Annotated in this window: 57 protein-coding genes (2 of these 57 only partly in view); 22 read left to right on the plus strand and 35 right to left on the minus strand. The window is 60.2% G+C overall.

The genetic code is table 11. The features are described from left to right. The 7 genes from mltG to fabD all read right to left on the minus strand — a co-directional run. Window positions 1–1,124 carry the 5' portion of an endolytic transglycosylase MltG gene (mltG, locus tag ACR0JN_RS05220; RefSeq protein ID WP_480884617.1) on the minus strand. 34 nt of this gene lie to the left of the window's left edge, so 1,124 of the gene's 1,158 nt are visible here — the first part of the coding sequence; the start codon lies at window positions 1,122–1,124; its stop codon lies beyond the left edge, outside the window. After that, window positions 1,125–2,390 carry a beta-ketoacyl-ACP synthase II gene (fabF, locus tag ACR0JN_RS05225; RefSeq protein WP_480884618.1) on the minus strand — a complete coding sequence of 422 codons (1,266 nt, stop codon included), beginning with the start codon at window positions 2,388–2,390 and terminating at the stop codon, window positions 1,125–1,127. It lies immediately after the preceding gene. Window positions 2,391–2,594: 204 nt separating this feature from the next. Beyond that, entirely contained in the window at window positions 2,595–3,338 is a 744-nt protein-coding gene (locus ACR0JN_RS05230) for a 1-(5-phosphoribosyl)-5-[(5-phosphoribosylamino)methylideneamino]imidazole-4-carboxamide isomerase (protein WP_480815292.1), read from the minus strand. A gap of 123 nt (window positions 3,339–3,461) precedes the next feature. Next, complete coding sequence (locus ACR0JN_RS05235) at window positions 3,462–4,001, minus strand: GNAT family N-acetyltransferase (RefSeq protein ID WP_480884619.1); 540 nt, start codon at window positions 3,999–4,001, stop codon at window positions 3,462–3,464. Window positions 4,002–4,140: 139 nt separating this feature from the next. Beyond that, window positions 4,141–4,374, minus strand: a complete 234-nt coding sequence (locus ACR0JN_RS05240; protein ID WP_039529899.1) for an acyl carrier protein — start codon at window positions 4,372–4,374, stop codon at window positions 4,141–4,143. A 210-nt stretch (window positions 4,375–4,584) separates the two neighbouring features. Continuing rightward, a complete protein-coding gene (fabG, locus tag ACR0JN_RS05245; protein ID WP_480815290.1) occupies window positions 4,585–5,322 on the minus strand; it encodes a 3-oxoacyl-[acyl-carrier-protein] reductase in 738 nt (245 codons plus the stop codon). Between the two features lie 42 nt (window positions 5,323–5,364). Next, window positions 5,365–6,303 (minus strand): ACP S-malonyltransferase, encoded by a 939-nt coding sequence (gene fabD / locus ACR0JN_RS05250; protein WP_480884620.1) that lies wholly within the window; start codon window positions 6,301–6,303, stop codon window positions 5,365–5,367. Window positions 6,304–6,478: 175 nt separating this feature from the next. Here fabD and ACR0JN_RS05255 point away from each other — a divergent pair, with 175 nt between their 5' ends. Then, window positions 6,479–7,705 (plus strand): cytochrome b/b6 domain-containing protein, encoded by a 1,227-nt coding sequence (locus tag ACR0JN_RS05255; RefSeq protein ID WP_480884621.1) that lies wholly within the window; start codon window positions 6,479–6,481, stop codon window positions 7,703–7,705. A 53-nt stretch (window positions 7,706–7,758) separates the two neighbouring features. Here the strand turns inward: ACR0JN_RS05255 and ACR0JN_RS05260 are convergent, their stop codons facing one another. Next, window positions 7,759–8,331, minus strand: coding sequence for a YceI family protein (locus ACR0JN_RS05260; protein WP_480815287.1), 573 nt, complete (start codon window positions 8,329–8,331; stop codon window positions 7,759–7,761). Window positions 8,332–8,458: 127 nt separating this feature from the next. Continuing rightward, window positions 8,459–8,995: a hypothetical protein gene (locus tag ACR0JN_RS05265; protein ID WP_480884622.1), complete on the minus strand. Its 537-nt coding sequence runs from the start codon at window positions 8,993–8,995 to the stop codon at window positions 8,459–8,461. A gap of 267 nt (window positions 8,996–9,262) precedes the next feature. Here ACR0JN_RS05265 and rpsF point away from each other — a divergent pair, with 267 nt between their 5' ends. The 6 genes from rpsF to ACR0JN_RS05295 all read left to right on the plus strand — a co-directional run bounded on the left by rpsF (window position 9,263) and on the right by ACR0JN_RS05295 (window position 13,024). Further along, a complete protein-coding gene (rpsF, locus tag ACR0JN_RS05270; RefSeq protein WP_039529890.1) occupies window positions 9,263–9,616 on the plus strand; it encodes a 30S ribosomal protein S6 in 354 nt (117 codons plus the stop codon). Window positions 9,617–9,643: 27 nt separating this feature from the next. Beyond that, window positions 9,644–9,871 carry a 30S ribosomal protein S18 gene (gene rpsR / locus ACR0JN_RS05275; RefSeq protein WP_005982441.1) on the plus strand — a complete coding sequence of 76 codons (228 nt, stop codon included), beginning with the start codon at window positions 9,644–9,646 and terminating at the stop codon, window positions 9,869–9,871. A 12-nt stretch (window positions 9,872–9,883) separates the two neighbouring features. After that, entirely contained in the window at window positions 9,884–10,504 is a 621-nt protein-coding gene (gene rplI, locus ACR0JN_RS05280) for a 50S ribosomal protein L9 (RefSeq protein WP_480815285.1), read from the plus strand. A gap of 152 nt (window positions 10,505–10,656) precedes the next feature. Further along, on the plus strand, window positions 10,657–11,136 hold the full coding sequence (locus ACR0JN_RS05285; protein WP_480884623.1) for a transglycosylase SLT domain-containing protein: 480 nt from the start codon (window positions 10,657–10,659) through the stop codon (window positions 11,134–11,136). Window positions 11,137–11,360: 224 nt separating this feature from the next. Further along, the gene (locus tag ACR0JN_RS05290) at window positions 11,361–12,062 is read left to right on the plus strand and encodes an autoinducer binding domain-containing protein (protein WP_480815283.1); all 702 of its coding nucleotides are present in this window, start codon (window positions 11,361–11,363) and stop codon (window positions 12,060–12,062) included. A gap of 107 nt (window positions 12,063–12,169) precedes the next feature. Further along, a complete protein-coding gene (locus tag ACR0JN_RS05295) occupies window positions 12,170–13,024 on the plus strand; it encodes an acyl-homoserine-lactone synthase (RefSeq protein ID WP_480815282.1) in 855 nt (284 codons plus the stop codon). 98 nt (window positions 13,025–13,122) lie between these two features. Here the strand turns inward: ACR0JN_RS05295 and tig are convergent, their stop codons facing one another. Then, window positions 13,123–14,454, minus strand: a complete 1,332-nt coding sequence (tig, locus tag ACR0JN_RS05300) for a trigger factor (protein ID WP_480884624.1) — start codon at window positions 14,452–14,454, stop codon at window positions 13,123–13,125. A gap of 183 nt (window positions 14,455–14,637) precedes the next feature. Beyond that, a complete protein-coding gene (locus tag ACR0JN_RS05305; protein ID WP_480884625.1) occupies window positions 14,638–16,263 on the minus strand; it encodes an NAD(P)H-hydrate dehydratase in 1,626 nt (541 codons plus the stop codon). 169 nt (window positions 16,264–16,432) lie between these two features. On the opposite strand from ACR0JN_RS05305, the gene ACR0JN_RS05310 reads away from it, so the two are divergent. Next, on the plus strand, window positions 16,433–16,771 hold the full coding sequence (locus tag ACR0JN_RS05310) for a P-II family nitrogen regulator (RefSeq protein ID WP_170472761.1): 339 nt from the start codon (window positions 16,433–16,435) through the stop codon (window positions 16,769–16,771). A gap of 30 nt (window positions 16,772–16,801) precedes the next feature. After that, window positions 16,802–18,208: a type I glutamate--ammonia ligase gene (glnA, locus tag ACR0JN_RS05315; RefSeq protein WP_480815279.1), complete on the plus strand. Its 1,407-nt coding sequence runs from the start codon at window positions 16,802–16,804 to the stop codon at window positions 18,206–18,208. 49 nt (window positions 18,209–18,257) lie between these two features. Here the strand turns inward: glnA and ACR0JN_RS05320 are convergent, their stop codons facing one another. Beyond that, the gene (locus ACR0JN_RS05320; protein ID WP_480884626.1) at window positions 18,258–19,619 is read right to left on the minus strand and encodes an MFS transporter; all 1,362 of its coding nucleotides are present in this window, start codon (window positions 19,617–19,619) and stop codon (window positions 18,258–18,260) included. Between the two features lie 189 nt (window positions 19,620–19,808). Between ACR0JN_RS05320 and ACR0JN_RS05325 the strand changes: the two genes are divergently transcribed. Then, window positions 19,809–20,606 carry a lytic murein transglycosylase gene (locus ACR0JN_RS05325; protein WP_480884627.1) on the plus strand — a complete coding sequence of 266 codons (798 nt, stop codon included), beginning with the start codon at window positions 19,809–19,811 and terminating at the stop codon, window positions 20,604–20,606. A 198-nt stretch (window positions 20,607–20,804) separates the two neighbouring features. Then, window positions 20,805–21,704: a hypothetical protein gene (locus ACR0JN_RS05330; protein ID WP_480884628.1), complete on the plus strand. Its 900-nt coding sequence runs from the start codon at window positions 20,805–20,807 to the stop codon at window positions 21,702–21,704. 36 nt (window positions 21,705–21,740) lie between these two features. On the opposite strand, the gene ACR0JN_RS05335 is transcribed toward ACR0JN_RS05330, so the two are convergent. Further along, the gene (locus ACR0JN_RS05335; protein WP_480884629.1) at window positions 21,741–22,481 is read right to left on the minus strand and encodes a heme-dependent oxidative N-demethylase family protein; all 741 of its coding nucleotides are present in this window, start codon (window positions 22,479–22,481) and stop codon (window positions 21,741–21,743) included. Window positions 22,482–22,604: 123 nt separating this feature from the next. Between ACR0JN_RS05335 and dddP the strand changes: the two genes are divergently transcribed. After that, window positions 22,605–23,948 carry a dimethylsulfonioproprionate lyase DddP gene (gene dddP, locus ACR0JN_RS05340; RefSeq protein ID WP_480884630.1) on the plus strand — a complete coding sequence of 448 codons (1,344 nt, stop codon included), beginning with the start codon at window positions 22,605–22,607 and terminating at the stop codon, window positions 23,946–23,948. Window positions 23,949–23,955: 7 nt separating this feature from the next. On the opposite strand, the gene ACR0JN_RS05345 is transcribed toward dddP, so the two are convergent. Next, window positions 23,956–24,150, minus strand: coding sequence for a hypothetical protein (locus tag ACR0JN_RS05345; protein ID WP_480884631.1), 195 nt, complete (start codon window positions 24,148–24,150; stop codon window positions 23,956–23,958). Window positions 24,151–24,353: 203 nt separating this feature from the next. Here ACR0JN_RS05345 and ACR0JN_RS05350 point away from each other — a divergent pair, with 203 nt between their 5' ends. Further along, entirely contained in the window at window positions 24,354–25,568 is a 1,215-nt protein-coding gene (locus ACR0JN_RS05350) for a bifunctional alpha/beta hydrolase/OsmC family protein (protein ID WP_480884632.1), read from the plus strand. A gap of 37 nt (window positions 25,569–25,605) precedes the next feature. Here the strand turns inward: ACR0JN_RS05350 and ACR0JN_RS05355 are convergent, their stop codons facing one another. The 5 genes from ACR0JN_RS05355 to ACR0JN_RS05375 form a co-directional block, all read right to left on the minus strand. Continuing rightward, on the minus strand, window positions 25,606–25,935 hold the full coding sequence (locus ACR0JN_RS05355; RefSeq protein WP_480815271.1) for a hypothetical protein: 330 nt from the start codon (window positions 25,933–25,935) through the stop codon (window positions 25,606–25,608). Window positions 25,936–25,946: 11 nt separating this feature from the next. Then, complete coding sequence (locus ACR0JN_RS05360; RefSeq protein WP_480884633.1) at window positions 25,947–26,507, minus strand: hypothetical protein; 561 nt, start codon at window positions 26,505–26,507, stop codon at window positions 25,947–25,949. Window positions 26,508–26,648: 141 nt separating this feature from the next. Further along, window positions 26,649–27,236, minus strand: a complete 588-nt coding sequence (locus ACR0JN_RS05365; RefSeq protein WP_480884634.1) for a biotin transporter BioY — start codon at window positions 27,234–27,236, stop codon at window positions 26,649–26,651. A 75-nt stretch (window positions 27,237–27,311) separates the two neighbouring features. Continuing rightward, window positions 27,312–27,734 carry a DUF6314 family protein gene (locus ACR0JN_RS05370; RefSeq protein WP_480884635.1) on the minus strand — a complete coding sequence of 141 codons (423 nt, stop codon included), beginning with the start codon at window positions 27,732–27,734 and terminating at the stop codon, window positions 27,312–27,314. Continuing rightward, window positions 27,731–28,063 (minus strand): hypothetical protein, encoded by a 333-nt coding sequence (locus ACR0JN_RS05375; protein ID WP_480884636.1) that lies wholly within the window; start codon window positions 28,061–28,063, stop codon window positions 27,731–27,733. Before ACR0JN_RS05375 ends, ACR0JN_RS05370 begins: the two co-directional genes overlap by 4 nt. Before the next feature lie 89 nt (window positions 28,064–28,152). Here ACR0JN_RS05375 and purB point away from each other — a divergent pair, with 89 nt between their 5' ends. The 5 genes from purB (at window position 28,153) to ACR0JN_RS05400 (ending at window position 32,577) form a co-directional block, all read left to right on the plus strand. Beyond that, on the plus strand, window positions 28,153–29,457 hold the full coding sequence (purB, locus tag ACR0JN_RS05380) for an adenylosuccinate lyase (protein WP_480884637.1): 1,305 nt from the start codon (window positions 28,153–28,155) through the stop codon (window positions 29,455–29,457). 115 nt (window positions 29,458–29,572) lie between these two features. After that, window positions 29,573–29,725 carry a chitin-binding domain-containing protein gene (locus ACR0JN_RS05385; protein ID WP_480815265.1) on the plus strand — a complete coding sequence of 51 codons (153 nt, stop codon included), beginning with the start codon at window positions 29,573–29,575 and terminating at the stop codon, window positions 29,723–29,725. Window positions 29,726–29,829: 104 nt separating this feature from the next. Continuing rightward, window positions 29,830–30,369, plus strand: a complete 540-nt coding sequence (locus ACR0JN_RS05390) for a tetratricopeptide repeat protein (protein ID WP_480884638.1) — start codon at window positions 29,830–29,832, stop codon at window positions 30,367–30,369. Window positions 30,370–30,438: 69 nt separating this feature from the next. Beyond that, window positions 30,439–31,539, plus strand: coding sequence for a flagellar motor switch protein FliG (locus ACR0JN_RS05395; RefSeq protein ID WP_480884639.1), 1,101 nt, complete (start codon window positions 30,439–30,441; stop codon window positions 31,537–31,539). A 114-nt stretch (window positions 31,540–31,653) separates the two neighbouring features. Then, the gene (locus tag ACR0JN_RS05400) at window positions 31,654–32,577 is read left to right on the plus strand and encodes a lysophospholipid acyltransferase family protein (RefSeq protein WP_480884640.1); all 924 of its coding nucleotides are present in this window, start codon (window positions 31,654–31,656) and stop codon (window positions 32,575–32,577) included. Here the strand turns inward: ACR0JN_RS05400 and ACR0JN_RS05405 are convergent, their stop codons facing one another. Continuing rightward, window positions 32,578–33,279 (minus strand): DUF1223 domain-containing protein, encoded by a 702-nt coding sequence (locus ACR0JN_RS05405; protein ID WP_480884641.1) that lies wholly within the window; start codon window positions 33,277–33,279, stop codon window positions 32,578–32,580. Window positions 33,280–33,506: 227 nt separating this feature from the next. Here ACR0JN_RS05405 and acnA point away from each other — a divergent pair, with 227 nt between their 5' ends. Continuing rightward, a complete protein-coding gene (acnA, locus tag ACR0JN_RS05410; RefSeq protein ID WP_480884642.1) occupies window positions 33,507–36,197 on the plus strand; it encodes an aconitate hydratase AcnA in 2,691 nt (896 codons plus the stop codon). 167 nt (window positions 36,198–36,364) lie between these two features. On the opposite strand, the gene ACR0JN_RS05415 is transcribed toward acnA, so the two are convergent. The 10 genes from ACR0JN_RS05415 to yajC all read right to left on the minus strand — a co-directional run bounded on the left by ACR0JN_RS05415 (window position 36,365) and on the right by yajC (window position 43,397). Then, the gene (locus tag ACR0JN_RS05415; protein WP_480884643.1) at window positions 36,365–36,907 is read right to left on the minus strand and encodes a DsbE family thiol:disulfide interchange protein; all 543 of its coding nucleotides are present in this window, start codon (window positions 36,905–36,907) and stop codon (window positions 36,365–36,367) included. Further along, window positions 36,900–37,058, minus strand: coding sequence for a heme exporter protein CcmD (ccmD, locus tag ACR0JN_RS05420; protein ID WP_480815259.1), 159 nt, complete (start codon window positions 37,056–37,058; stop codon window positions 36,900–36,902). The genes ACR0JN_RS05415 and ccmD overlap by 8 nt, the downstream gene beginning before the upstream one ends. Beyond that, window positions 37,055–37,828: a heme ABC transporter permease gene (locus ACR0JN_RS05425; protein ID WP_480815258.1), complete on the minus strand. Its 774-nt coding sequence runs from the start codon at window positions 37,826–37,828 to the stop codon at window positions 37,055–37,057. Before ACR0JN_RS05425 ends, ccmD begins: the two co-directional genes overlap by 4 nt. Before the next feature lie 61 nt (window positions 37,829–37,889). Then, entirely contained in the window at window positions 37,890–38,546 is a 657-nt protein-coding gene (ccmB, locus tag ACR0JN_RS05430) for a heme exporter protein CcmB (RefSeq protein ID WP_480815257.1), read from the minus strand. Further along, window positions 38,543–39,157 carry a heme ABC exporter ATP-binding protein CcmA gene (gene ccmA, locus ACR0JN_RS05435; RefSeq protein WP_480884644.1) on the minus strand — a complete coding sequence of 205 codons (615 nt, stop codon included), beginning with the start codon at window positions 39,155–39,157 and terminating at the stop codon, window positions 38,543–38,545. The genes ccmB and ccmA overlap by 4 nt, the downstream gene beginning before the upstream one ends. A 182-nt stretch (window positions 39,158–39,339) precedes the next feature. Further along, on the minus strand, window positions 39,340–39,693 hold the full coding sequence (locus tag ACR0JN_RS05440) for an Mth938-like domain-containing protein (protein WP_480884645.1): 354 nt from the start codon (window positions 39,691–39,693) through the stop codon (window positions 39,340–39,342). A gap of 9 nt (window positions 39,694–39,702) precedes the next feature. Continuing rightward, window positions 39,703–40,449, minus strand: coding sequence for a TSUP family transporter (locus ACR0JN_RS05445; RefSeq protein ID WP_480884646.1), 747 nt, complete (start codon window positions 40,447–40,449; stop codon window positions 39,703–39,705). Further along, on the minus strand, window positions 40,442–41,410 hold the full coding sequence (gene secF, locus ACR0JN_RS05450; protein WP_480884647.1) for a protein translocase subunit SecF: 969 nt from the start codon (window positions 41,408–41,410) through the stop codon (window positions 40,442–40,444). Before secF ends, ACR0JN_RS05445 begins: the two co-directional genes overlap by 8 nt. 1 nt (window position 41,411) lies before the next feature. Continuing rightward, window positions 41,412–43,076, minus strand: a complete 1,665-nt coding sequence (secD, locus tag ACR0JN_RS05455) for a protein translocase subunit SecD (RefSeq protein ID WP_480884648.1) — start codon at window positions 43,074–43,076, stop codon at window positions 41,412–41,414. A gap of 33 nt (window positions 43,077–43,109) precedes the next feature. After that, a complete protein-coding gene (yajC, locus tag ACR0JN_RS05460; RefSeq protein ID WP_480613639.1) occupies window positions 43,110–43,397 on the minus strand; it encodes a preprotein translocase subunit YajC in 288 nt (95 codons plus the stop codon). A 297-nt stretch (window positions 43,398–43,694) separates the two neighbouring features. Between yajC and serS the strand changes: the two genes are divergently transcribed. Then, the gene (gene serS, locus ACR0JN_RS05465) at window positions 43,695–44,987 is read left to right on the plus strand and encodes a serine--tRNA ligase (protein ID WP_480815251.1); all 1,293 of its coding nucleotides are present in this window, start codon (window positions 43,695–43,697) and stop codon (window positions 44,985–44,987) included. Between the two features lie 57 nt (window positions 44,988–45,044). Here serS and ACR0JN_RS05470 read toward each other — a convergent pair whose 3' ends face one another. The 5 genes from ACR0JN_RS05470 to ACR0JN_RS05490 all read right to left on the minus strand — a co-directional run bounded on the left by ACR0JN_RS05470 (window position 45,045) and on the right by ACR0JN_RS05490 (window position 50,441). Then, complete coding sequence (locus ACR0JN_RS05470) at window positions 45,045–45,650, minus strand: helix-hairpin-helix domain-containing protein (protein ID WP_480884649.1); 606 nt, start codon at window positions 45,648–45,650, stop codon at window positions 45,045–45,047. 91 nt (window positions 45,651–45,741) lie between these two features. Next, window positions 45,742–46,728 carry a fatty acid desaturase gene (locus ACR0JN_RS05475; protein ID WP_480884650.1) on the minus strand — a complete coding sequence of 329 codons (987 nt, stop codon included), beginning with the start codon at window positions 46,726–46,728 and terminating at the stop codon, window positions 45,742–45,744. A gap of 164 nt (window positions 46,729–46,892) precedes the next feature. Further along, entirely contained in the window at window positions 46,893–48,356 is a 1,464-nt protein-coding gene (gene der, locus ACR0JN_RS05480) for a ribosome biogenesis GTPase Der (RefSeq protein WP_480884651.1), read from the minus strand. A 48-nt stretch (window positions 48,357–48,404) separates the two neighbouring features. Beyond that, window positions 48,405–49,727, minus strand: a complete 1,323-nt coding sequence (locus ACR0JN_RS05485; RefSeq protein WP_480884652.1) for a PQQ-like beta-propeller repeat protein — start codon at window positions 49,725–49,727, stop codon at window positions 48,405–48,407. Between the two features lie 42 nt (window positions 49,728–49,769). Further along, entirely contained in the window at window positions 49,770–50,441 is a 672-nt protein-coding gene (locus ACR0JN_RS05490) for a hypothetical protein (RefSeq protein WP_480884653.1), read from the minus strand. A gap of 225 nt (window positions 50,442–50,666) precedes the next feature. Here ACR0JN_RS05490 and ACR0JN_RS05495 point away from each other — a divergent pair, with 225 nt between their 5' ends. Together ACR0JN_RS05495 and ACR0JN_RS05500 are read left to right on the plus strand one after the other, a co-directional pair. Beyond that, window positions 50,667–51,899 (plus strand): efflux RND transporter periplasmic adaptor subunit, encoded by a 1,233-nt coding sequence (locus ACR0JN_RS05495; protein ID WP_480884654.1) that lies wholly within the window; start codon window positions 50,667–50,669, stop codon window positions 51,897–51,899. Beyond that, a protein-coding gene (locus ACR0JN_RS05500; protein ID WP_480884655.1) for an efflux RND transporter permease subunit crosses the window boundary here: on the plus strand, window positions 51,896–55,431 show its 5' portion. 250 nt of this gene lie beyond the right edge of the window; only the first 3,536 of its 3,786 coding nucleotides appear in the window; it begins with the start codon at window positions 51,896–51,898; the stop codon falls past the right edge of the window. Before ACR0JN_RS05495 ends, ACR0JN_RS05500 begins: the two co-directional genes overlap by 4 nt.

Here is a 55,431-nt window from a genome sequence, read left to right on the forward strand (position 1 = left end):
CGCCATTTCGCGACGTTCCGATTGTGCTCCTGCAGCGTTTCGGCAAAGGCGTGCCCGCCGGTTCCGTCCGCAACGAAGAACACATAGTTCGTCGAATCCGGAGCAACAGCCGCCTCAAGGCTCGCTTGTCCCGGATTGGCAATCGGTGTCGGCGGCAGACCGTCAATCACGTAAGTATTCCAAGGCGTTGGGCGGCGCAATTCGCTGCGGCGCAAGCCCCGGCCCAGCACGCCTTGCCCCTTGGTGACACCATAAATCACCGTCGGGTCCGTTTGCAGTTTCATACCTTGCCGCAGACGATTCACAAACACGCTGGCCACCTGACCGCGTTCATTCGGCACCCCGGTTTCCTTCTCAATGATCGAAGCAAGGATCAGCATTTCCTCGGGGTTCGCCAAAGGCAGGTCATCCTGACGGCTTTCCCACACAGCATTGATCCGCAATTGCTGCTTGTCCTGCATCGCCTGCAGCACCGCGCTCCGGTCATCACCCGGCTTGATGTCATAGCTGTCAGGGGCCAACATTCCCTCGGCAGGGATTTCAGTAACCTCACCGGTCAACGCCTCAAGACCCTTCAGCGCCTCAACCACCTGCCACGAGGTCACGCCTTCGGCGACCGAAACCCGATAGCGGGTATCCGCCTCGGCGCGCTTTTCGGCATAGGCTTCGGGGATTTCTTCATCCGTAGCGTCGAACAAAGCGATCTCGTCAAAATCCAGCGTGGCCGGGTTCAACTCGCGCACGCGCGTCTGAATGCGGGTGACACCGATCCGATACTCGATCTCGGACCCGCATGTGCTGACACCGCTGCTGGTGATTTCGTCGATGATCTGCTCCATCGACGCGCCCTCGCGCACCAGAAAGCTGCCCGCCTTCAACTGCTGCGCCTTGTCCGTATAATCCGCCGCCATCCGAAACAGCATCGAACTGCTGATCGCCCCCTGATCCTCCAGTTCGCGGCTGACGCGGGTCATGTTCGACCCGCCTTCGACCTGCAGGCAGATGGCAGTTTCCAGCGGGCCCTCGGCCTTGTACTGAGACTGCCCCCACAGGATCAGACCGCCCAGCAGAAACAGGCTGACCACCAGAATGGTCAGCGCGTTCGATGCCAAGGCCCGCCACATTTAACTGACCTTTCCGAAGATCACGCTGGCATTGGTGCCGCCAAACCCGAACGAATTCGACAGCGCCACATTGATCTCACGCTCGCGCTTGGCGTTGGGCGCCAGATCAATCGGGGTTTCCACTGCTGGGTTATCCAGATTGATCGTTGGCGGCGCGACCTGATCCCGGATCGCCAGGATCGAAAAGATCGCCTCAATCGCGCCCGCGGCCCCCAGCAGGTGGCCAGTAGCCGATTTGGTTGAGGTCATGGTCGCATTGCTGGCGTGATCGCCCAGCAGACGTTCAACAGCACCCAGTTCAATCGTATCCGCCATGGTCGAGGTGCCATGTGCGTTGATGTAGTCCAGATCCTTGGGTTCCAGCCCGGCACTGCGCAGCGCCGCTTTCATCGACCGTTCAGCACCGTCGCCGTCTTCGGACGGCGCTGTGATGTGATAGGCGTCGCCCGACATGCCATAGCCCAGCACCTCGGCATAGATTTTCGCGCCGCGCGCCTTGGCGTGCTCGTAGTCCTCAAGAACGACGATGCCAGACCCTTCGCCCATCACGAAGCCGTCGCGATCAATGTCGTAAGGGCGGCTCGCCTTTTTGGGATCGTCGGCATATTTGGTCGACAACGCCTTGCACGAGTTGAACCCGGCGATACCGATTTCACAGATGCAGCCTTCGCCGCCACCCGCGATCATGACGTCAGCGTCACCCGCGCGGATGATCCGGCTGGCATCTCCGATAGCATGCGCCCCTGTTGAACAGGCGGTCACGACCGAGTGGTTCGGCCCCTTGAAACCAAACCGGATCGAAACCTGCCCCGACGCGAGGTTGATCAACGCGCCCGGAATAAAGAAGGGCGAAACCCGGCGCGGGCCCTTGTCGCGGATCAGGTTCGCGGTTTCCGCAATCGACCCAAGCCCACCGATCCCCGATCCGATCAGAACGCCTGTGCGCAGACGGTCCTCTTCATCCTCGGGCAACCAATCCGCGTCCTTGCAGGCCATTTCAGCCGCAGCAATCGAATAGAGAATAAAGTCTTCGATCTTGCGCTGCTCTTTCGGCGGCATCCAGTCATCGGGATTGAACGTGCCGTTTGTACCGTCGCCGCGCGGCACCTCACAGGCATAGGTGGTTGTGACACCGCTCGCCTTAGCATCGAAAAGGGTGATCGGGCCTGCGCCGGATTCTCCGTCCAACAGACGCGACCAGGTTTCCTCGACCCCACTGGCCAAAGGAGTGACCAATCCCAGACCGGTAACAACGACTCTGCGCATGAAGTGCCTCTTGCCTGCTTCCTGTTATGAGAACCGCTCTTACCCCGGCGCAGGGGGCGGGGGCAAGAGCAACAGCACATTCCGCACCATCAGACGAACGCCAGTACCTCTTGAGGCAAACGGAAAACGGCCCAAATCCGCCAAAAGCAAATGCGGCCTCTTGCGGTTTCCCGAAGAGGCCGCAGTTTTCATGGGCTAAGAAGCTTACTGGAACTGCGCGACCGGCTCATGCGCCCCGGTCGTCACCGCGAGCGCCTCGGTCAGGTCCACAGTCTTACGGAACAACGCGCGACCGACAATCGCACCGGAAATGTTGGGAATATACGCCAGCCGCGAGATATCATCGACTGTGCGCACCACACCACTTGCAATCACCGGTGTCCGCGAATGCTGCGCCAGACCCGAGATCAGGCCCAGCTGCGCCTCGACATCTTCCATATCGCTGTCGATATCGGTCACAAGAATGGCCGCAAACGGTGTTCCCGCAAAAGCATCAATGAACGCTTCGGGCGTAAAGGCGCTTTGGCTGCGCCAGCCTTCGGTCATGACAAACCCGCGCCACACGTCGACCGCCAGCACGATCTGATCCGGGTACAGCTTGGCCAGTTCCTTGACCAGGTTCGGGTCCCAGGCGGCCAGCGTACCGATCACAACGCGCCCTGCGCCCTTGCCGATCCAATGCTCCACCTGTTCACGGGTGCGCATGCCGCCCGCCAGCTGCACCGACATTTCGGATGTCCGGATGATCTCTTCCACAAGCTCGGCATTGGTGTCCCGGCCTTCGATCGCATCGAAATCCGTCAACTGCATCCAGTCAGCACCAGCCGCAGACCAACTGCGCGCCGTTTCCACCGGGTTAACATGCCAGATCATCGCGTCTTCCAGTCGGCCCTTGTCCAACGTGACACACCGGCCGTTCTGCAGTTCCATTGTTGGGTAAACCCTCATGAGCATGGTCCTCCGCTCAATCGCTGTGCAAATCCAGCATACCATACACACGCGTCAAAAGCGCGTTTGGACTGGGATCGGCAAAGTTTGGTCCTTTTGCGGCATGCGCAAAACTCGGCGGAATTATGCGCGGGCTGGCGGACCGTTCCGTCGCAGAAGATGCACAGGCGTACCCCCATACGTTTCTTCGCGCATGACCACGTAACCCAGTTTCTTCGCAAGCTTTTGCGAAGCGAAGTTGCTCGCATCGACCATCGCGACCAAACGTCCCGGAATCACCCGATCAAACCAGTCATGAGCAGCCTTCGCAGCCTCATACCCGAACCCCTGCCCCTGCACCTCGGGGGCCAGAACCCAACCGGCTTCGGGAAAGGCATCAAAATCTTCGCCCAAGTTGCGATTGCCGTAGAAGAATCCGGCCTGTCCGACCATCTTCCGATTCGATTGCTGCAGCACCGCCCACTGGCCAAATCCGGCCATTTGCCAATGACCCGCATTGCGCAGGAACGAATCCCACGCCTCGCCCCGCGATTTGGGTGAGCCCCCGATATGACGCACGACACACGGGTCGCGCCATATCTCGGCGAACCGGTCGAAATCCTCAGGCCGCATCGCACAAAGCGTCAGCCGGGCGGTATTGATCATCGGGGTGGATCTTATCATGGTCTGTCCACTTGGAATTATGCCTCAGTGGAAACAGTGATAAGCGCGCACAGGTTACGCAAGCGTGAATTTCGTGCGGAAACAAAAAAGCGGCGCCTCCGTTGCCCGGAAGCGCCGCTTTCTATCAGCTTCGAAACGCTTAGGACGCTTCGGTGATGAATTTGACGGCGTCGCCAAAGGTCTGGATGGTCTCGGCTGCGTCATCGGGGATCTCGATGCCGAACTCTTCTTCGAAGGCCATGACCAGCTCAACAGTGTCCAGGCTGTCTGCGCCCAGGTCGTCGATAAAAGAGGCGTTTTCCGCGACTTTATCTTCTTCAACACCCAGGTGCTCAACAACGATCTTCTTAACGCGATCTGCGACGTCGCTCATATCAATTCCTCATTCCGTTTCAGGGCGCTCTGCCCGGTTCTGCCCTTGCCCGCGCGGGGTGGCCTTGATTTGCCCGTTCCGGGCGGTTTGGGTCCCGTGTCAGCGGGAAAGTAGAAGGCCGACCTGAACGACCGGCCCCTGTTTGAATGCGCCGCCTATAGCACAGACAACGCCCAAGGCAAACGCTTTCGCATCCGCCCCGTGTCGCCGTCACAACATGGCCATACCGCCGTTCACATGCAAGGTGCTTCCTGTCACATAACCCGCCTCGGGGCTGGCAAGATAAACCACTGCCGCCGCGATTTCCTTGGGATCACCCATGCGGCCTGCAGGAACTTTAAGCAACAGCCCCTTCTTCTGTTCCTCTGTCAGCTTCTCGGTCATCGCGGTCGTAATAAAGCCCGGTGCAACGGCGTTTACGGTAATACCCCGCGTTGCGACCTCGTGGGCCAGGGCTTTGGAAAACCCGATCATTCCGGCCTTTGAAGCCGCATAGTTTGTCTGACCTGGATTGCCGATTGCCGCCACGACAGACGAGACATTCACAATCCGGCCCCAGCGCGACTTCATCATGCCGCGGATAACACCTCTGCACAGTCTCATGGTCGAGGTCATGTTCACGTCAATAACGCTCTGCCATTCGTCATCCGACATGCGCATGAACAGATTGTCCCGTGTAATCCCGGCGTTATTAACCAGAATGTCGACCGAACCCATCACTTCGGCGGCCTGCTTTGGCAAAGCGTCGACCGCCTCGGGGTCGCTCAGGTTGCAGGGCAGCACATGGGCACGCTCGCCCAATTCGTCGGCCAATGCCTGCAGAGGCTTAACCCGCGTACCCGACAGTCCGACCGTGGCTCCGGCGCCGTATAGTGCGCGAGCAATGTCGCCGCCAATTCCGCCCGAAGCACCGGTGATCAGTGCGTTCTTACCTGTCAAATCAAACATTCTGTTTCCTTCGTACTGCGCCCCGTGGGGCGCGTTTTATCCTTACGAATCGGCCTGAACAGCCTTTTGTACATCTTCGGGCGTGCCCACCGCCTTGCCCGCGATGGCGCGATCGATCTTGCGGATCATACCAGACAGAGCCTTACCAGCGCCAATCTCCCACGTTTTGGTCACACCCTGCGCCGCCATGTACTGAACGCTTTCGCGCCAACGGACCGATCCTGTGACCTGCTCGACCAGCAATTTCCGGATCAGGTCCGGATCGCTGACCGCCTCGGCGCGCACATTCGCGATCAGCGGAACGGCAGGCGCTTTGATTTCGACCGCAGCCAGAGCTTCGGCCATGACATCGGCAGCGGGCTGCATCAGCGCACAATGGAACGGGGCACTCACCGGCAGCATAACCGCGCGTTTCGCCCCTTTTTCCTTGGCAATCTCAGCCGCCCGTTCCACGGCGGCCTTTGACCCCGACACCACAACCTGAGTCGGGTCGTTGTCGTTGGCGGCCTGACATACCTCACCTTGCGCGGCCTCTTCAGCGACGGCGCGAACCGCGTCCAGATCGAGCCCCAGAATGGCGGCCATCGCGCCCTCGCCCACCGGCACGGCGCTCTGCATCGCCTGCCCACGCGTCCGCAGCAGACGCGCAGTGTCTGCGACGCTCAGCGCACCGGCGGCCGCCAGCGCCGAGTATTCACCCAGCGAATGCCCTGCCACGAAAGCTGCTTTCGTGACCGAGACTCCCTCAGCCTCAAGCGCGCGCATCGCTGCTATCGAGGTTGCCATCAGCGCAGGCTGCGCGTTCTGCGTCAGCGTCAGATCGGCGATATCGCCCTCCCAGATCAGGCTGCTCAGCTTTTCACCTAGCGCCTCGTCCACCTCATCGAAAACGGCCTGCGCGGCGGGATAAGCCTCGGCCAGAGCCTTGCCCATACCGATGGTCTGGGCGCCCTGCCCCGGGAAAACGAACGCGAGTGTCATTGCAACCTCATGGATGACGTTAGGTTGCGGCGGGGTGTAAACTGACTGAGCACGCGGCACAAGCGCTGCGTTTGCTCTGCATTCGGGCACCGGTGTTGTGCGCAGCCACCTACTTGTGTCCTGTCCGCACCGCTTTAGGTTGGTCCCAACCGACCAACCCGGGAGCGTTCGACCAATGGCCCTGACCAACACATTCTCCAGCTATGGCAGCGTGACCAAGACCTTCCATTGGCTCATCGCTTTGCTGATCTTCACGGCGCTGCCTTTGGGCTGGATTGCGAATGACCTGGCCCACGCGATCTATGACCCGGACATTCCGACGACCGAGGCAGATATCGCCCTTGCCGCACGCCTGTTCACGATCCACAAGACGGTTGGCGTCACCGTCTTCTTTGCCGCCCTCGCCCGCATCCTGTGGGCGCTGTCACAACCCAAGCCGGGCCTCTTGAATGCGGAGAACAAGCCCGAGGCCTTCGTCGCCGAGACCGTGCACTGGATGCTCTATGCCTCGCTGGTGCTGGTGCCCCTGACTGGCTGGGTCCACCACGCCGCCGCCGAGGGGTTTGCCCCGATCTTCTGGCCATTCGGCCAAAACCTGCCCTTTGTGCCGAAATCCGCGCATCTGGCGGAACTAACGGCTGCACTTCACTGGCTGTTCATTTGGGTCCTGGCCGCGTCGCTGGCACTGCACATCGCGGGCGCCCTGAAACACCACGTTGTCGATAAAGACAGTACATTGCGCCGCATGCTGCCTGGCCAGTCCGACGCCCCGCAGCCGCCGGCACAGAAACACTCGGCTGTGCCTGTTCTGGCCGCGGTTGCCGTCTGGGGTGCCGTGCTGGCAGGTGGGTACGGCATGGGGGTCTTTTCCCACCACTCGACCGCCGCGACAGACACCGCCGACTTGGCCGAGGTCCAGTCCGACTGGCAGGTGCAGGACGGCACGCTGTCGATCACCATCACCCAGCTTGGCAGCCCGGTGACCGGCAGCTTTGCCGACTGGACCGCCGCCATCGCCTTTGACGAACCTCCCGAGCTAGGGCCAGCCGGGTCCGTCGATGTGACCATCGCCATCGGATCGCTCAGCTTGGGCACGGTGACCGATCAGGCGATGGGGGCGGATTTCTTCGACAACGGCCAGTTTCCGACCGCCAGCTTCAAGGCTGACCTTTTCAAAACCGAAACCGGCTACGAGGCCCGTGGCCCACTCACCATCCGGGATAAATCCCTCGACGTCGTGCTACCCTTCACGCTTGAGATGCAGGACAACGCCGCAGTGGTGTCCGGAGAACTGGAACTGAACCGGCTGGATTTTGGCATCGGCGCCTCAATGCCTGCCGAGGATTCACTGGCCTTTGCCGTGACTGTCGCGATCAACCTGACCGCAACACAGGGCGAATAAAAAAACCGCCGGGGCAAAGGCCACCGGCGGTTTCACTGTTTCGGGGTTGAGGTTTACTCGGCCTTTTGCGCCTCAACCGAGATCTGGATCTGCACCTCGTCGCTGACGAACGGCGCGAACTGGCCCAGATCGAACTCGCTGCGGGTCAAGGTCGTGGTGGCGTTGAACCCGGCCCATGGCTTGTTGGCCATCGGGTGCTGATCGACCTTGTTCAGCTTGGCGTCCAGAACGACCGACTTGGTCACGCCGTTCATGGTCAGATCACCGGTGATGTTGGCGGTGTTTTCGCCAGTCACTTCGATCCCGGTCGAAGTGAAGGTGATCAGATCGCCTTCGGTTGCGCCAAAGAAATCCTCGGTCATGAAGTGATCTTCGCGCGGTTTCCAGCCGGTGAACATCTCAAGCACAGGCATCGACACGCTGACAGTCGAGGCAGACGGATCTTCCTGATCGAACATGATCTCGCCCTCAAAGCCCGAGAACATGCCGGTGGTGGTCGAAAACCCCAGGTGGTCATAGCTGAAAACAACCTGACTGTGGCTTGGGTCCAGAACGTATTTTTCGGCGCTTGCAAAAGCCGTGGTTGCCGGCACGGCCAGAGCGGCGGCAAGTAGGATGGGTTTCATGACAATCTCCGCGTTTTTGTGGATGCAAACCAATTTTGGGTTGCTCACAACAAAAATGTGCCGCCTTAGGGCGGCACACAAGTATTTTTGTTTCACAAACTCTGTTCCTTTTTGAACAGAATAAAACTCAGGCGAAAATTGTTACGCTTTGGCTGAGCTGACCTTTGAGCGCGCGGCTCACATCTGTCGACTGCAACGGCAGTTTCATCAACAGGCTGCCGTCCACGTCATACAACTCGACATCATCGTCCGAGAAGCGCGCACCGCCCAGCGTATCATAGGCACGTCGCAATACGGTTTGGGGACGTCCGTCTTCATTTTTCTGCAGAACACGAACTTCGCGGCGAATGGGGTCAAAATATGCGTCAGGCCGCGGATCGAGGATTTCAACGGTCATCAGGCTGACACCGACAATCAGGAACAGCATCGAAGCCGCCAATTTGATCGGCCAGACATCCGCGCCGATAACCGATCCGGGCATCAGCCACATCGAGAATGCAGCCAAAATCATAAAGACGCCGATGACGCGAGACAGTATCTGCCGGGCTTTCCAATTCGGCGCGAAGGCAATCATGACCGGCACAGAGTTTTCAAAACGTGCGCCGGACGTCTTTTCCTGAAATGTATTTGTGTTTGTTGCGGTCATAACATTTTTACCCTGCATAAGGTTACCGTCATTAGTGTTGTCCGTTCCGGTTAATATCCGGTATACAAAACAACTTCGGGGTGAAAAGCGTCAGGAATTGGGCGGCCCAATGGAAATTGGGCGACTTCACAGGGGCATCTGTGGCAGGGCTTGCCCCGCCGCCATAAACGTGTATACGGGGCCATCCTTCGCAAACGATATGAATCGCGCAGCCTCTCGTGGCAGGGTCGCGAAGGACCTATGACCCCGCCTTTGAAATGCGCCTTGATATAAACAGGAGTGCACATGCCACTGTATGAGCATGTAATGATCGCGCGTCAGGATCTGTCCAACGCGCAGGCAGAAAGCCTTGTCGAACATTTCGGCACCGTTCTGGCTGACAACGGCGGCAACGTCGTCGACAGTGAGTATTGGGGCGTCAAGACAATGGCCTACAAGATCAACAAGAACCGCAAGGGTCACTATTCCTTCCTGAAGACCGACGCCCCCGCTGGTGCCGTTCAGGAAATGGAGCGCCTGATGCGCCTGCATGAAGACGTCATGCGCGTTCTGACCATCAAGGTCGACGAACATGCCGAGGGCCCCTCGGTCCAGATGCAGAAGCGCGATGAGCGCGAAGGCCGCCGCGAGCGCCGTTGATCAACGCCTGACGAAAGGACTTAAACCATGGCCGCAAAACCATTTTTCCGCCGCCGCAAGGTCTGCCCCTTCTCGGGCGACAACGCGCCGAAGATCGACTACAAAGACACCCGTCTTCTGCAGCGCTACATCTCTGAGCGTGGCAAGATCGTTCCTTCGCGCATCACCGCCGTTTCGGCGAAAAAACAGCGTGAGTTGGCCCGTGCGATCAAGCGCGCCCGCTTCCTTGCCCTGCTGCCCTACGCCGTGAAGTAAGGAGAGACTGACATGCAAGTTATCCTGCTGGAACGCGTTGCGAAACTGGGTCAGATGGGCGACGTCGTTGACGTCAAGCCCGGCTACGCCCGCAACTTCCTGCTGCCCCAAGGCAAAGCGCTGAGCGCGTCCGAGTCGAACATCGCCTCGTTCGAAGCCCAGAAAGCACAGCTTGAGGCCCGCAATCTGGAAACCAAGAAAGAAGCTGAAGCACTGGCTGAAAAGCTGGACGGTCAGCAGTTCATCGTGATTCGCTCGGCATCGGATGCTGGCGCTCTGTACGGCTCGGTCACCCCGCGTGACGCCGCAGACGCTGCGACCGAGGCGGGTTTCACCGTCGACAAGAAACAGATCGCCCTGATCGCACCGATCAAGGAACTGGGTCTGCACTCGCTGGCGGTTAAACTGCACCCCGAGGTCGAGGTCGAGATCCAGATGAACGTTGCCCGTTCGGAAGAAGAAGCCGAACTGCAGGCATCGGGCAAATCGATTCAGGAACTGGCTGCTGAAGAAGAAGCCGCCGCTGAATTCGAAATCGCCGAACTGTTCGACGACATCGGATCCGCTGCGTCGGAAGACGAAGAACTGGTTGCCGAAGAAGCACCGGTTGAAGAAGACGAAGCCAAAGCCTGATCCGGCTGACAGCACCAGAATTGAAAGGCCGCGCTGCTCTGCGCGGCCTTTTTTTCACACGCACACCAGCGAATTTCAGCCAGAATTTCCGGCGACAGTTGCGGTCAGAAACCCAACCCCTATCATCGGTCCTCGGACTTCGGAGAAACCTTATGCCCCAACTACTTCGCCGCAGCATCTTGGCCTTTTTGCTTATTGCTCCACTGGCGGCGTGTAGCGGGCCCAGCAATCAGAAGGCGGAACCGTTCGATCCACCGCTCTACCCAAATGAAACGCCAGAACTGCGCGCCTCGATCAACAAATGGGCGGACCATTACGATATGCCGCGCGAGTTGGTGCACAAGCTGGCCATCCGGGAAAGTACCCATCGCCCTTGGGCCGTGAACCGACCCTACTACGGCCTTCTGCAAATCCTGCCCGCCACCGCGCGTTCAATGGGATACAAGGGCGATGCGAACGGGTTGCTGGACGCGGATACGAACCTGGAGTTTGCCGGAAAATACCTGCGCGGGGCGTGGCTTTTGTCGGACGGAGACCAGAAAAGAGCGATCTTTTTGTACGCCAAAGGTTACTACCCCGAGGCCAAAGCCCGGGGGATGTTGGTTGAGACTGGTCTGGTGCCCGCACCCTGACGGTTGTGACACAATCGGCCAACGTAGGCCCGTTAGTGACAAATATAACTCTAATCAGAGCCCACAGACACGCGAAATGTACGCACATTAAGTGCGTTGTCTTGTCATAGTCAAAAAAGTGTGATGTTGTTTTTACCGTGAGGTAAATTGGGTTCCACTCTAAGTCAAGTTAAAGCTCGGCAACACCACCGAGTTTAAGATGGGCCGCAGCTGGTAGGCGCCGCATGGAAATTTTTGATCTGAGCACTTTGCCGGATTCAGAAACTCGATATACCGAGTTTCTTCACCAGGTCTGCGAAAAGCACGACATGGATCATGCTGCTTATGCCGGTATGAACCCAGCGGCCGGTACGGTGGCTGGCTACGTCACTTACGACGATGCATGGAAGGAACATTATCAGGACCAGGGCCTGATTATGATCGATCCAACCATCCACATGGCGCGCCGCAGCATTGCCCCCGTGGATTGGAGCAGATTGGAGCGCAGCCCCGATTTTCAGCGCGTCTTCAGAGATGCCCATGATTTTGGGCTGCCCAGTCAGGGCGTCACGATTCCTGTCCGCGGCCCTTATGGCGATATCGGATTGCTGAGCGCCACGCGGGAATGCAGCCGGGAAGAGTGGAAAAAGCTCTTTACCCACGTGATCGCTGACCTGCAGTCGATGGCAGTGCATATCCACGACAACGTCGTATCCTCGGATGATCTGACCGGGGCCCTGTATCATCCGACCCTGTCGACGCGTGAGGCTGAGATCCTGCAATGGGTGGCGGCAGGCAAATCTCAGCAGGATATCGGCGATATTTTGTCGATTTCCCACCGCACCGTCGAAGTGCACTTGCGTTCCAGCCGGGAAAAGCTTAGTGCACTGACCACCCCACAGGCCGTCGGGCGCGCGGTGGCAATTGGGCTTATTACCCCAGGTTAAACACAAAATTGGCCGATTTCCGTCAAAATACGGGAAACCCCCAATAGAAATTCTCCCCCAAGCCGGTAACGTCTAGTTTACCGAACAACCACTCGAAGGGGGTAGAAATGATCATCGTGGTAGATGGCCTGAACAGACATATGTTCAGCGACGTTCTTGACGAAATGTTTGAGTTGAGAGCACGAGTATTTGGCGGCCGCCTTGGCTGGGACGTCAAAATCGAAGACGGCAAAGAAATCGATGAATTCGACCATCTGGATCCGGCATATGTAATCGGCCTCGACGACGGGGGGAATGTCGTCGCAGCTGTGCGTGCCCTTCAGACCACCGGACCGCATATGTTGTCCGACGTATTCTCGGCGATCCTTGACGGAGAAGCACCGCTCCGCAGCGCAACCATGTGGGAATCCACCCGGTTCTGCGTCGATACCCAGCGCCTCACACGCGGGAAAGAGAAAAATTCAGTTTCGTACGCCACCTGCGAACTGATGATCGGCTCGCTTGAATACGCCCGCAACTCGGGTATCCAGGACATCATCACCGTTATCGACCCGGTCATGGACCGCGTCCTGAAACGGTCGGCCTGCGCACCTTATGACTATGTCGGGAAAACCGTCCCGATGGGCAAGGTCGCCGCACTGGCCGCCCTGCTGGATTGTACCGAGGAACGTATCTCGGCCGTCCGCGACTTCGCAGGCATTCACGAAGATGTCTTCCTGGAAGAAGAACAGGCGCTGGACCTGTTCAACGCCAAGAAGGCGGCTGAACTCAGCCCTGCCAATCGCGACCACAAACCGCTCACCGATCTCGAAAAGTACTTTGTCGAGCAGATGAGCGCGGCGCGGACCGAGGCGGAACGGCAGGATGTCCTGAAACTGATTGAGGCGCTGACCGACACCTTCACGCCAGAACAGAAGACCGCTCTATTGCAGACCCCCCGTGCTTTTGCTCATGAGGCCTGACCCCCTCACCTCATAGAGAAAAGCCACCCTAGCGGAGCCACCGAATTTCCCGGTGGCTCCGTTTTATTTTGCCCCCGGCGAAAGGGGCGGAAGAGGGATTACTCCTCTTCCAGTGCCTCAACGGCTTTTTGCAGATCGTCTTTGCTGACTTCCTTGTCAGCGACCTGCGCCAGTTCGAACACATAGTCCACGACCTTGTCTTCAAAGAGCGGTGCGCGCAGTTGCTGCTGCATCTGGGCGTTCTGCTGCACGAATTCAAAGAACTGACGTTCCTGACCCGGGTACTGACGCGCTTGGTTCATGATCGCCTGGGTCATCTCGGCGTCAGACACTTCAACCTCGGCCTTCTGGCCCAGTTCCGCCAGCAACAGGCCCAGACGCACGCGGCGTTCGGCCAGCTTGGTGTGCTCGTCGGTGGGCTCGATCTCGGCGTGGTCGTGGCCTTCAACCTCGGGGTTTTCCTCGTGCCACAGCTGATGCGCGATCTGCTTGGCCTCAGCATCCACCAGCGACGGCGGCAGATCGAACGAAACCTTCTCGTCCAGCACGTCCAGCAGCGCACGCTTCATGACCGCGCGCGAGGCACCTGCGTATTCGGCTTCCAGACGCTCGGAAATCTGAGTTTTTAGCGCGGCCAGATCTTCGGCACCAAATTTAATGGCCAGATCATCGTTTACCTCGGCAGCGACCGGTTCCTTCACCTCTTTAATGGTGCAGGTGAACACGGCGTCTTTACCGGCCAGATGCTCGGCACCGTATTCCTCGGGGAAGGTCACGTTGACGTCTTTTTCTTCCTCAGCTTTCACGCCAACCAGTTGCTCTTCAAAACCGGGGATGAAGCTGTTCGAGCCCAGAACCAGAGGGTAATCTTCGGCCGAACCGCCTTCGAATTCTTCACCGTCGACCTTGCCGACAAAGTCGAACACGATCTGGTCGCCGTCCTTGGCTTTCGAACCCTTGCGGCGCGCTTTGAAATCCTGCGCTGTCTCAGCGAGGTTATTCAGCGCCTCTTCGACCGCTGCATCATCCGCCTTGACGATCAGCTTTTCCAGCTCGACCGATTTCAGGTCCACCTCGGGGATTTCCGGCAGCGCCTCATAGGACATCGCGACCTCGACATCGTCGCCTTCTTTCCAGTCCTCATTGGTCATCTTGACCTCGGGCTGCAGGGCCGGACGGTCACCGCTGTCCTCAAAATGCTTGTTCATCGCGCCGTCGATGCTTTCCTGCATCGCTTCGCCCAGCAGGCGCTGGCCAAACTGCTTCTTCAGCAGCGCCATCGGCACCTTGCCTTTGCGGAAACCCTTCATTTCGACTTCGGGCTGCGCTTCGGTCAGTTTCTCATTGACCTTCTCGTCCAGCTCAGCCGCGGTCACGGTGATGTTGTAGCCGCGTTTCAGACCTTCGTTCAGCGTCTCGGTAACCTGCATTATGGTAGTCCCCATAGGATTCGGGGCGCGCAAAACGGGCGCGCCGGGCAAATTTGAGGCCTTCTATTTGCCCAGCCCCCTGCGTGCAAGGGGCAACTGTTCAATCCGCTTTGTTTTGACCGGCTTTTGGCCAAAATATTGGTGAACAGGCGGCCCCAACCTGCCGTTCACCCAACAAGACGCTCAGGCCCCAATGTTCTGCAAGACAGCAGGCAATTGCTCGGGCAAATCCTCGGCAATCAGGCCCGGACCAAAGTTTCCCGCGCATTCCACATGCAGCCACGCGGCAGTTTCCGCCGCCTGCATCGGGCTGAACCCGCGCGCAAGCAATCCGGTGATGAACCCCGCCAGTACATCGCCGGACCCAGCGGTCGCCAGCCAAGGGGCCGCGCGCTCATAGAACGCCGCGTTGACCGAGCACCGTCCGTCCGGCGCGGCGATCACCGTGTCAGGCCCCTTGAACAGAACCACGCACCCTGCCCTTTTGGCAGCCTCACGCGTCGCATCCACCTTTGAATAGGCCGGACCTTTGGTTGGCAAGGCTGCCAGTTTCTCGGCAATATCCGGAAACAGCCGGGCAAATTCCCCACCATGCGGTGTCAGAACGCAATGCTCATGCAGTTGCGCAAACAACGCCAAGGGATCATCCGCAAATGCCGTCAGCGCATCAGCGTCCAGCACCGTAGCGCGCTTGGCTTCAAGGGCAACCGGCACAAGCTCCTGCGCCCGTTCAACCCCCAACCCGGGGCCCAGACACAACGCATTTAACCGCTCATCCGACAGCACCGCTGACAGGCCCTCCGCCCCCTCAACCCGCTGCAACATGATGGCCGTCACCTGCGCCGCCACCTCAAGCTGTGCGGACGGCGGCACCCCCACCGTCACCAGCCCCGCACCGATCCGCAATGCCCCGCGCGCGGCAAGACGAGCCGCCCCGTTTCTGGCCGGACCGCCCGAAAGGACCAGAGCGTGGCCGTGGTTGTACTTGTGCTGAGCGTCCCATTTCCCACGAAACCCCCTGTGCATGGGGTCGGTCTCCAACTGGACTACGTCCGTACTATGAATGGAGTTCAGACCAATGTCGGCGACCACAACTTTGCTCGAGAGCCCCGGACCTCCGCCGTATTGACCATCCCCCACCAAATAATGCCCAAGCTTTGGGGAATGGAACGAAACAGTTAAGTCTGTTGGGAAAGCGCCAAAGTTCTTGCCGGAATCGCAGCAAAGACCGCTTGGACAGTCTACCGCAACATATTTTTGCCGTCGCTCTTTTGAAGCAGTATGCGTCACAGTCGGGACGAACCCGTGCCATGCTCGCTCAGTATCATCCGGCATCGACCTCGTGATACCAGTCCCGAACAACGCATCAACAACAAGATCATGGTCTTGATCGTCTAGAACATCTTCAATTTCGTTATCATCCCAATCACGAACGACATTCGACGCGGCCCACTTTTCGTAGTTTGTCTTCGCATCCGGCGGCAACTTCTCCGGATCACCATACAGAAAAACCTCAACCTCCCAACCCAGATCACGCAACAACCGCGCTACAACAAACCCGTCACCCCCGTTATTCCCCGGTCCGCACAGAACCACCGCGCGCAAAGGATCCTCTTCATCTGGCCCCAAATATCCCGGGGAGCGCGAGGGGCTGGCCCCTCGCCTGTCCAACCCCGGCCACTCCTCGAAAATCGCCTCAACAACGCCCCGCCCGGCCCGTTCCATCAACTCCAGTCCGGTCACCTCTCCAGACTCAATCGCGGCTTGTTCGATGGCCCGCATCTGCGCGGCTGTCAGCAATTCCGTCATCTCAAATCCTACGGCGATTCAATTCTGATTACTTTTTGTGCAAATCGATCAAAATTTGACCCGCCGTCTGTTTTCCCCGCACATCAGCACGGCCAATTTCGCATTCAGATTGCCGCCCGATCTTAGACGTGGTCACTGCCATCCTGACAAGAGTTAAAGGGAGCCCGGGATGAAGAAGATCGAAGCGATCATCAAACCGTTCAAACTCGATGAGGTGAAAGAGGCATTGCAGGACGTCGGCGTCCAGGGCCTGAGCGTGATCGAGGTCAAGGGGTTTGGTCGTCAGAAAGGCCACACCGAGCTGTATCGCGGTGCGGAATATGTCGTCGACTTCCTGCCCAAGGTGAAGGTCGAGGTCGTTCTGGACGACGATCAGGTCGACGCCGCCATCGACGCCATTGTGTCCGCGGCAAAGACAGACAAAATCGGCGACGGCAAAATCTTCGTCTCGCCTGTTGAACAAGCCATTCGTATCCGCACCGGTGAAACCGGCTCGGACGCGCTGTAACCGAACACTCCAATCAGAGGAATAGTGAGTATGAGCAAGGACGCAGTTCTCAAGCTGATCCAGGACGAAGGCGCTGATTACGTCGACATCCGCTTTACCGACCCGCGCGGCAAGCTTCAGCACGTCACCATCATGTCCGATCAGGTTGACGAAGATTTCCTGGACGAAGGCTTCATGTTCGACGGATCGTCGATCGCAGGCTGGAAATCGATCGAAGCATCCGACATGAAACTGATGCCCGATACCGACAGCGCCTATGTCGATCCGTTCTATGCGGAAAAGACCATCTGCCTGCACTGCTCGGTCGTTGAGCCCGACACTGGCGAAGCCTACGAGCGTGACCCGCGCGGCACCGCGCAGAAAGCTGAAGCCTACCTGAAATCCTCGGGCATCGGCGACGCAGCCTTCTTCGGCCCCGAGGCTGAATTCTTCCTGTTCGACGACGTCAGATTCTCGAACAGTATCAACAAGGTATCCTACGAAGTTGATGCAACTGACGCATCGTGGAACACCGACACCGAATACGAGATGGGCAACATGGGCCATCGTCCGGGCGTCAAGGGCGGCTACTTCCCCGTGAACCCCGTTGACGAAGCGCAGGACCTGCGGTCGGAAATGCTGTCGACCATGAAGCGTCTGGGCATGAAGGTCGACAAGCACCACCACGAGGTTGCCTCTTGCCAGCACGAGCTGGGCCTGATCTTCGACAGCCTGACCAAACAGGCTGACGAACTGCAGAAATACAAGTACGTCATCCACAATGTCGCCCACGCCTACGGCAAATCGGCGACCTTCATGCCGAAGCCGATCGCGGGCGACAACGGCACCGGGATGCACGTGAACATGTCGATCTGGAAAGACGGCAAGCCGCTGTTCGCTGGCGACAAATACGCGGATTTGTCGGACGAAGCACTGTGGTTCATCGGCGGCGTTCTGAAACACGCCAAAACCCTGAACGCCTTCACCAACCCGTCGACCAACAGCTACAAGCGCCTGATCCCGGGCTTTGAAGCCCCCGTTCTGCGCGCCTACTCGGCCCGGAACCGCTCGGGCTGCGTGCGTATTCCGTGGACCGAAAGCCCGAAAGCCAAGCGCGTCGAGGCCCGCTTCCCCGATCCGGCTGCAAACCCCTACCTGGCGTTTGCTGCGCTGCTGATGGCCGGTTTGGACGGCATCAAGAACAAGATCGATCCGGGCGAAGCCATGGACAAGAACCTGTACGATCTGCCTGCCGAAGAACTGGCCGACATCCCGACCGTCTGCGGCAGCCTGCGCGAAGCGCTGGAAGCTCTGGCATCCGATCACGACTTCCTGCTGCAGGGCGACGTGTTCACCAAAGACCAGATCGACGGCTATATCGCACTGAAGATGGAAGAGGTCGAAACCTACGAGCACACCCCGCACCCGGTTGAATACGGCATGTACTACAGCTGCTAGTTCCGCCTTGCGAGGTCAATAATCAGGGGCGTCCTTCGGGGCGCCCCTTTTACGTTTGCTCCATCGCGCCGGGATCAGACTGCTCCAGTGCGAAATGGGCATAGATCAGGATCACGGCTGAGACCGCCGCCGTGACCCAGAACACAGCAGCAAACGACCCGGACATGGCATAGACCGTGCTGCAGATCGCCATCCCGAACGTGCCGCCCAGTAGCTGGCTGCTCAGCACGATCCCCCCGGCCTGCCCTTGCATCCCCGGCGGGACCGACATCATGACAGCGCGCTGCGGCGGTACGAACAGGAACGAGATCGCCACGCCCGAGAACAGCAGGCCTGCATAGACCAGCAGGTTAACTCCCAGCCCCATCCCGATTGCCATGGCGACCAACCCGGCCAAGGTCCCCAGAACCCCCAGCAGGGACGGCAAGCGGGTTCCGTAGGTATCCGCCGCCTTGCCCGCAATGGTCGCGGTTAGCACAGGCGGTACGACAGCGGGCAGAAGCGCGACGCCCGCCATTAGGGGGGACAGACCGCTGACCCTCTGGAAATACATCGCACCGAAGACAAAGGTTGCGATTTTGACGAACTGGGCCAGCAGGACAATCATGTTCGACGCCGCAAAGGTGCCGTTTGAAAACAGCCGTATGGCGATCAGCGGCGCAGTAACCCGTAACTCCATCGGCACCAAAATGCCCAGCATCAGAATGCCCAGGATCAACGGCCCCAGCACGTCGAGTTGACCCCATCCGCGCTCTGGCCCCTCCATAATGCCGAACACGGTCAAACCCAGCCCGCCGACCAACAGCAACAGCCCGGTCCAGTCAAAGGCAGGTTCCTCGCGATGCGGCGGATCGCGCCAGAAAATCCACGTGATAAAGGCGACAATCAGAACGATCGGCGGGTTGATCCAGAAGATCCACCGCCAGGACAGGTAATCCGTCAGCAGCCCGCCCACGACGGGACCAAGCGCCAGAAAACTGGTCCCAATCGCACCATAGATGCCCAGCGCCATGCCTCGGTCCTTGTCTTCGAAGGACATCGACACCAGAACCAGCGAGAGCGGAAAGATGATCGCGGCCCCGACGCCCTGCACCGCGCGGGCAAGAACGATAGCCGCACCGCTATTGGCAAACCCCGCTGCCATTGAAGACAGGCCAAACAGCAGCAACCCAATGACAACAAGCGTCCGCGTCCCAATGGTATCACCCAGCCGCCCGGCGGCTCCGGCCAGAGCGGCAAGGACCAGCAGGTAGATACTGACCACCCAATGCGCACCCAGATCGCTCAGCCCGATGTCCTTCTGGATCGTGGGCAAGGCCACACCCACGACGGTTTCATCCAGCAGGATAACGCCCAGAATTGCGCCCATGGCCCCCAACACCCACCAGCGCCTGTTCTCATCCTTGCCCATGTGTAAACCACCCTTTCGGAATACTCTTTATTGAACACGCTGCGCGAAACAGGCGTCAAGGGCCGGGCTGTCCCGTGTATCAACGCGGTTGCAGCCCAAGGCCAATTTCTGGCGGCGGCGGGAATTCACTTCTGTGCGGCAACCGGGCCCGCTATCCTTACCGGAAAAGAAACAAAGAAAGAGCGGTTCATGAAACGTCTTGTCGGTCCTCTTGCCGCCCTTGCGGTGTCCTTCGCCTCTGCCGGGTATGCGGCGCAATGCGGAAACACCAGCAGCGGGTTCGAGGCATGGAAAAAGGACTTTGCCAAACAGGCGCGCAAAGCCGGCGTCAAGAAAAAGGGCCTGCAGGCGCTGGCCCAGACTCAATACGCGACACGGACTATTGCCGCGGACCGGAACCAGAAAAGCTTCAAGTATTCGCTGGACAAGTTCATGCGCATTCGCGGCGCGGATACAATCGTTGCGCAGGGCCGCAAGCGCAAGGCGCGCAATCCCGAATTCTATGCCGCGCTCGAACGGCAATACGGCGTTCCGGCGGGCGTGCTGATTGCCATCCACGGCATGGAGACAGGCTTTGGAAATTTCATGGGCGACAGTCAGGTTGTTTCCGCAATCACAACACTGGCCTATGATTGTCGCCGATCCGAGTTCTTTATACCGCACGCAATTGGGGCACTGAAACTGGTTGATCAGGGCAGTATCACTATGGCGACAAAGGGGGCGAAACATGGCGAGTTGGGCCATACCCAATTCCTGCCCGGCAATGCGCTGACCTATGGGGTCGATGCCACCGGGGATCGCCGCGTGGACTTCTACAACATGACCGACGCAATGGCCTCGACTGCGAATTTCCTGCGCAAGAAAGGCTGGAAGCCCGGCCGTGGGTATCAGCCGGGGCAGCCCAACTTTGCCGTGATACAGCAATGGAACGCCGCTTCGGTCTACCAGCAATCCATCGCAATTATGGCGGCCCGAATCGACGGCTAGCTGCGCCTTGCCTCGACCATCGCGACAGCCCAATTCCGCCACATTGTCGCCATAGTGTGCGAAAAAAGCCGAATTTCCTTGGTTTCCAATACGTAATCAATCCTCAGAAAATTTCTTTTTTTTGCATTTTCGTCAAATTCTCCCCCAGATGGGTCGCTAGGTTGTGGTGTCAGACGAAATGCAACAGAGGACAGAGCTGTGTCTCGGAAGCAAAGCTACCATGGCGGCCTGCAATTTGACGGCGATACCGAAGGCGCGATCGAACGCTTCGGAACCATCGTCGCGGCAACGCTGGAAGACTACGGTCATTTGGTCGAGCGGAAGGCGTTGCTCAGCCAGACCGAGGCCAGCATCGTATCCAGTCAGTATCTGGTGCGGCTGTCTCTGACCTCTGAGGCCGAAAAAGCCGAGGATCGGTACGAGCGCATGGATCGCGCCGCCGGTCTCAAAACCCTGACCCGCCCCAAGGTCAGCAGCCCGCGCAACAGGCTGGTGGTTACGGTCACACCGGTTTCGCCGCTTCTGGATGACAGCGAGATATCCGAGCTGATGCTGGTGGTTGTTTTGTACCGCATGATTGACATCTGCACCACGCGACGTGTCGAATGGCTGTCGCCCCATACGGTGCTGACTGTCGAGCAGTTCATGAGCGCCTTTGACACGCTGGCATCCAGAAAACCGCGGGACAGGAAACAGATTTTCCAATCCGTCACTGGCCAGTTCGCAGGGTTGACCGTCGCCACGCCCGAGGAAACCGCCGAAGGAAACGCCCCCGAGGCGCGCCCGATCCAGTTGACGGACGAGCAGTTGCTCAGCATCGCGTTCCGCTCAGCCGATACGGATGTGATGCCTGCCGACCTGGCCCGGTCGGATGAAGATGACGACAAACCCAGCGATGTGCTGCGCCTTGGCACATGGTGCATGACCGGCGTTATCGCCAGTGTCTCCACCCCGATCGCCCTGTCCATGGCCGCCGTGAACCTGCTGCGTGGTGAAGACTTCCGTCTGAATACTCAGGTGCTTGTCTTTTCCGTAGCCATCGTCGGCCTGAATGCCAGCAATGCCTTTGCGGGCGTGGCCGGGATGCTCGGGCACTAACAGAATTACAGAAGACCCTCCTAGGAGGCCCCGCCGTCAGGCGGGGTTTTCCGTTTTTGGCACATGGTTCTCGGCCAGAACATAGGTGTGGATCGAAAACACCACCGCCCGCGTCTCGGGCAAGCGCAGCAGTGTCTGGCGCTCGCTCCGCAGATATCCGGCAGTGCCGGGCTCAACGGTTTCCCTTCGTTCATAGGTGCTGCGCGGCTGGTACAACTCGGCGTCCGCATACCAAAGCGCGTTGAACCGCCACAGCGGACGGCCCGGCTGGATACCATCGAACAGGCGCTGCACCCGCCGGGCGATGTTGCCGTCATAACTCTCGATGGCCCCATGAATATGCATCAGCGGGCGCATGAATTTCTCGGACAAGCGCCAACTGGCGGGAAAGCACAGGATAGCCCCAGTCAGCACATGTTCGTCGCCGCTCTTTTGCAGAATGCAGAAATCCTCCTGCACCAGTCGACACAGGGTGTCCAATGGGTGATCCCGGTCGATTGCCACGGACACGCCGTCTGGCCGTGTGATCCGGTCGGCGTCACCCTGATAGGTCTGGGCCAGAACCAGCTCCAGCAGTTCCAGCGCTGCAGGTTCGGCGATGGGGCTCAGCGCCAGAACATCCTCGCGGCGCTCGGCCAACAGGGTTTCCCGGCGCTGCATCTGACCCGCATAAGCCTCATCCCGATGCAGCCAAGTGTCCATCGTGGCGGGCTGAATACCCGGCAGCGCACGATGGTCGAGCGGATTGTAAGGGATGGAGGTCTGCAGCACCGTCATGTGCCTGACCTATCATCCGACTGCGCAAATGTCGGTCAAAAAGCGACAACGGAGCCGTCGCAAATCACCGAGACGGGAAACTGATGAATCCGCAGGCTAAATATGCAAGCAGGGAGGCGAGCCGTGAACCATCATTATCGGGATACCCGCAAGATCGACCCGACCAAGGGCGCGACCCTCGGCGATGGCACCCCCAACGACAACGACCGGATCGAGATCGGGCCGACCCAGCTGGCCTTTGATGAATGGGCAGCGGCGGGGTTAGAGCTACCCAACCTCGAACGAATGCGCGAGTTTCGTTGGAAGCGGCTGACGCAGGCGATTGTTGATCGCGGCTATGGCGGTCTGCTGATGTTTGACCCGCTGAACATCCGCTACGCCACCGACAGCACCAATATGCAGCTTTGGAACACCCACAACCCCTTCCGCGCGGTGCTGCTTTGTGCCGATGGTTACATGGTGATCTGGGACTACAAGAACTCTCCTTTTCTTTCCAAATTCAATCCCTTAGTGCGCGAGCAGCGCTCGGGCGCGGACCTGTTCTATTTCGACCGCGGCGACAAGGTGGACGTAGCCGCCGATGTCCTGTCGAACGAAATCCGCATTCTCATCGACGAACATGGCGGCGGTAACAAACGTCTGGCCGTCGACAAGATCATGCTGCACGGGCTGCGCGCCTTGGAGGCGCAGGGCTTCGAGGTGATGGAGGGCGAAGAAGTCACCGAAAAGACCCGCGCCATCAAAGGCCCGGATGAGATCCTTGCCATGCGCTGCGCCAGCCACGCCTGCGAAACCGCCGTGGCTGAGATGGAGAGGTTTGCGCGCGCCAATGTCGGCGACGGCAAGACATCCGAGGATGACATCTGGGCCGTACTGCACGCCGAAAACATCCGGCGGGGAGGTGAGTGGATCGAGACCCGGCTGCTGGCCTCGGGCCAGCGCACCAACCCGTGGTTTCAGGAATGCGGCCCGAGGATCACCCAACAGAACGAGATCATTGCCTTTGATACCGACCTGATCGGCTCTTACGGAATTTGCGTCGATATCTCTCGCACCTGGTGGATCGGAGACCAAAAGCCTCGCCCCGACATGATTTACACCATGCAGCACGCGCATGAGCATATCATGACGAATATGGAGATGCTGAAACCCGGCGTCATGATCCCGGAACTGACGGCAAATTCGCATCGGCTGGACGACAAGTTTCAGGCGCAGAAATACGGCTGCCTGATGCACGGCGTCGGTCTGTGCGATGAATGGCCGCTGGTCGCCTATCCGGACAAGGCGGTTGCGGGGGCCTATGACTATCCGCTGGAACCCGGAATGGTTCTGTGTGTCGAAGTCGCCGCAGGTGAAGTCGGCGGGGATTTCTCGATCAAACTGGAAGATCAGGTTCTCATCACCGAAGATGGCTACGAGAACCTGACCAAGTACCCGTTTGACCCGCAACTGATGGGTCTGGAATAGGGCACGGCTATTGCGACCAGTTGGACCGGCGGACATTGCCGTGCCAGTCCTCGATTTCTGAAACGGCCTGCTGCTGCGCCGAATACCCGGTCACCGGCCAGGATTGACCCAGTGTGAAACCCAGCACAGACGCCAGAACGATCGCGATCAGCGTCCCGCTATGGGCCGAAGATACTTGGGGGGTTGATGCTGTATGGGCCATGAGGACCTCCTTTGGTTTGTCCGTGGCTCCAACATGGGGGAGCACATGAAATAATGAAAACGAATGTTTGTTTATGCATGCATCACAAAATTCGATTATTCGAAATCGCTCACCTTCACGTGACGCGGGTGACAAAAGGGTTGTGACCCCACGCGGATGCACACAATATCAGGGGCATTCCCCCAGCAACCCAAGGAGCCGACATGCCCACGGAACGCATCACTTTTGCCGGACATGACGGCAGCCAACTGGCGGCACGGCTCGATCTGCCGGATGGGCCGGTGCTGGCAACGGCGTTGTTTGCGCATTGCTTCACCTGCTCCAAGGATATCCCGGCGGCGCGGCGCATCTCGGCCCGGCTGGCGGCCATGGGCATTGCCGTTTTGCGTTTCGATTTCACTGGTCTGGGCCATTCCAAGGGGGAATTCGCCAACACCACCTTTACATCGAATGTCGAGGACCTGATCGCCGCCGCGCAATACCTTGCAGGTAGGAACATGGCCCCTGCGCTGCTGATCGGTCATTCGCTGGGCGGTGCTGCCGTCCTGCGCGCGCGGGCGGGCATTCCGTCGGTCAAGGCCGTTGTAACTCTGGGCGCCCCCGCTGATCCCGGCCATGTGTCGCATCATTTTACAGATGCCCTGCCGGAGATTCAGCAGGAAGGCAGCGCCGAGGTCTCGTTAGGCGGTCGCCCCTTCCGCATCGGTAAAGCCTTCGTGGACGACATCGCCGAGGCCGCGCTGACACCGGCAATCTCCGAGCTTAAAGCCGCCCTACTGATCCTGCACGCGCCCCGGGATGAGACCGTCAGTATCGACAATGCCAGCACGATCTTTCTGGCCGCCAAACATCCCAAAAGCTTTGTGACCCTTGACGATGCCGACCACCTGATCACCCGCGCCTCGGACGCGGAATACGCCGCTGACGTCATTGCGGCCTGGGTGACGCGCTACGTGACCCTCTGCCCCCCGGCCCCTCCCCCCGGCGCACCCGAAGGCATCATTCGCGTGACCGAGGCTGGCCCAGACGGTTTCCTGCAGGACATTCAGGCCGGGCCGCGCCATCACTCGGTGGCCGATGAACCTGCGTCATATGGGGGCACCGACAAGGGCATGTCGCCATATGGGTTTGTCTCGGCCGGTTTGGGGGCCTGCACATCTATGACCATCCGCATGTATGCAAGGCGGAAAAACTGGCCGCTGACTGGCATCACGGTCGATATCTGCCACGACAAGGTGCACGCTCAGGACGCGGGGCTGGCAAGCGAAGGCAAGGTAGACCAGTTCCGCCGCAAGATCCGGCTGGAAGGTCCGCTGGATCAGCAACAACGGGACCGTCTGCTGGAAATCGCTGACAAATGCCCGGTGCACCGCACGCTGGAAGGCACAGCGCAGATCACCACCGAATTGCTGGACTGAACTGGCGGCCCCAGACGCGTCAGGGGCCACCCAGAGATCAGCGACGCCGCGGCGCGGGCCGGTGAATCGGCGGACGGGCCGCAGGCGGACGCGCAACTGGCGGTCGGGGCCGCGCTGGTGGTTTTGCAATCGGCGGCTTCGGACGCGCCGGAGGTTTACCCACAGGCGGGCGATCCGGTCTGTTCGGGCGGTCCACGTCAATATCGACATCCACATCGTGGTAGTAGTCGTTCCACAGCATCGAGTCGTAAAACGGGTCATACCCGTACCCAACTCCAACCGTCACACCATCACAGGCGGACAGAGTGATGCTCGCCACGCCGAGGCCCAGCGCCAGAACCGACCGTTTGATAAGTTTGCGGGTCATGTGCGCCTCCGTCACTGCAGGGACCGGAACGACGCGAACACGTCATTCACATCGTCCACATAGGCCGGGTCGGCCCCATCAAGCAGGATGACAACCGCAACAGCGACCCGATTGTTCGGCAGGTCAATCACGGTCGCAGTGAAATTCACGCCACGCCCGTCACGGCTGCCGGTGCCCCGAAACACGCGCGCAGGCAGACCACCGATCCTTGTGTCGCTTGTGCTGGTAACAGTCGGGTCTTTGACCAGAAATTTATCAATATCTTCAAGGTATCGCACGGCGCCTTTAATGGAGCCAACGCCCGCAGGTGAGACAAATCCCATCCACACCTTGTCATCCGTCACGGGCCGGAACCCCATTACCCGCGCCACGGCGCGAGCATCGCCCAGTTCGGTATCTTCAATCTCGCGCGGGCCTCCGGTGCGCAGGAGCCAGAAGTCGGGAACTGAAAAGCGGAACAGCGCGCGCCCTTCGTCGGTATATGTAACCGGTGTCTCGGCGGCGGCGGGTTCTGCACCCCACATCCACAAAGTCGCGCAGGCGGTAAGGGCCGAGCCTAAAAAAATACGCATATCTCAATAGCCTGATGGTTTCTCTGCCATCAGATTGAACGCGGAGCCACAGCTTTGTCCAGTACACGTTTGACAGGGCAACAAAAAACCCGCGCCAGGAGCGGTCCCGGCGCGGGTCAAATATCTTCGAGGCAAAGCCGATCAGGTACGGGCGTTACCCACCAGTTTCCACAGCGCAGGGATCAGCATGGCCGCCAGCGCCAGCTTGATCGCATCACCCACGAGGAACGGCGTCAGACCCCATTGCAGGATCGGTTGATCCCAGCCGTAAAGCTGACCCAGCCAAATCAGGCCGGGAACGTAGATCACGACATTGGCCAGCAGCAGCGCCACAGCCATCTTACCGACCGAACGGTCCCAGCCGCGCGCGGCCAGCGCGCCCAGCATGACGGTTGCCAGCACGTAGCCGACCAGATAGCCGCCTGTGCCGCCCATCATATAGGTCAGACCAAATTTCTCGGCCGACGACCCGGCAAAAACGTCAAAGCCCAGCGCCCCGACGAGCAAATAGCCCATCATGGTGATCAGACCCAGACGCGCGCCATAGGCGGTGCCGATGGTCAAAACGGCAAAGGTGCCCATGGTGATCGGAACCGGCCACATCGGAACCTTGATCTTGGCGGCCACGGCGAGCGCCAGAATACCCAGAGCGACCAGAACAACCTGTTTGACACGCAGCGCGGTCCCCTCGCGCGGGCCGATTGCTTCGGCCAGAACATTCGCATTCATTTCTTTTCTCCGCTGTCGGATGGATTTGCGGCTGCAGCATTGCCCGCACTATGCGGAAATGGCAAGATGATTACGCTATCGCAGCCGGTATTCTGTGTCCATTTCATAAGATTTCCGCGGCCCCGACACCGTCCAGCGGACGCTCCAGCGCGGCCAATCCGTGAAATCGTATAATGCATCATAGCTGTCGGGCGGGCAATCATGGTGATCGGCGGCCTGCTCCAGATCGAGTTTCAGGTTGTGGAAAAAACGCCCGTCATCGAAATGGATGGCAACCCTGTCACCGGCATCCCGCCACAGATACCGCCGCGTCCCCTTCATCGCGGGTTGCCCCGGCAGAAGCAGCGTGACCTGCTCGTCATAAGCCAACCCTTCGTCATCGGGGACCAACACCGCCTGCCCCTCGGCCTCGACAATCTGACCGGCCCTGGCGTCGCGAATGATGCGCTTCAGCACCCAGGTGCCTACGAAATCAGAGATATGGCGCGGCAAGCTCACTCGGAATAGGTTCCGTCGGTGATATTGCCAGCGTCCCCGACAAAGCGGATCGTCTCACCGTTCTGCAGCACGTCGTAACAGGCCCAGACATCGGATGGCGGCCATTGCGAGCAATAGCGATCCTCGCGCACCGCCCAGCGGCCAGCGCTTGGACCGCCCGAGAAATACTGCGTCAGCATATGATCGTGGAAGGTCTGCGAAACGCCCTGCCCGTATTCCAGCCGCTTGCCGATCAGCGCCGACAGAATCTGATCGCCGGTCAGCCGCGTGAACTGGTCTGCTGTCAAAACGCCGGGCCACAGGGCCAAAATCAGGGCAAACCGTCTCATCTGTCTACTCGCACCTTGTTCCTGTGGCGGGTCGGGTTTAAACCCCGCCGCAACGCCTCCTGCCAAATCACAATAAGGTGCCGCCGCCAATGATTCCACGTTATTCCCGCCCCGAGATGGTCGCCATCTGGTCGCCCGAGAGCAAGTTTCGCATCTGGTACGAGATCGAGGCGCATGCCTGCGACGCCATGGCCGATCTGGGCGTGATCCCGCGTGAGAATGCCGAGGCCGTGTGGAAAGCCAAGGACGTGGAATTCGACGTGGCCCGCATTGATGAGATCGAGGCCGTCACCAAACACGACGTCATCGCCTTCCTGACCCATCTGGCCGAGCATGTGGGCAGCGAGGAAGCGCGTTTTGTGCATCAGGGCATGACCAGCTCCGACGTGCTCGACACTTGCCTGAACGTGCAACTGACCCGCGCGGCTGACATTCTGATTGCTGACCTCGAAGGTCTGCTGGCCGCCCTCAAGCGCCGCGCCATCGAACACAAGGATACCGTTCGTATCGGCCGCAGCCACGGCATCCACGCGGAACCGACGACGATGGGCCTGACCTTCGCGCGTTTCTACGCCGAGATGGACCGCAACCTGTCCCGCATGCGCGACGCCCGTGCGGAAATCGCCACCGGAGCGATCAGTGGCGCGGTCGGCACCTTCGCCAATATCGACCCGGCGGTCGAAGAGCATGTCTGCGATAAGATGGGTCTGGTGCCCGAGCCGATCAGCACTCAGGTCATCCCGCGCGACCGCCACGCCGCGTTCTTTGCCACGCTGGGCGTGATCGCCAGCAGCATCGAAAACATCGCCATCGAAATCCGCCACATGCAGCGGACCGAGGTGCTAGAGGGGGCCGAGTTCTTCTCGATGGGCCAGAAAGGCTCGTCTGCCATGCCGCATAAGAAAAACCCGGTGCTGACCGAGAACCTGACCGGACTCGCGCGCATGGTCCGCGCGGCGGTGATCCCGGCGATGGAGAACGTGGCGCTGTGGCATGAGCGCGATATCTCGCATTCCTCGGTCGAGCGCATGATCGGTCCGGATGCGACAATCACACTGGATTTCGCGCTGGCCCGACTGACGGGCGTGATCGACAAGATGCTGATCTTCCCCGAGAACATGATGGAGAACATGAACAAGTTCCCCGGTCTGGTCATGAGCCAACGGGTTCTGCTGGCGCTGACCCAAGCCGGCGTCAGCCGCGAGGATGCCTATGCCATGGTCCAGCGCAATGCGATGAAGGTTTGGGAACACCGCACCGATTTCAAAGAGGAACTGCTGGCAGACGCTGATGTCACCGCTGCGCTGAGCCCCGAAGAGATCGAGGAAAAGTTCGACCTTGGCTATCACACCAAGCATGTCGATACGATCTTTGCACGTGTGTTCGGCGACTAAATCGCGCGTCCACGTTCTTCACAAGGCTCGGGCCCCACACAGCCCGAGCCTTGTCTTTTGCCAGATCGCCCAAAATCGGCTATCCTGCCCATGACTTTCTGATGGGAGAGGCACCATGATCCGCACCATTCTCTGCTCATTCGCGCTGGTCTGCGTGGCATCCGCAGGCATCGCCTGCAGCGGTCACTCCAAACAAACCCAGTCCTGCGCACCCGGCACGTTCTGGGACAGCGAAAGCCAGAGCTGCATGAAAATTGTCAATAGCTGACATTTTTCTGTCCTGCTTGTGAATAATTGCGACCCGGCCGGTGTTAGCTTTTGTGAAGATCACGCTATGATTTCAAAAAGCAGCCCTGAGACCGGAGTAGTATAATGCGCCTCATTTTAGCTTCTGCAATTGCCTTTCAAGCCTTTGCCTTTGCCCCCTATGTCCACGCCGCAGGCGGCGACAGCAACCCGCCCAAGCCTACCAACACCACCAAAAAGTGCCTGTTCGGGCGCGTCTACGACAAGGATCGTGGGCGGTGCGTGAAGCCGGACAAAACCAATTTCACCGAAGATCAACTTTATGACGCGGTGCGTGAACTGGCCTATGACGGGCAGTTCGAAAATGCGCAGGACATCCTGCGCATCATGGATCAGAATGACGACCGGGTTCTGACCTATTGGGGCTTCACCTATCGCAAATTGGGCGAGCTTCAACTGGCGAATGTGTTCTATCAGGACGCGATCGACAAAAACCCCGACAATATTTTGGCGCGCAGCTACATGGGCCAGGGTTTTGTGTCCGAAGGCAAAACCGACCTCGCCATCGCGCAATGGCGCGAAATCAAGGCCCGTGGCGGCGAAGGCACATGGGCCGAGGCCTCTCTGCGCGAGGCGATCAGAACGGGTCTGACCTATAGCTACTAGGCTTCAGCTTTTCTTTACCCGATTCCCCATAATCTGCCTGTGGAACAGAGTTTTTGGCACCATGGGCAGATGCAGGATTCAAACGCATTGATACAGATGGCACCGGGGCAATCCGCCCCGGCCGCCAAGACGGTTGGTGACGCGCCGCGCGTCGTTGCCAGGGCATTGAACAACCGGGAAAAGGCCGCCGTTGTCGTGCGCCTTCTGCTGAACGAAGGCGCAGATATCCCGCTTGAGGAATTGCCAGACGATCTGCAGGAAAAGCTGACCCACCAACTTGGGCAAATGGGTCTGGTGGACCGCGTGACGCTGGATGCCGTCGCGCAGGAATTCGGCGATGCGCTGGACAGCGTCGGTCTGGCTTTTCCCCACGGGCTGGCCGGGGCGCTTGACGCGGTGAATGGCAAGATCACGCCAACCACCGCTGCCCGCCTGCGCAAAGTGGCCGGGGTACGCCAGATCGGCGATCCGTGGCAGCGATTGCGCGATATCGCGGTCGAGGATCTGGCCGCCATGGCACAGGCCGAAAGCACCGAGGTGGCGGCGGTGATGCTCTCCAAGCTGGACACGGCCAAGGCGGCCCAATTGCTGGGCCACCTGCCCGGCCCGGTGGCGCGGCGGATCACCTATGCTGTTTCCAAAACCGCAAATGTCACGCCTGATGCGGTCGATCGCATTGGCTGGTCTCTGGCCGCGCAACTGGATCAACGCCCGGCTCAGGCCTTTGCCGACGATCCCGGCGCACGGGTCGGCGCGATCCTGAACCAGTCCGCCGCCTCAACCCGGGATGGCTTGCTGGATGCGCTTGACGAAGAAGACGCCGATTTTGCCAGCGTGGTGCGCCAGTCACTGTTCACCTTCGCGCACATCGCGAGCCGCGTTATGCCGCGGGATATCCCGGCGATCCTTCGGGAGGTCGAACAACCGGTTCTGATCAGCGCCCTCGCCGGGGCTGCGGCCGAGGATGACAAAGCCTCAGTCGAATTCCTGCTGTCCAACATTTCGTCGCGCATGGCGGAAAACCTTCGCGAGGAAATGGGTGAGCACGGCCGCGTCAAACGGGCCGAGGCCGAGGACGCGATGACGCAGATCGTGACCGCGATTCAGAATTTGTCTGGCGAAGGCGCGATCACCCTGATCGTGGCCGAGACAGAGGAGGAGGACGTTTAACAACACCCAGCGTTTCGCCACTTGAACCCCACCGCCCACGATGCGCGCTTGAGGTTGAAAGCGACGGGCTGTATGTCTGGGCCAACAATTCGCAACTTGCGGTGAGACGCCTTTATGCCCGTCGAAAAGTCGGAGCTCAGCCGGTTTGAGCTTGGAAAATACTATACCACCAGCTTATTCCTGAAAGGGCTGATCGGCGCAATGCGTCTACTGCCCTACGAACGGCGCATCGCAACGATGGGGGCACTAGCGCGCGGTGTGACCCCCCTGATCGGCTTCACCAACCGGGTGCGGCGGAACCTGAAACTTACTTGCCCCGACCTGCCCGAGGCCGAGGTCAAACGCATCTGCCGCGACGTTCCCGACAACGCTGGGCGGGCGATCATGGAACACTTCTCGCCCGAGGATTTCACCAAGCGCCAAAGCACCGCCAAAGTGTCTGGTCCGGGGGTTCAGGCTTTTGACGCCGCCGTCGCCGAAGGCCATCCGATCATGATGATCACAGCCCATTTCGGCCACTATCTGGCGGCCCGCGTCGCCTTGCAAACACGCACCGGTAAACCGATCGGCTGCCTCTACCGCCGGATGGCCAACCCCTATTTCAACGATGCTTATGTCGAAGCGTTCTACAAAACCGGCGCACCCATGTTCGAACAAGGCCGCCGGGGCATGGTCGAAATGGTCCGGTCGCTCAAGAACGCCGGTATTATCGCCATCGTCTCGGACCTGCATGCCCAGGGCGGTGAAGAGTTGATGTTCTTTGGCAAACCGGCGGTCACATCCATTCTGAATGCCGAATTGGCGATCAAATACAAAGCCGTACTGATCCCGTGTTATGCGGTGCGACAACCCAATGGCGTCGATTTCGAGATCGTCCTGCACGACCCGGTTCCGCACACCGATGCGAAGACGATGACGCAGTTCACCAATGACGATCTTGAGAAGATGGTGCGCCAGCATATGGGCCAATGGTTCTGGATTCACCGCCGCTGGAAAAGCTGGAACGGGCTGGGCGTGCACCCCAAGGACATGCCCTGATCACTTGACCCGGGCGGCCGCCACAATCGGCCCGTGCCCGACCCGTTGCACCAGAACAACCGCCGGTAAGTCCGAGACCAGCGTGGCCGAGAACTGCTGCGCGGCCACCCCATCCCATCGCCCGGCAACCTGCCAGCTTTCGACGACATTGGCATAGTCCAACTCGTGCCCCGCCAACTCACCCCGGCGGATCGAGGCATGGCGCATCGGGGTGTACTGCACGACCCGGACGTCAAAGCTCTCACCCTCTGGCAGTTCGACAGGCGTCACATCCACCGTCACATCGTTGCCGGACCGCACGGCGGTTACATAGGCTTCCGCAGCGGCTGTGAGATGGGAGTCAATCAGGCGGTTCAACTCACCGGCCTTTGCTCCGACAACATCCTGCTGGCCATTTATGACCATCTGCGGCGTATAGATCATCGACCGCCCGCCCTGCCGCGCATAAGCGCGCTGCCGCTTCGCATGATCGGGATCGGCGAATTCATCCTTCCAGCCGATGTAATCCCAGTAATCCACATGCAGCGCCAAACCGATCACGTCATCCCGCTGGGCCAGATCATGCATGATCTTATCCGCAGGCGGACAGGACGAACATCCTTGCGACGTAAACAACTCGATCACGACGGGATCCTCTCCGGCTGTGGCCGGAACAGTGAATAAAAGAGATGCGGTTGCCGCTACGGCAAAGGCTTTCAGCATGATGGGTCTCGGGCTAGGTTCGGTGCATCAAGGTTTACTGGCTCTGCCGATCAATCGCCAATCAACGTTTCTTGAGACACAACCGACCTGCCGAAATATCTCTGTGCACAATGGCATACATTTTTCTGACCGTGGGCTCCTCTGAAACCTTGAACAGGGCAGAAACGTGATACAGATAACGTGCAGCGAATCCCGCGTTCCAAGTCATTTGAGAGGGAGGCCATTAGATGCCAATCAAAGTTGGACACGATACAGCCAGAGCTCGGCGCAGCCTGAACGTGAATGGCAGATTGATAGATTATTTCTCCATTCCCGCCGCGCAAGAGGCTGGTCTGGGAGATTTTTCCAAACTTCCCGCGGCTTTGAAGGTCGTGCTGGAAAACATGCTGCGGTTCGAGGACCAGGGGTTCTCGGTCTCAGTCGACGACATCAAAGCTTTCGGCGAATGGGCCGCTAATGGCGGCAAGAACCCTCGCGAAATTGCGTATCGCCCGGCCCGCGTGCTGATGCAGGACTTCACTGGCGTTCCAGCGGTCGTTGACCTTGCCGCAATGCGCGACGGGATCAAGGGACTGGGCGGCGACGCGCAGAAGATCAACCCGCTTAACCCGGTTGATCTGGTCATCGATCACTCGGTCATGATTGACGAGTTCGGCAACCCGCGCGCCTTCCAGATGAATGTGGACCGCGAATATGAGCGCAACATGGAGCGGTATCAGTTCCTGAAATGGGGCCAGAACGCCTTCAACAACTTCCGCGTTGTGCCCCCGGGCACCGGCATTTGCCATCAGGTGAACTTGGAATATCTGGCCCAGACGGTCTGGACCGATACCGATCAGGCTGGCAATGAGGTCGCCTATCCCGACACGCTGGTCGGAACCGACAGCCACACCACCATGGTCAACGGCATGGCCGTTCTGGGCTGGGGTGTTGGCGGGATCGAGGCCGAGGCCGCGATGCTGGGCCAGCCAATCTCAATGCTGATCCCCGAGGTTGTGGGCTTTGAACTGACCGGTTCCATGGTCGAGGGCACGACCGGCACCGACCTCGTACTGAAGGTCGTCGAGATGCTGCGCGAAAAGGGCGTGGTAGGTAAATTCGTCGAATTCTACGGCGAGGGTCTGGACCGTCTGCCGCTGGCCGACCGCGCGACCATCGCCAACATGGCACCTGAATACGGCGCGACCTGTGGGTTCTTTCCCATCGACGGGGAAACCCTGCGCTACATGCGCAACACCGGCCGCGACGAAGATCGGATTGCACTGGTCGAGGCCTATGCCAAGGAAAACGGCTTCTGGCGCGGCGCGGACTATGCGCCGGTTTACACCGACACGCTGAGCCTCGACATGGGCACCATCGTTCCGGCGATCTCGGGCCCGAAACGCCCGCAAGATTATGTCGCCCTGACCGATGCCAAGGCTGCATTCACCAAAGAAATGGCCGAGACCTTCAAGCGCCCCATGGGCAAGGAAGTCGCCGTCAAAGGCGAGGATTACACCATGGAATCGGGCAAGGTCGTGATCGCGTCGATCACCTCCTGCACCAACACCTCGAACCCCTATGTGATGATCGGCGCAGGTCTGGTTGCGCGCAAAGCGGCTGCTTTGGGTCTGGACCGCAAGCCGTGGGTCAAGACCTCGCTGGCTCCGGGATCGCAGGTTGTATCGGCTTATCTTGAGGCCGCGGGCCTGCAGGATGATCTGGACAAGATCGGCTTCAACCTTGTGGGTTATGGCTGCACCACCTGTATCGGCAACTCCGGCCCGATTCAGGCCGAAATTTCCGATGCCATTGCCGAGGGTGATTTGGTCGCCACCTCGGTTCTGTCAGGCAACCGTAACTTCGAGGGCCGGATTTCCCCGGATGTGCGCGCCAACTATCTGGCCTCACCGCCGCTGGTGGTCGTTTACGCGCTGGCCGGGACACTGGATATCGACCTGACCTCGGAACCCATTGGTCAGGACAAGGAAGGCAATGACGTCTACATGAAAGACATCTGGCCGACCCAAAGCGAAATTGCCGAACTGGTCGAGGCGACCGTGACCCGCGAAGCGTTCCAGACCAAATATGCGGACGTCTTCAAGGGCGATGAGCAATGGCAAGGCGTCGACGTTCCGCAACAGGAAACCTATGACTGGCCGCCGACCTCGACCTATATCCAGAACCCGCCCTATTTCCAGGGGATGGGACCAGAGCCGGGGACGATCTCGAATATCGACGGGGCCAAGGTTCTGTTGATACTGGGCGATATGATCACCACCGACCATATCTCGCCCGCCGGGTCGTTTGCGACAACTACACCCGCTGGCAAGTATCTGACCGACCGCCAGGTTCAGCCGCGCGAGTTCAACTCCTACGGCTCGCGTCGCGGCAATCACGAAGTCATGATGCGTGGCACTTTCGCCAATATCCGCGTCAAGAACGAGATGCTGGATGGCGTAGAAGGCGGATATACGCTGGGTCCGGACGGCCAGCAGACCTCGGTCTATGAGGCCTCGATGGCGCATCAGGCCAATGGCACCCCGCTGGTGGTGTTCGGCGGCGAGCAGTACGGCGCGGGGTCTTCGCGCGACTGGGCGGCCAAGGGCACTGCGTTGCTGGGCGTCAAGGCGGTGATCGCCGAAAGCTTTGAACGTATCCACCGGTCCAACCTCGTTGGTATGGGCGTGATCCCGTTCGAATTCACCGGCGGCGATACCCGCAAGACGCTGGGCCTGAAGGGGGATGAAACCGTCTCGATCCACGGGCTGGACGCGGTTGAACCGCTGCAGGAGGTTCCCTGCACCATCGTTTACGGAGACGGGATCGAGAAGACCATAACCCTGAAATGCCGGATCGATACCGCACCCGAGATCGAATACATCGAAAACGGTGGTGTGTTGCAGTATGTGCTGAGGAATCTGGCGAAAGCGGGCTGAGGTTTCGCCGGTTCAGATGTTGAAAAGGACGCCTGCGGGCGTCCTTTCTTTATGCGAGGCTCTGCCTCGCGCCCCGAGGTACTTTTGAACAGAAGAAGTTGTTGCCGTGCCGCTTTCTGCGGCTGGTGAGCATGGAGAAGGTGGCGTTGGTAACGGGCCTCTATCAGCTATGAGCCGCCAGCCGCTTTTTCCAGCGCGGGACGGATAGTGCTTTCGATGACGCGCTGGGTGATCGGGCCTGCGAAGCGCAGAATGACCGTGCCTTCGCCGTCAATCACGTAGGTCTCGGGCACGCCGTACAGGCCCCAGTCGAGCGCCATGCGCCCTTGCTCGTCCCGGCCGATGGCCTCATAGGGGTCGCCCAGTTCGGTCAGGAACCCTTCGGCGTTGTCCAACTGGTCTTTGTAGTTGATGCCGAGAACCGGGATACCCTCTTGGGCCAGCGCTTCGAGGTTGGGGTGCTCGGCGCGGCAGGGGGCGCACCAGCTGGCCCAATAATTGACCAGCTTGACCTCACCATCGCGCAGCGTGGCATCATCGAACAATTGCTTGCCGGGGAATTCGGTGAGGACAACGGGCGGCGCAGTCTGGCCTTCACGAGCCGAGGGCAGCGCGTTGGGGTCGTCGCGGAACATTCCGATCCCCGCCAGAACGGCAAAAGCGCCGAAGATTAGCGGCGGCGCGATCATCAGGGGCGAGACTTTAGCCATTGCGCGTCATCCTTTGTTCGACCTTCTCCATCTCGGCGCGGACCTTGCGGCCCCGCATGATGCTGAACACGACCAAAGCCACCAGCAAGAGGATGGACGCCGCGTAAGAGGACAAGACAGCGTCCGCATATTTTCCAAGATCGGGGATCATCCGCCCACCCTTTCCCGCGCCAGCAGCGCCTTGATCCGGCGCGCGCGAATTTCAGTACCGGTGCGGTAGAGCACTAGCGCAACGAACAGCAGCACAAAGCCGATGATGCAGATCAGCAGTGGATAGAAGAAGATGTTGCTGACCTTTTCCTCGGTATCCGTGCCAGTAACGGCTCCGGCCCGCATGACCGACGCGCCCTGATGCAGGCCCTGATTCCAGAAGTTCACCGCGTAGCGGCTGAGAATCGCAAAGACCGAGCCAACCAGACACAGGACCGCCGTCAGGTCGGCTGCGGTATCGGGGTTCTCGATCGCTTCCCACAAGGCGACATAGCCCAGATAGAACAGGAAAAGGATCAGGAACGAGGTCAGGCGCGGGTCCCAGGCCCACCAGGTGCCCCACATCGGCTGGCCCCAGATCGCCCCGGTCGCCAGTGCGATCAGGGTCATCACGATGCCGATGGGCGCGGCAGCGCGGGCGGCCAGCGCGCTGACATGGTGACGCCGCACCAGCCAGACCAACGAGGTTGCCAGCATCATCAGCCAGCAATTGATGGCCATCAGCGCCGCCGGAACGTGCAGGTAGATGATCTTGACCGTCGAGCCCTGCTTGTAATCATCCGGCGTGAAGAAGAAGCCCCAGACCAGACCGACCACGATACAGGTCGCCGAGGCGATCCAGAAGAACGGCAGAACGCGTTCGCTGGTTGCGAGGAACTTTCGCGGGTTGGCATATTCCCAGAGGGCGTTGGCTTTGGCTGCGATAGACATGGGCCTTATCTAGTCCGACTCGGGTGTTTTCTCAATTGACCTCGGTCAATCTTGTGGCGCTTCACCGCAGATTGATCCGCAACACTGCGGAGCTTGCAAAAGGCAACAGCGCAATTGTGGCCGCCGTGATCCCGGCCAGCATCAGCAACGGTGTCTGAACCTCCATCCCGATGGCACCGCGGCGGGCGACCTCGGCCCCGAAGATCAGGGTTGGGACGTAAAGCGGCAACACCAGCAGCGACAACAGCAGGCCGCCGCGTTTCAGGCCCACGGTCAGGGCCGCGCCGAAGGTGCCGATGACGCTCATCGCCGGGGTGCCGATCAGCAGCGAGATCACCAGCCAGGCGAAACCGGGCACCGGCAGGTTCAGCAGGACGCCCAGAAACGGGGCTGCCAGCACCAGCGGCAGACCAGTTGTCAGCCAATGGGCCAGCGCTTTGATCGAGACCACGGCTTCGAGCGGCAGCGGAGCCGTAGCCAGAAGATCGAGCGAGCCGTCTTCCCAATCCAGCGCCAGAAGGCGGTCCAGCGACAACAGGCAGGCCAGCAGCGCACCCAGCCACAGAACGCCGGGGGCGATGGTCGAAAGCAGGGAAGATTGCGGGCCGACGGCGAAGGGCACCAGGACCGTGACGATCAGGAAAAAGGCCAGCCCCAGTCCAAAACCTCCGCCCGCACGGAAGGCCAGTTTCAGGTCGCGCAGCAGCAGGGCGATCACAGGAAACCTCCGTCGAAGTCGTCGATGGGTTTGGGTTTGGCCTTGTTGGGGCCGACATCCAGAACCTCTCCGTCAAGGCCAAGGTCGATATGGGTGGCGATCAGGGCCGAGCCGCCCTGCCCCAGATGCGCGCGCACCGCATCGGCGAACATCTGCACCGCGTTTTTGTCCAGAGACACTGTGGGTTCATCCAGCATCCAGATCGGACGGCCCGTGACCAGCATTCGCGCCAGCCCGAGGCGGCGTTTTTGTCCTGCCGACAGGTTGCCTGCATGACGGTCTGCCAGATCGTTCAGGGCAAAGGCGTCAAGAGCGGGTTGGATCGTTGTGGTACCGAAGACCGAGGCCCAGAAGCTGAGGTTCTCTGTCACCGACAAGGTGGGTTTCAGCCCGTCGGAATGCGACGCATAGGCGATCTGATCGTCTGCCCCTTCGATGTGCCCTTCCAGGGGCGGTTGCAACCCGGTCAGCGTGCGCAGCAGGGTCGTTTTGCCGATCCCGTTCGGCCCGCGCAGGATCAGCGCCTTGCCGGAGTGGAGCGTGAAGCTTAGCCCTTCGAGCACGGGAACGCCGCCACGGGTGATGGTCAGATCGGTCACAATCAGTGTCATGTGGCCCGCTTAGCGGATTGTGTGGGCGGACAAAAGGACGGAATTGCCGCAGAGTGGTGAGGGTTGGGCTTGTTTGGTCGGGGCGGAGCGAGGGGCCAGCCCCGCCGCCATTGGCGCTCGAACCAATGGCGCACCAATGGCGGCTCCCCGGGATATTTATGGACAGATGAAGATTGGATCCCTCAGACGGGGATCAGGGCGAGGGCAACCCGGCGGCCTTCGGAGAGCAGCACGTTGTAGGTGCGGCAGGCGGCGGGGGAGTTCATGATCTCTACTCCGATGCCTGCGTTTTCGATCTGGTTGCGAAGGTCGGGCGGGATGTGGGTCAGGTCTTTGCCGGTGCCGATGAACAGGACGTCGATGTGATCTGCTAAGTTCATCAGGGGCGTTTGGTCGTCATAGCCGCCCCACCCTGTTGTTCCAGTGGGTCCGGTCAGAACCGGGCCCTCGTGTACCTGTCCGCCGATGCGGAAGAAGCCGGAGCCGTAACCGTCGATCGGGACTGCGTTGGTGTATTTAATCTCGTTCAGGCGCATGCAGCGGTTCTAGCCCCAAAGCGGCAGGCCCGACAAGGCCGCCAGTGCGATGGCCAGATAGGCGGCTGCTCGGTAGAGCCTTTCTCGCTCGGGGCGGAACATCCATCCGCCCAGCCAGTTGCCCACGAGATTCGGGATTGCCAGAGCAAGCCCCAGCGCGGCGGCGACCCATGTCACCCGCCCGATTCCGGTCAGGTAACCGAGAAGGAGGAAGTCGAACGCAAACAGAAACAGCAGGATCGTGGCGCGGATCACTTGCACCGGCAGCGGGCGGGACATGTAGAACAGGATTACTGCAGGCCCCGGCAGACCGGCGACTCCACCCAGAAAGCCCGCAGCCGCGCCGATGCCAGAGACCATCGCGCGGCTGACTTGGCCGTTATACCGGAGCCCCAATATCAGAACCGCGAGCATAAAGAGCGCGAGCAGGCTGACCGCATACCGAAACACCTCGGGGTCGACCTGCGTCAGGACCCATAGGCCTACCGGTAATACCACAGCGCATCCGCCGACCAGTCGGGTTAGGTCGCCCTTGTCGACCTCAGCCCAGGCGCGGCGCAGGTTGGGCAGCGGGCCGAAGATATCCATGATGGTCAGGCCGATCAGCGCGCCGAACGGGCCGAGATGTGGGGTTGCGATTGGAAGGAAAATCAGCGCGGTACCGAAGCCGGAAAACCCGCGCACGACGCCGCCCAGAAAGGCTGCAAAAAAGAGGATGGCCAGCCCTTCAGGGGGCTGGCCGAAGAACTCAGGCATCCACGTTGGCAAACTGGTTACCCGCCGTGTTCGACGGTTTGGACCAGTCGCGCTTGACCCCCAGCCACAGCAGGATGGTCGAGGCCACGAAGACCGAGGAATAAGTCCCCACGATCACGCCCCAGATCATCGCGAAGACGAACCCCCGGATCACGTCGCCGCCCAGAACATAGAGTGAAATCAGCGCCAGCAGCGTCGTGACCGACGTCATGACCGTCCGGCTTAGCGTTTCGTTGATCGAGATGTTCAGGACCTCTTTCAGGTCCTTCTTCTTGTACTTCCGCAGGTTCTCACGCACCCGGTCGAAGACAACGACGGTGTCGTTCAGCGAGTAGCCCACGATGGTCAGCAGCGCCGCGATGATGGCCAGATCGAAGCGGATTTGCAGTTCCGAGAAGATACCGATGGTCAGGATCACGTCATGCACCAGCGCGGCAACCGCCCCCAACGCAAACTGCCACTCAAAACGCAGCCAGATGTAGACAAGAACCGCTCCGATGGCCAAGGCCACCGCGATGACGGCGGTCTGGATCAACTCGCCCGAGACTTTGGGGCCGACGGATTCGACCGACACGAACTCGATGTCCGGTGCCGCGATTTTCAACGCCTCTTCGACAGCGGTCACGGTGGCGGCCGAAACCGCCTCGGCATCGTCCTGCGCCTGGATACGGATCATGGCGACGTTTTGATCCGGTCCGAAGGTCGGGTCGAAAATTTGGGTGATCGTGATATCGCCCAGTTCCAGCGGCGAGATGGCATCGCGATAGGCACCGACGTCGATTTCCTGCGCGCTTTGGGTGCGGATCGTGGTGCCGCCCCGGAAGTCGATGCCAAAGTTCAGGCCTTGCAGCAGGAACGACCCGAAGGCCAGAACCATCAGCAAGCCCGAGATGCCCAGCCAGACCTTCCAGCGGCTAAAGAAATCGAACGAGGTGTTTTGCGGTACGAGTTTAAGTCTCATGTCAAACCTCGATCATTTTCGGACGGCGGCGTTCGAACCACATCACGATCATCAGGCGCGTCACAAAGATCGCCGTGAAGACCGAGGTCAGAATGCCCAGCCCCAAGGTAATGGCGAAGCCGCGAACCGGGCCACTGCCCATGGCAAACAGGATCGTTGCAGTGATGAAGGTGGTGACGTTGGCGTCCAGAATGGCCGACAGCGCCTTTTCATAGCCCAGTTCGATGGCGCGCGCCGGGCCTTTGGCGGATTTCAGTTCCTCGCGGATACGTTCAAAGATCAGTACGTTGGCGTCCACCGCCATACCGACCGTCAGGACGATCCCGGCAATACCCGGCAGAGTCAGCGTGGCCCCGATCAGCGAGAGCAACCCGAACAGCAGGCCGACGTTGATGATCAGCGCGACATTGGCAAAGAGGCCGAACAGACCATAGCTAAGCGCCATGAAGGCCAGCACTGCGATGAAGGCCACGGTGGTCGCCACCTTACCCGCGTCGATACTGTCCTGCCCCAATTCGGGGCCGATGGTGCGTTCTTCCAGGAAATCCAGCCCCGCAGGCAGCGCACCTGCGCGTAGCAGGACGGCCAGATTGGTGCTTTCCTCGACGGTGAAGTTGCCGGTGATGATGCCCGAGCCGCCCGGAATGTGGCTTTGGATCACGGGGGCCGAGATGACCTCGTCATCCAGAACGATGGCGAAGGGCGCGCCGATGTTTTCCAGCGTGTAGTCGCCGAATTTGCGCGCGCCTGAAGTGTTGAAGCGGAAGTTGACTGCAGGCCTTCCGTTCTGGTCGAAGGATGGTTGTGCATCGACCAGTTCTTCGCCGGTTACCACGGGTGCGGAGTCCAGCGTGTAGTAAACCCCCTGCTCGTCAATAGAAGGCACAACCTTTTCACCCGGACGAGCTATGGCATCCGGGTCGGTGCCGCGACCGGCAACCGGGTTGAAGGTCAACTGCGCAGTCGTGCCGATGATATCCTTCAACTCACCTGCGCTGCCGATGCCCGGCACCTGGATCAGAATCCGGTCAGCGCCCTGCCGCTGGATCGTCGGCTCGCGGGTCCCGACCTCATCAATCCGGCGGCGGATGATTTCGAGCGCCTGACGCACCGTCCGATCATCCGAAGCCAGTTTCTCGGCATCCGTCAGTTGCACGACAATCGTGTCGTTACCCTCGGCGCGGGCCTCGATGTCGGTTGCACCCACACCCGTCAGGGTCTGGATCTGACGGGCCAGTCCGCGCACAACCTCCAGCGCACGGGGTAACCCCTCGGGCTGGCTAATGCGGACGCGAATCTCATCCGGGGCCGAGTCCTGTTTGCGGATCGTGCCGACAATCGCGCGTTCGTCCCGCAGGGCATCACGGATTTCGGGCCACATCGCCTCCATCCGGGATTCGTACACATCGCCGACCTGCACTTCGGCCAGCAGATGCGCGCCGCCCCTCAGATCAAGGCCCAGATTGACCAGAGACGACGGCAGCCAGTTCGGCCACTGCCCGGCTTCGGCCTGCATCTCGGGCGTGTCGATCCCCAGCTCTATCGCGGCTTTCGCATCATTGGATTGCTCGACGCGCGTGTAAAACGCATTCGGCAGGGCCAGAAGCAGGCCGGTCACACAGACCAGCCAGATCAGAACCCGCTTCCAGGTATCAATTTGCAGCATTACCCTGCCTTTTGAATAGGTTGTAGGGCGAAGTTACTTCGCGGGCTCGGTCTTGTTCAGAACCTGAGCGATGGTCGATTTGACCACGCGCACCTTCACACCATCAGCGATCTCGACTTCGATCTCGTTTTCGCCTTCCTTGACCTTGGACACCTTGCCGATCATCCCGCCCTGGGTGACGACCTGATCGCCCCGGCGCACGGCCTCGACCATGGCCTGATGTTCCTTCATCTTCTTCTGCTGCGGACGGATCAGCAGGAAATACATGATCGCGAAGATCAGGATCAGCGGGAGAAACTGGGCGATTGCGCCACCTTCCATGGGATATTCCTTTTGTTTTGGATTGCGGCACCGTTCCGCAAATTTGGCCGGAACCTATGCGTAGACATGCGCGTTTGCAAGCGAAGGCGGCGCAGTGTCTCACCTAGGAGCTATCCGTTCGGTCAAAGATGGGCCGGACCGTTGCAGATATGCCCTAGGCGCGCGATGCAACGGGGTATTGCGGCGCGATTGGCAGGTAAAACGCCCTTCGGCACAATTTGCGCAACCGGTGCTACACCCCGCCTGTCAGATAGTGCATAAGCGGCAACAGTGATTCACGCATTAAGGACTTGGACTATGCACGACATCCGCGCTATTCGCGAAAACCCTGCCGCATTCGACGCCGCTCTTGCGCGCCGCGGGGACGCGCCGGTGTCGTCAGACCTGCTGCGGCTGGACGAAAGCCGCCGGGCCAAGATTCTGGCGGCTGAGACCGCGCAGGCCGAGCAGAACAAGGCCAGCAAGGAAGTCGGTGCTGCCAAAGGGCGCGGGGATGAGGCCGAGTTCGAACGCCTGCGCGCGCTGGTGGCCGATAAAAAGGCCGAAGTGGCCCGCATGCAGACCGAGGCCAAGGACCTCGACGCGCTGCTGACTGACCAACTGGCCCGCATCGCAAACCTGCCTGCCGACGATGTGCCGCAGGGCGCGGATGAGAACGACAACGTCGAGGTCAACCGCTGGGGCACCCCGCGCGAGTTCGCTTTCGCTCCGAAAGAGCACTACGACATTCCCGCCGTTGCAGCCGCGATGGATTTCGAGACCGCCGCCAAATCCAGCGGCAGCCGGTTTGTGAACCTGACCAAAGGCGTCGCCCGCATTCACCGTGCGCTGGCGCAATTCATGCTGGACACGCATATCGAAAAGAACGGCCTGACCGAGACCCAAACTCCGGTACTGGTTCGGGATGAGGCGATGTATGGCACCGATAAACTGCCGAAATTCGGCGAGGACAGCTATCAGACCACCAATGGCTGGTGGCTGATCCCAACCTCCGAGGTCACGCTGACCTATTCGGTGGCCGGCGATATTCTGGACGAATCCGCCCTGCCCATCCGCATGACCGCCCACACCGTCTGTTTCCGGTCCGAGGCAGGCAGCGCCGGCAAGGATACTGCCGGTATGCTGCGCCAGCACCAGTTCGAAAAGGTCGAGATGGTGTCGGTCACGCACCCCGACACCTCGGACGAGGAACAAAAACGCATGCTGCGCTGCGCCGAGGATCTGCTGGAACAGCTGGGCATCCCCTATCGCACCGTGGTTCTGTGCACCGGCGACATGGGCTTTGGCGCGCGCCGGACCTTTGACATCGAGGCGTGGTTGCCCGGTCAGGACACCTATCGCGAGATCAGCTCGGTCTCGACTACCGGGGCTTTCCAGGCCCGCCGGATGAACGCGCGCTTCCGTCCCGAGGGCGGCGGCAAACCGGAATATGTGCATACCCTGAACGGTTCCGGCCTAGCGGTCGGGCGCTGCTTGATTGCGGTTCTGGAAAATGGCCAGAACGAGGATGGCACCGTGTCCCTGCCCGCTGTTCTGTCCCCCTATCTGGGCGGCAAGCTGACCCTGCAGACCGACGGCACGTTGGCCTAAAAGAAACCGGCGCGCGTCTGTCGCGGCGCCGGTTCAGAAATCGGAAAGGCGAGGAGGTTACTTCTTCGCCTTTTTACCCTTCTTACCATCCTTCTTCGCGTCTTTCTTTTTCCCGTCTTTCTTCTTGTCGCCTTTTTTCTTTTCGTCCTTTTTGGACTTTTTGCCCTTCTTCGACTTTTCCTTGACCTTGTCCTTGGCCTTCGAGAACGCAGCCTCCATCTCTTTCCGCTTCTTCGCGGCTTTTTCAGCCTTGGCCTTGGCTTTTGCCTTTTTCTTTTCCTTCGCCGCGGCCAGTTCAGCGGCGGCTTTTTCTTCGGCGGCTTTGCGCGCGGCCTCTTCCGCCCGCTTCTCGGCAGCGGCGGCGGCTACGGTCTTTCGCGCGGCTGGTTTTCTGACCGCCGGTTTTCGTGCCGCTGGCTTACGCGTGGACGGTTTGCGGGCGGGCGTCCGGCGTGAGGCCGGTTTTGCGGCGGCTGGTTTGGCGGCAATCGCCTCTTTCGCGGCGGCAATCAGCGAAACTGCGCGCGCTTCACCCACGCGCGGGACCTTGACCAGAGCGGCGGGGGTCGCCTTGGCCAGGGCTTCGGCGGTTTTGAACCCGTTCGCGGCAAGCGCCTGCGCCAGCGTTGCTCCTACACCTTTTACATCGGTCACTGCGGTCATTATCGGTCCTCTCTCTGTCTCTCAGCATCTTCGTACATGCGCAGGGAAACACCCCTGCAAACCAACTTTCGCGCTGCATCAGCCTACAGCCTTAGCTGCTATGAGCAAGATCGGCTGTGCGTTCCTTTTTCGGGAAGGGCACAAGGCGCTTTGCGTCCTCGTCCCAAAGCTTTAGCCTCAGCGCTGCCAACGCCTCGGGGAATTTGATGCGGCGGGGGGTGTATTCCGGTGGCAAGTTATAGTGGCAGGCACGCAACCGATAGGACGGGATTCGCGCATTGAAGTGGTGGATGTCGTGCAACGTGATGCAGGCCACCGCCGTATCGAACCACCAGCCGAAATCCAATGCCGACGAACCGTGCAGCGCTGCCAGTTGCGGGTCCAGATCGGGGCGGCGGTCCCAGTAGGTGTCTTCGAAATTATGTTGCAGATACACGAGGAACACGCCCAGCATGCCACCCAGAATCGAGAACACCAGCCAGACCAGCATGCCGGTGGAGCCTGCGGTCAGGTACAACAGGCCCAGAAACACAACAATCGAAAGGTTGTGCAACAAGACCCCCCGAACCCCGAAGCGGACGGTATTCTTGGGCCAGCGATAGCGGATGAAATAAGTAAACAGTGCCCCAACCGGGACCAGGATGAACGGATTGCGGTAAAGTCTGTAATACAGACGCTTTTTCCAGTCCGCATCATTCCATTCCCGCAGGGTCATGGTGTGGATCTCACCGGTTTCGCGATGTTCCAGATTGCCGATGCCCGCGTGATGCAGGTTGTGGTTCTGCTTCATCACCTCGAACGGCGCGAAGGTAAAAGGCGACAGGACATGCCCGGCCCATTCGTTCTGCTGGCGGGTTTCGAACAGCGAGTGATGCCCGCAATCATGCTGCAGCACGTATAGACGCACGGCAGAAAAGGCGAAGACGACCCCGGCGGGGACCATGACGTACCAGCGATCGACAAAGACAATCGCCAACGCCAGCGATGCGAAATACACCGCAAATGTTCCGAAGTAGCTCAGCGCAGCCAGTCGGTTGTCTTGTACCGCGTATTGCCTTGTATACTCTCTTAAATCCATCCAGCCCGCTCCCCACGATGGCCCGATTTCCCTTATCTCAAAACTAGGCGCGGTCGATCCGCAAACAAGCAGCGCGCGCGAAAACAAATGCACGCAACTGAATGCTAGCGCGGGGAAATGGCGCTGTCACGCCCTGCAAGTAAAAACGCTGAAAATTGGCGCAGTTACGCGCGGCCCTTGAGATGTTTGGCCAACGCACCGGCGTTTTTCTTGCGCCGACCCTTATAGGGATTCTTGTCGCCCTGCCCGCGCAATGTCAGGCGGATCGGGGTGCCGGGCATGTCGAAATCCTCGCGCAGGCCGTTCACCAGATAGCGCGAATAGCTGTCGGGCATCTTGTCGGGGTGCGAGCACATGACCACAAACCCCGGCGGGCGGGTCTTGGCCTGAGTCATATAGCGCAGCTTGATCCGTCGGCCTTGCGGGGCTGGTGGCGGGTGCTGCTGCAACATCGCGGTCAGCCAGCGGTTCAGCGCAGCGGTTGGCACACGGCGGTTCCACACGTTATGGGCACGTAGAATGGCAGCGCGCAGGCGTTCCAGCCCCCGGCCTGTTTTTGCCGATACCGTGATCAGCGGCGCGCCGCGCAGTTGCGGTAGCAGGCGGTCAAAGGACTCTTTCAGATCGCGTAGCTTTTCCTGCTTGTTGTCCTCAATGTCCCATTTGTTCACTGCGACGACCACAGCGCGGCCCTCGCGCTCGGCCAGATCGGCGATGCGCAGGTCCTGCTGCTCGAACGGGATGGCGGCGTCAAGCAGGACGACGACAACCTCGGCAAATTTCACCGCGCGCAGACCATCCGAAACCGAGAGCTTTTCCAGTTTCTCCTGCACCTTGGCCTTTTTGCGCATCCCAGCGGTATCAAAGATACGCATCGGGGTGCTACCGCCCTCGGGGTCGGCCCAGTCGATACGCAGGCTGATCGCGTCGCGGGTGATCCCGGCCTCGGGCCCGGTCAACAGGCGATCTTCGCCCATGATCTTGTTGATCAGCGTGGATTTACCGGCATTCGGACGACCCACCACAGCGACCTGCAAAGGCTTGGCGGCGGTGATCAGAGGGGCCTCGCCCTCGCCATCCTCATCCAGTTCGATATCGGTTTCGGGGGTATCATCGACGGCCTGTTCCTCGGCCGCATCTGCCAGAGGCATCAACTGCGCATAGAGGTCCGTCATCCCCTCGCCATGCTCGCCCGACAGGCGGACAGGCTCGCCAAGGCCCAGATTATAGGACTCAAGCACACCCGCATCCGCTGCGTTGCCTTCGGCCTTATTGGCGGCCAAGATCACATGCTTCGAGCGTTTACGCAGGATTTCGGCGAACAACTCATCGGTCGGGGTCAGGCCCACCCGCGCGTCGATCATGAACAGGCAGACATCGGCCATATCCACCGCGCGCTCGGTCAGGCGGCGCATCCGGCCTTGCAGGCTGTCATCGGTCGCATCTTCAAGGCCCGCCGTGTCGATCACGGTAAAGCGCAGGTCACCCAGCCGCCCTTCGCCTTCGCGCAGGTCACGCGTCACGCCGGGCTGGTCGTCGACCAGGGCCAGACGTTTGCCCACAAGGCGGTTGAACAGGGTGGATTTGCCCACATTCGGGCGCCCCACGATGGCGAGGGTCAGCGACATGTTCTCAACTTTCAAGACTCAAGAAGCGCCCTTTAGCGCATCTTGCCGTCAACGGAAAGCGTGTAGATCGCCCTTGGTCGAGACAACATACAAGGTTTGCCCAGCCACGACCGGCGCGGTGGTCGCACCGCCCGGTACCTCGACCTGATGCACCAGCGCCCCGTCAACCGGGTTGAAGAAGCGCAGATATCCGTCGTTCGAGGCGACAACGATCCGCCCGCCCGCAAGGATCGGGCCGTAATGGGCAAAGATCGGGCCTCGGCGTCCACGTTTGTCTTTGACGAAGCCCGGCAGGTCCTGCGCCCAGATGATCGACCCATCAGCTGCGTTCAGACGCACCAACTGGCTGCGGTCGCTGATCAGGAAGATGCTGTTGCCGGCAGGCCAGACCGTATCAACGGCCCCCTCATCCGCCGTCCAGCGACGCTCACCCGAACCCGAGTCGAAGGCGACGGTGCGGCCCGAGTGGTTGCCGATGTAAATCGTATCGCCAACCACCATCGGCCCGCCGGTGACATCCACGATCTGCGCCGCCGCGCGGCCCCGGCGGCCACCAGCGACCGAGGCGTTCCAGCGGCGGATACCACCCCGGCGGAACGTCGCGGCGATGTCGCCCGAGCCAAAGGCAAACACGGCCAGATCCGATGCAATCACCGGCGCAGGCGCGCCCAGAACGTTGCCCACGCTTGGAGTGCCGTCGATTTGCCAGGCGATGCGACCGTCATTGGTATCAACCGTCCAGCCGGTTTCATCGCCGGCCACCAGATACAAAAGCCCGTCATTGACCAACGGCGCGCCGCTGCCGGTTGCGTTCAGGCGTTTCTGCCAGCGGATCGCCCCGGTTTTGGCGTCCAGCGCGGTCAGTCGCCCGAACCCGGATGAGACGTAGAGCACACCGTTGGCAAAGGCCAAGCCGCCACCCGTGGCATCCGAATCGCCATCCTGCGACGGGATCAGGTTCGTGTCCCAGACCACCTGCCCCTGCGGCGACACCGCAGATACGGTAGCACCGGCATCCAGAGTGTAGATCAGCCCGCCTGCCACGACCGGCTCGGCCGTGATGCGTTGCTTGCGCGAGTCGCCATCGCCAATCGACGCCGACCAGATGCGCTGCGGCGTGGCCCTAAGTGCGGCGTTAGTCGTCCGGTAGGCAGGCGTTCCCGGGCTTTGCGACCAGCTTGAATTTGCGGAATGTCCCGGCAGGCTGATCGGTTGCGAGCCCTGTCTTTCGACTGTTTCCAAGTCCGAGGCCGGACGGATATCTTCACGGGCACCGGGCAGGATCGCCTCGGGCTCTTCACAGGCGGCCAGCGCGGTCAATGCGAGTGCCGCAATCGGCAAACCCATGCGGGAAAATACTCTTGTCACCATGATAATCCGAACTCGCCTGTCATTTCGTCTTGCCCCGCCAGATCAGCCCTGCTGCGCCACAAGCGGTTCAGGTTCACCACCCAGCGCAACGATCAGCTGAGCCGCACGTTGCTGCAGATCGACGCCGACCTCGGCATCCTGACGCAGCGCTTGAAGCCGGTCCAGCGCGGCGTCGATATTGCCCTCGGACACGTCGATCAGGGCAAGCTGTTCCTCGGCCAGCAGGCGCAGTGGTGCCCCGGGTGTGGCCAGAGCTTCGAACTGCAGCCTACGGTCTGCGGCGGGGAGTGTTTCACTTTGCAGCAGCAGCGCCTTGAAGCTGGCCACGGCACGGTAAATCTCGGGGATATCACCCTGCGTGGCGACCGCGTTCAGGCTTGCGACCGCATCCTGCTCGGACCCGGCTTCGACCTGCGAGGCGGAGAGCAGCATGTTCAGCACGGCGTCACCGCCCGGCGACTGCGCCTGAACCGCCTGCAAGCCGGATGCACGTGCGGCGGACTCATTCTGGGCCAGCGCGGCCAGAATCTCATCTCCCAGGTTCTGCGCCTGCGAGGTGTCCCGCGCCTTGCGGTATTCGTTAAACGCAGCCCCGCCCACGATCAGGATCACGATCAGAACGCCAACCCAGCCCCAGCGCCGCAAAAGCAGGTACATCCGGTCGCGGCGCACCTCTTCCGTGACTTCATCAATGAAACTGTCGACGTTGCTCATCCGTGTCCCCAGGCTGTGTACTGCGCGTTCGTGCGCCATGTCATACCCCGGCACCAAAGCCAAGCCAAGGGTCCGATTTTGCCCATTTTCACCGTCATGCCGCACCCTTGCGCAAAAAAACATATTGAACTATTCAGTTCAGCGTGGAAAAGCCCTGTGACGTGCCCCATTTTTATACCAGTACTTAGCGGTCAAAGTGGCTGATAATTCCAAGAGAGGTCCTTTATGCGTTTGATTTCATTCATCAATGCCGCCTTGGTGATTGCTGCGCTATATCTGCTGGTTTTTGAACGCGACGCGTTGTTTGCCTTTGCCGGGCGCGAAGAAGCCCCGGCCGAAGAACTATCTGACGCAACGTCACCTGAACAGCCGACTACGGATCAAGACGCGGTTGGCGTGGTCGCGCTCCGCTCGGTTGCGCGTGAAATCGACAGCGCAGTGCTGCTGCGCGGCGAGACGCAGGCGAACCGACAGGTCGAAGTTCTGGCCGAAACCACCTCGACTGTGACGTCCGAACCCAAGCGCCGGGGTGCGTTTGTCGAAGCGGGTGATTTGCTGTGCGAACTGGACCCCGGATCGCGCCCCGCCGCGCTGGCGGAAGCCAAGGCCGCCAAGCTGGAAGCCGAAAGCCGCATCCCAGAAGCCGAGGCGCGTCTGGTCGAGGCACACGCGCTGGTGGCCGAGGCCGATATCAACCTGAAAGCCGCGCGCAAACTGTCGGAAACCGGGTTCGGCTCGGAAACCCGCCGTATCTCCAGCGAGGCCGCCATGAGCTCGGCGAAGGCTGGCATCAAATCCGCCGAAGCCGGGCTTGAAGCCACACGCGCTGGCATCGAAGCCGCCGCTGCCGAGGTCGAAGCCGCCGAGCGCGAGATGGACCGCCTGACAATCGAAGCCCCCTTTCGGGGCCTGCTGGAAAGCGACACTGCCGAACTGGGCAGCCTGATGCAACCCGGCGCGCTGTGCGCAACCGTCATTCAGCTTGATCCGATAAAGCTGGTCGGTTTCGTACCCGAGACCGAGGTGAACCGGATTACCGTTGGCTCAAAGGCCTCTGCCCGGCTGGTGACGGGGCAGCAGGTCGAGGGTCTTGTGACCTTCCTCAGCCGCTCGGCGGACGAAACCACCCGCACCTTCGAGGTTGAGATCAGTGTTCCCAACCCCGACCTGACCATCCGCGACGGCCAAACCGCAGAAATCCGCATCGCGGCTGAGGGCGCGAAGGCGCATTTGCTGCCGCAATCCGCGCTGACGCTGAACAACGACGGGCAATTGGGTGTGCGCATTGTCGGCGATGGCGATGTTGTTGATTTCGTGCCGGTCCGCCTGCTGCGCGATACCGCTGATGGCGTCTGGCTGGGCGGCCTGCCCGAAAGCGCCGAGGTTATCGTGGTGGGGCAGGAATTCGTCACACGCGGCGTCGCCGTCGCGCCGACATATCAGGACGTCTCGCAATGACGGGTGTTGTCAGTTGGGCAGCCGGCCGGGCCCGAATGGTTCTGGCCTTTATCGCGATCTCGCTGATCGTCGGCGGGTTCGCCTATGTCGGTCTGCCGAAAGAGGGTGAACCGGATATCGAAATCCCCGCCCTGTTCGTGTCGGTGCAATTCCCCGGCATCTCCGCCGAGGATTCGGAAAACCTGCTGATCAAGCCGATGGAGACCGAGCTTGCGGATCTCGACGGCCTGAAAGAGATGACCGCGACCGCTGCCGAAGGTTATGCGGGGATCGCGTTGGAGTTCGATTTCGGTTGGGATAAAACCGCGATCACCGCCGATGTGCGTGACGCGATGAACAGTGCGCAGGCCGATTTCCCGGAAGGGGCCGAGCAATACACGCTGACGGAAATCAACCTGTCCGAATTCCCCATCGTCATCGTCAACCTGACGGGTGCCGTCCCCGAACGCACAATGGCCCGTGTGGCCAAAGACCTGCAGGACGATCTTGAGGCGCTGGATTCCGTCCTTGAGGCCGGGATCGCGGGCAACCGGGACGAGTTGCTTGAGGTAATCATCGACCCGCTGCGGCTTGAGGCCTACAACGTCACAGCCGACGAACTGATCACCGTCGTTCAGAACAACAACCAACTGATCGCTGCGGGCGAGGTCGAGACGGCGCAGGGCAGTTTCTCGGTCAAGATTCCGTCCTCGTTCAAGACCGCCGAAGACATCTATAGCCTGCCCGTCAAGGTCAACGGCGACCGCGTGGTGACGCTGGGCGAACTGGCCGAGATCAACTACACATTCGAAGACCGCGAAGGCACCGCCCGGTTCGACACCGAACCGACCGTGGCCCTGCAGGTGGTCAAGCGTAAAGGCTTCAACCTGATCGACACCGTGGCGCAGGTCAAAGAGACCCTCGCCGCCGCGCAGGAAAAATGGCCCGCCGAACTGCGGGCAGCGGTCGATGTCGGCACCTCGAACGACCAAAGCCGCATTGTGGATTCCATGGTGCGCCAGCTTGAAGGCTCGGTTCTGACCGCCATCGCGCTGGTGATGATCGTGGTTCTGGCCTCGCTGGGTACACGCGCGGCGCTTCTGGTGGGTTTTGCGATCCCGACCTCATTCTTGCTGAGTTTCGCCTTCCTCGCGGTGATGGGCGTCAGCATCTCGAACATGGTGATGTTCGGGCTGATTCTGGCCGTGGGGATGCTGGTCGACGGAGCCATTGTCGTCGTGGAATACGCCGACAAGCGCATCAAGGAAGGCATCGGCCCGATGCACGCCTATGTCGAGGCGGCGCAGCGGATGTTCTGGCCCATCGTGTCGTCCACCGCAACGACGCTCTGCGCCTTCCTGCCGATGCTGTTCTGGCCCGGCGTTCCGGGTGAGTTCATGAAGATGCTGCCGATCACGCTGATCTTCGTGCTGTCCTCCTCGCTGATCGTCGCGCTGATCTACCTGCCGGTGGTGGGTGGCGTCTCGGGCCGCCTCAGCCGCGTCTTTGACCATGCCGCACACTGGCTGCGGGGGGCCGCGCCGTGGTGGCTGCGCGCGATTCTGGTGCCGCCGTCGCTTTACATGATCTTCCTCGGCGCGATGCAGATGCTGAACCCGGCCTATCTGATGCCCGAAGGCAGCGCAGGCGGGGTGATCTTTGGCGCTCTGCTTCTGGTCGCTGGCGGGTTTGCTGGCTCCGTCACCCTTAGCGCGGCCAAGATCGAACGCAGTCGGGAAGAGCGTGTTCATACCGCCAAAGAACACACGCCCTTCGGGTACGTCGTCAAGTTTCTGGTCGGTAACCCGATCATGCCCATTGTTTCGATTGTTGTCGTCGCTTTCTGCGTCATGACCGTTATGACCTATTTCGGAGCCAACAACCGGGGCGTGGAATTCTTCGTCGAAACCGAACCGGAACAGGCCACGGCCTTTGTCCGCGCACGGGGCAACCTGTCGCTTGAGGAAAAGGACGAGATGGTGCTAGCCGCCGAAGAGGTGATCGGCGCGCATCCGGCTGTGACCAACGTGTTTGCCTTTGCGGGCGAAGGCGGCCTGACCCAGAACGACGGCGGCGCATCCTCGCCCGCCGACACGGTCGGGCGTGTCCAGTTCGAGATCATCCCGTGGGAAGACCGCCCCAACATCACCGAAACCGTTGCGGGCGGGTTGTTCGAGCGCAGCATCATCTCGCCTGAGTTTGACGGCGACTATGTTCTGGACGAATTGAATGCCGAACTGGCCAAACTTCCCGGCATCATCGTTGAAATCACCCCGCTGGAACAGGGCCCTGCCTCGGCCAAACCCGTGCATCTGCGCATCAAGGGGGATGGCTGGGAAGACCTGACCGCCGCCGCTCTCTCTGCGCGCGCGGTCTTTGATGAAACGCCCGGCCTGATAAAGATTGAGGATACGATGCCCCTGCCCGGCATCGACTGGCAGATCGACGTGGATGTCGCGCAGGCCGGTCGGTTCGGCGCGGATGTGGCCACGGTTGGCGCGATGGTGCAACTGGTCACGCGCGGCATCCTGCTGGGCGAAATGCGCCCCGACAACACGGATGAAGAGGTCGAAATCCGCGTCCGCCTGCCCGAGGAAGACCGCGTGCTGTCCACACTGGACTCGCTCAAGGTGCGCACACCGGACGGTCTGGTGCCGCTGTCGAACTTCATCACCCGCAAGCCGGTGGCGAAACTGGCCGAGATCAACCGGATTGATCAAGAACGGTACTACGACGTCAAAGCCGATGTAGAACCCGGCCTGTCCAAGGTGATTGTCGACGGACCGGAAGGCTCTGAACAACGGCTGGCCGTTGTTCGCGAGGTGGCCGAGGGGGCCGAACCCAAAGGCACGGTGATCGCCAGCCCCGATGGCACCCGGTTCGAGCTTCTGCAACTGACAGGCGCCGAAACAACGGACAGTCTGCGCGCCGCCATCGACAACGGAGACGCCCGGTTCGCCCTGATCAACCCCAACGAACGCATCGCCGTTCTGACCGAGTGGCTGGACACAGACCCCTTCTCGAAAGCGATAAGCTGGGAATGGACCGGCGATCAGGAGGATCAGGAGGAATCCGGTGCCTTCCTGATGAACGCCTTCGCGGGTGCATTGGGGTTGATGTTCGTGATCCTGTTGGCCCAGTTCAACTCGTTCTACAACTCGCTTCTGGTGCTTCTGGCCGTGGTTCTGTCCACCACCGGGGTTCTGATCGGGATGCTGGTGATGCAACAGCCCTTCTCGATCATCATGACTGGCACGGGCATCGTGGCGCTGGCGGGGATCGTGGTGAACAACAACATTGTTCTGATCGACACCTATCAGGAATACAGCCGCTATATGCCCCGGATCGACGCCATCGTCCGCACGGCCGAGGCGCGTATCCGCCCGGTTCTGCTAACCACCCTGACGACAATGGCTGGCCTTACCCCGATGATGTTCGGCCTGTCGCTGGACTTCATCAACGGCGGCTATTCCATCGACAGCCCCACCGCGCTGTGGTGGAAGCAACTGGCGACCGCCGTGGTGTTCGGGTTGGGCATTGCCACAGTTCTGAC

This window comes from Ruegeria sp. G12 (genome assembly GCF_056533565.1).

What these genes read in the sequence shown, in the direction of transcription:
- acnA (WP_480884642.1), top strand. Translation starts at nt 33,507, where the DNA reads ATGCCAATCAAAGTTGGACACGATACAGCCAGAGCTCGGCGCAGCCTG.
- tig (WP_480884624.1), bottom strand. Translation starts at nt 14,454, where the DNA reads ATGCAGGTTACCGAGACGCTGAACGAAGGTCTGAAACGCGGCTACAAC.
- ACR0JN_RS05310 (WP_170472761.1), top strand. Translation starts at nt 16,433, where the DNA reads ATGAAGAAGATCGAAGCGATCATCAAACCGTTCAAACTCGATGAGGTG.
- ccmD (WP_480815259.1), bottom strand. Translation starts at nt 37,058, where the DNA reads ATGATCCCCGATCTTGGAAAATATGCGGACGCTGTCTTGTCCTCTTAC.
- ACR0JN_RS05240 (WP_039529899.1), bottom strand. Translation starts at nt 4,374, where the DNA reads ATGAGCGACGTCGCAGATCGCGTTAAGAAGATCGTTGTTGAGCACCTG.
- ACR0JN_RS05355 (WP_480815271.1), bottom strand. Translation starts at nt 25,935, where the DNA reads ATGACCCGCAAACTTATCAAACGGTCGGTTCTGGCGCTGGGCCTCGGC.
- ACR0JN_RS05350 (WP_480884632.1), top strand. Translation starts at nt 24,354, where the DNA reads ATGCCCACGGAACGCATCACTTTTGCCGGACATGACGGCAGCCAACTG.
- ACR0JN_RS05375 (WP_480884636.1), bottom strand. Translation starts at nt 28,063, where the DNA reads ATGAGACGGTTTGCCCTGATTTTGGCCCTGTGGCCCGGCGTTTTGACA.
- secD (WP_480884648.1), bottom strand. Translation starts at nt 43,076, where the DNA reads ATGCTGCAAATTGATACCTGGAAGCGGGTTCTGATCTGGCTGGTCTGT.
- ACR0JN_RS05260 (WP_480815287.1), bottom strand. Translation starts at nt 8,331, where the DNA reads ATGAAACCCATCCTACTTGCCGCCGCTCTGGCCGTGCCGGCAACCACG.
- ACR0JN_RS05445 (WP_480884646.1), bottom strand. Translation starts at nt 40,449, where the DNA reads ATGCCTGAGTTCTTCGGCCAGCCCCCTGAAGGGCTGGCCATCCTCTTT.
- ACR0JN_RS05385 (WP_480815265.1), top strand. Translation starts at nt 29,573, where the DNA reads ATGATCCGCACCATTCTCTGCTCATTCGCGCTGGTCTGCGTGGCATCC.
- fabG (WP_480815290.1), bottom strand. Translation starts at nt 5,322, where the DNA reads ATGTTTGATTTGACAGGTAAGAACGCACTGATCACCGGTGCTTCGGGC.
- ACR0JN_RS05425 (WP_480815258.1), bottom strand. Translation starts at nt 37,828, where the DNA reads ATGTCTATCGCAGCCAAAGCCAACGCCCTCTGGGAATATGCCAACCCG.
- fabF (WP_480884618.1), bottom strand. Translation starts at nt 2,390, where the DNA reads ATGCGCAGAGTCGTTGTTACCGGTCTGGGATTGGTCACTCCTTTGGCC.
- rplI (WP_480815285.1), top strand. Translation starts at nt 9,884, where the DNA reads ATGCAAGTTATCCTGCTGGAACGCGTTGCGAAACTGGGTCAGATGGGC.
- ACR0JN_RS05320 (WP_480884626.1), bottom strand. Translation starts at nt 19,619, where the DNA reads ATGGGCAAGGATGAGAACAGGCGCTGGTGGGTGTTGGGGGCCATGGGC.
- ACR0JN_RS05495 (WP_480884654.1), top strand. Translation starts at nt 50,667, where the DNA reads ATGCGTTTGATTTCATTCATCAATGCCGCCTTGGTGATTGCTGCGCTA.
- ACR0JN_RS05255 (WP_480884621.1), top strand. Translation starts at nt 6,479, where the DNA reads ATGGCCCTGACCAACACATTCTCCAGCTATGGCAGCGTGACCAAGACC.
- ACR0JN_RS05475 (WP_480884650.1), bottom strand. Translation starts at nt 46,728, where the DNA reads ATGGATTTAAGAGAGTATACAAGGCAATACGCGGTACAAGACAACCGA.
- secF (WP_480884647.1), bottom strand. Translation starts at nt 41,410, where the DNA reads ATGAGACTTAAACTCGTACCGCAAAACACCTCGTTCGATTTCTTTAGC.
- glnA (WP_480815279.1), top strand. Translation starts at nt 16,802, where the DNA reads ATGAGCAAGGACGCAGTTCTCAAGCTGATCCAGGACGAAGGCGCTGAT.
- rpsR (WP_005982441.1), top strand. Translation starts at nt 9,644, where the DNA reads ATGGCCGCAAAACCATTTTTCCGCCGCCGCAAGGTCTGCCCCTTCTCG.
- rpsF (WP_039529890.1), top strand. Translation starts at nt 9,263, where the DNA reads ATGCCACTGTATGAGCATGTAATGATCGCGCGTCAGGATCTGTCCAAC.
- ACR0JN_RS05305 (WP_480884625.1), bottom strand. Translation starts at nt 16,263, where the DNA reads ATGACGGAATTGCTGACAGCCGCGCAGATGCGGGCCATCGAACAAGCC.
- ACR0JN_RS05265 (WP_480884622.1), bottom strand. Translation starts at nt 8,995, where the DNA reads ATGCAGGGTAAAAATGTTATGACCGCAACAAACACAAATACATTTCAG.
- ACR0JN_RS05390 (WP_480884638.1), top strand. Translation starts at nt 29,830, where the DNA reads ATGCGCCTCATTTTAGCTTCTGCAATTGCCTTTCAAGCCTTTGCCTTT.
- ACR0JN_RS05395 (WP_480884639.1), top strand. Translation starts at nt 30,439, where the DNA reads ATGCAGGATTCAAACGCATTGATACAGATGGCACCGGGGCAATCCGCC.
- purB (WP_480884637.1), top strand. Translation starts at nt 28,153, where the DNA reads ATGATTCCACGTTATTCCCGCCCCGAGATGGTCGCCATCTGGTCGCCC.
- der (WP_480884651.1), bottom strand. Translation starts at nt 48,356, where the DNA reads ATGTCGCTGACCCTCGCCATCGTGGGGCGCCCGAATGTGGGCAAATCC.
- ACR0JN_RS05325 (WP_480884627.1), top strand. Translation starts at nt 19,809, where the DNA reads ATGAAACGTCTTGTCGGTCCTCTTGCCGCCCTTGCGGTGTCCTTCGCC.
- ACR0JN_RS05365 (WP_480884634.1), bottom strand. Translation starts at nt 27,236, where the DNA reads ATGAATGCGAATGTTCTGGCCGAAGCAATCGGCCCGCGCGAGGGGACC.
- fabD (WP_480884620.1), bottom strand. Translation starts at nt 6,303, where the DNA reads ATGACACTCGCGTTCGTTTTCCCGGGGCAGGGCGCCCAGACCATCGGT.
- ACR0JN_RS05490 (WP_480884653.1), bottom strand. Translation starts at nt 50,441, where the DNA reads ATGAGCAACGTCGACAGTTTCATTGATGAAGTCACGGAAGAGGTGCGC.
- ACR0JN_RS05295 (WP_480815282.1), top strand. Translation starts at nt 12,170, where the DNA reads ATGATCATCGTGGTAGATGGCCTGAACAGACATATGTTCAGCGACGTT.
- ACR0JN_RS05285 (WP_480884623.1), top strand. Translation starts at nt 10,657, where the DNA reads ATGCCCCAACTACTTCGCCGCAGCATCTTGGCCTTTTTGCTTATTGCT.
- ACR0JN_RS05290 (WP_480815283.1), top strand. Translation starts at nt 11,361, where the DNA reads ATGGAAATTTTTGATCTGAGCACTTTGCCGGATTCAGAAACTCGATAT.
- ACR0JN_RS05485 (WP_480884652.1), bottom strand. Translation starts at nt 49,727, where the DNA reads ATGGTGACAAGAGTATTTTCCCGCATGGGTTTGCCGATTGCGGCACTC.
- yajC (WP_480613639.1), bottom strand. Translation starts at nt 43,397, where the DNA reads ATGGAAGGTGGCGCAATCGCCCAGTTTCTCCCGCTGATCCTGATCTTC.
- ACR0JN_RS05235 (WP_480884619.1), bottom strand. Translation starts at nt 4,001, where the DNA reads ATGATAAGATCCACCCCGATGATCAATACCGCCCGGCTGACGCTTTGT.
- ACR0JN_RS05440 (WP_480884645.1), bottom strand. Translation starts at nt 39,693, where the DNA reads ATGCGCCTGAACGAGATTAAATACACCAACGCAGTCCCGATCGACGGT.
- ccmA (WP_480884644.1), bottom strand. Translation starts at nt 39,157, where the DNA reads ATGACACTGATTGTGACCGATCTGACCATCACCCGTGGCGGCGTTCCC.
- ACR0JN_RS05345 (WP_480884631.1), bottom strand. Translation starts at nt 24,150, where the DNA reads ATGGCCCATACAGCATCAACCCCCCAAGTATCTTCGGCCCATAGCGGG.
- ACR0JN_RS05400 (WP_480884640.1), top strand. Translation starts at nt 31,654, where the DNA reads ATGCCCGTCGAAAAGTCGGAGCTCAGCCGGTTTGAGCTTGGAAAATAC.
- ACR0JN_RS05415 (WP_480884643.1), bottom strand. Translation starts at nt 36,907, where the DNA reads ATGGCTAAAGTCTCGCCCCTGATGATCGCGCCGCCGCTAATCTTCGGC.
- serS (WP_480815251.1), top strand. Translation starts at nt 43,695, where the DNA reads ATGCACGACATCCGCGCTATTCGCGAAAACCCTGCCGCATTCGACGCC.
- ACR0JN_RS05470 (WP_480884649.1), bottom strand. Translation starts at nt 45,650, where the DNA reads ATGACCGCAGTGACCGATGTAAAAGGTGTAGGAGCAACGCTGGCGCAG.
- ACR0JN_RS05405 (WP_480884641.1), bottom strand. Translation starts at nt 33,279, where the DNA reads ATGCTGAAAGCCTTTGCCGTAGCGGCAACCGCATCTCTTTTATTCACT.
- ACR0JN_RS05360 (WP_480884633.1), bottom strand. Translation starts at nt 26,507, where the DNA reads ATGCGTATTTTTTTAGGCTCGGCCCTTACCGCCTGCGCGACTTTGTGG.
- ACR0JN_RS05230 (WP_480815292.1), bottom strand. Translation starts at nt 3,338, where the DNA reads ATGAGGGTTTACCCAACAATGGAACTGCAGAACGGCCGGTGTGTCACG.
- ACR0JN_RS05335 (WP_480884629.1), bottom strand. Translation starts at nt 22,481, where the DNA reads ATGACGGTGCTGCAGACCTCCATCCCTTACAATCCGCTCGACCATCGT.